The following is a 54426-nucleotide window of genomic DNA, read 5'->3' on the forward strand; positions in this document are numbered from 1 at the left end:
TAGCAGGCGAAGTAGTAGAAAAAGTAGCTTCTTATTTAGGATTAGCTGTAGCGAACCTTTCTAGTACGTTGAACCCAGAGAAAATTGTTATTGGTGGAGGCGTGTCTAAAGCTGGAGATGCGCTATTAGAACCAATTCAACGCTATTTCGAGCAATACGCTTTCTCACGTGCTGTAAAGAGCACGAAGTTAGCTATTGCAACACTTGGTAATGATGCAGGTGTTATCGGAGGAGCTTGGCTTGTAAAAAAGCACAAATACGAAGCGAAGATGATATAAGATGTGAAATATGAAAAGAGGAAGGGGGAACCCTTCCTCTTTTTGTGTGAAATCTCGATGAAGAATAAAGTGTAAACGAATTAAGCTGCTGGTGGATACCCGTTATATAGAACAGTCATGATCGTAAACCATCCGAAAACGAGTACAGTTGCAATTGCAAAGCCGCTCGCGAAAAAGTTTTTTTCACGAAGTGTTCTAAGCGTAGCAAATACAGCTAACAGAGTGACAAGTGTAAAAATAATAACAAGGCCCATACAATATCCTCCTCTGTCTACCCATTTCTTATTATGAGTTTTTGGAATATTTACTCTTTTATATTGTACATGTTTTAAAAATGATTGTCGAGATAGCATCCTTTCTTTTCCTCAGAGAAAGAAATGTTGTATCATTAAAAGTAAGTTTAATAATTGGAGGAGATTTCATATGAAATGGATACAAATGCCGTTAGGCCCATTGCAAACCAATGCTTATATTTTAATGAACGATCAAAAAGAGTGCATTATCTTTGACCCTGGTCATGAAGGTGAAAAGCTCGTTACATATTTACAAGAAGAACAATTAAAACCATTGGCGGTTTTATTAACACATGCTCACTTTGATCATATCGGTGCTGTTGATGCGGTAAGAGACGCTTTTTATATTCCTGTATACGTACATAAAGAAGAAGCAGATTGGTTAGGAGATGCAACTGTAAACGGCTCTCAAATTTTTATGATCAACCGCAGTATTACAGCAAAACCAGCGGATCATATTATTGATGCAGAAGGTACATTAACAATTGGATCATTTAATTTTGAAATTTTTGAGACGCCGGGACATTCTCCAGGAAGTATTTCTTATTATAGTAAAGAGGCGAATGCTGTATTCTCAGGAGATGTATTGTTCCAAATGAGCATTGGAAGAACAGATTTGCCTGGTGGAAGTTTTGCTGAATTAATTGGAAGTATTGAAGAGAAATTATTTGTATTACCAGATGAAACAGCGGTGTTATGTGGACATGGTCCAGAAACAAGCATTGGCTTTGAAAAAGAAAATAATCCGTTTTTACAATAAGGAGTCATTATGGGAATGGAGCTCATTTTAAGAGAATGGATGGGGAAAGAAAAGGATTATTCAATTTCATATAGTACGTATATGAACCTTGTATTGTATACAGAAGGTCATGGATATTATATGAAAGAACGTGAAAAGATTGGAAGAAAAGGGGATTTTTTTACAAGTAGCAATGTATCCTCTGTTTTTGCAAAAACTTTTGCTAAACTTTTTATTCGTCTTGTTGAAAATGGTGAAGTTGCTTCGAATATTTGTGAGGTTGGTGGGGGAACTGGAAAGTTTGCCTATGATGTTTTACAAGAATGGAAGCAATTATCTCCAAAAACCTTTATTGATTTAAACTATTCAATGATTGAAGTGAGCCCTTTTCATAGGAAATTACAGCAGGAGCAACTTGGCTCATTTTCTAATGTATCGTACTATACCTCCTATAGTGAAATGGGAGATTCTTTCGAGGGAATTCTTTTTTCGAATGAGTTGTTTGATGCATTTCCTGTTGAAATAATTGAGAAAAGAAATGGTATGTTGTATGAAGTACGTATTACATATACAGAGGAAGGAAACCTTTCAGAAGTATGTAGGCCGTTAGATAAAAGAATTGGTCGATATTTATTGAAATATAATATTCATATTGCTGAAGGGCAACGTTTTGAAGTACCAATTGTGATGGAGGAGTATATAAAAGAAATTGCGAAATGGTTTCAAAAAGGTATATGTATTACAGTTGATTACGGATACACAAAAGAAGAATGGATGCATCCAGCACACCGTGAAGGAAGTTTGCGAGGGTATTATCAGCATAAGCTAATACGAAACCCACTAGCGTATCCAGGTGAAATGGATCTTACTACTCATATTCATTGGGACGAGCTAACTGAGATGTTTAGTCTGCAGGGAATGAGTGCAGTATGGCATAAGAAACAATCTGAGTTCTTGTTAGCTGCAGGAATATTAGAACAGCTTACGAGCCATCAAGATACGAATCCTTTTTCTGAAACGCAAAAAAAAAATCGAGCAGTTCGTTCTATGATTTTGAATGGAGGAGTAGGGAGTGCGTTTGATGTTGTTATACATACAAAAGATATGCAACATTTGCATTTGGAGCAGTATGTAACAATATAAAAAAACAAGACACAGTATATACTGTGTCTTGTTTTTTAATACGACTTATGTAGTATTATATATTTCCTCTCATGATATATATTTATATTAAAGATATGAGATGAAAAATATAGAATACGTTCTTTTTCTTCGATTATTAGTCCCTAACCTAATAATACGCGAACGAGTTGAATTATTGTTTCGTTCTCTACTTTGTAATAAATTTCTAATCCTTTTCTTTCACTAGAAACGATTTTAGCGCTTTTTAATTTTGCTAAATGCTGTGAAATTGTAGATTGTGGCATGTTTAAGCCAGTATACATTGTAGAAACGTTGCTTGGACCGCGCTCAATTAATCCTTTTACGATACATAAACGAACAGGATGAGCTAGTACTTTTAATAATTCTGCATTACTTTCATATAGTTCTAATTCTTTTTGAAAGGTTTCTAACATGTTCTTTTCCACCTCCGTGTGAGCTATTATACCATACTATACATACCAAAAATTTAAAGAAAAGAAAATAGTTGTTGCAGAAAAAAAGTCCTAAAGTAAAGAAATTGTAAGAAAAGAGACCCTGATGTAAATAAAATAGGTAAATTAGCACGTTTTTGTAAAATAAAATTTTTGGGTGAAAATTTCGATGCGTTTTAAAAATTGAAAGATATAGATATATTTGTAACACAATTTTATCATGATTTTCTTATTCTTTCAAATGAATATACAAAATTTTTAAAATAATATGACAAAGGAATTGTAATGATATATATAGAATATAAAACAGTTTAAAAGAAAAGAAGCTGAATGTAATTCGCTTCTTTATGATGATAACGAAATATTTGATTACAGCTGATAAATCTTAGGATAATCAAGTCATTAGTCATTTATTCTAAAATTCATCTTTTAGCAACGTTAAAAACCTGTGATTCCATATGTTCTCGTAAAAATCAATCGTCTCTTTTGCGGACATAAAAGGATTCTTCAACGTAGAGGTTGTTTTCTGTGCCATAAAGTTTTCGTATCCCAGTCCGTGGGCAAACTTAATCGTAGCATCCATACAGTACTCTGTTTGGGCACCACAAAATTCAATGCGCTTTACAGATAATTGATCTAAAATTTCTTTTAAGTTTGTTTTATAAAATGAATTTGCATGTGTTTTTCTTACAAAAAAATCTTGTTCTTGAACATCTAGATCGGTATGAATAGCCCAATTTTCTTTCTCGGGTACTAAATCATCATCACAATGTTGAACAAAAAGGATTGGTTTATTTAATTTTCTGTATGAAGAAATTCTTTGATTTACTTTTGTTAGTAAGTTCTGTAAATCAAATAAATGCTCTCCGCTATAACATACTCCATTTTGTAAATCGATAACGATTAAAATATCTGTACAAGTATCCATTATTTTTGCTCCTTTTTATTTCTTAATATATCAATTAATCCATTACTTGGAAATAGATAAAAATTTTATTTTTTAATGAACTATATAGACAGAAAAGCACTAAAACGAGTATGGTAGACAGCATAAAAAAAGATATGAAAACTTAATTTCATATCTTCTATTCATTCTATACATTTACAGGTTCTTCTACATAAGAAAGGGCATTTTCAAAATCGGATATTAAATCGTCAACATTTTCAAGGCCAACTGATAACCGAAGTAATGAATTAGAGATCCCTCTTTCATCACGAGCTTCTTGCGACAGTGCTGCATGTGACATTTTTGCTGGGTAAGAAAGAATTGACTCTACCGCTCCTAAACTAACTGCAAAAACGGGTAATTTTACTTTTGACAAAAATTGGCGGAGTGCATCTTCTGACTGCAAAGTAAACGATAAGACCGCTCCAGCTGATGTTGCTTGAGATTGTTGAATATCAAATCCGAGATGCGTTTGTAATCCAGGATAATAGACATTTTGTACTTTAGTGTGCTCTTGTAAATAATGTGCAATTTTATTGGCATTTTTAGCTGAATGCTCGAGGCGTACATGCAATGTTTTTAGGCCACGAAGTACGAGAGAACAATCTTGAGGCCCTAAAATAGCACCGAATGCATTTTGTAAAAATCCAAGCTTTTGAGCGAGTTCTGCATCTTTTACTACTGCTAATCCGGCAGTAACATCACTATGACCAGCAATAAATTTTGTAGCACTATGAAGAACGACATCAGCTCCAAGTTCAAGTGGTTTCTGGAATAGTGGTGTCAAAAAAGTATTATCAACAAAAGTAAGAGCGCCAATAGATTTTGCAAGTTTAGAAACTTCGCGGATATCTGTCACTTTTAAAAGTGGGTTAGAAGGTGTTTCTACATAAAAGAGCTTTGTATTTGGTTTAATGTTTTGTTTTATTTCTTCTAAATTGGTCATATCAACAAATGTATGTGAAACACCGTAACGGGAGAGTACCTCAGTTATCACTCTGTAAGTGCCTCCGTATACATCTTCTGAAATGAGTACGTGATCACCTTGTGAAAGAAGGAGGAATGCAGTGGAAATCGCTGCAATGCCTGATGCAAAGGCGAACCCCTTTGTTCCACCTTCTAATAAAGCAATGATATCTTCAAGAGCTTCACGAGTTGGATTTCCTGACCTGCTATAGTCATATTTTCCGAACGTATCTACATCAAACTGGTGAAAAGTTGATGTGTTATAAATGGGAACGTTCACAGCGCCCGTTTGTGAGTCATGTTTATATTGGTTGTGTAGTAAGAGTGTATCTATAGAATAGCTCATATTTTTACACCTTCTTTTACGAGTTTAATGGCTTGCTTTAAGTCTTGAATTAAATCGTTACTATTTTCAATGCCAACGGAGAATCGAAGAAGACGATTGCATACACCGTTTGCTGTTCTAATATCTTCAGGAATATCAGCATGTGTTTGCGTTGCTGGATAAGTCATTAAACTTTCTACACCACCAAGACTTTCTGCAAATGTAATTAAGGATAAAGATTGTAAGAATGGATTAATCCAAGCTTCATCTTTAAGGCGGAATGAAATCATGCCGCCTCTTCCTGGATAAAATACATCTGTCACCCCGTTTTCATCATTTAAATATGCAACAACTGCTTTCGCATTTTCTTCATGTTGTCTCATGCGAAGCGCTAACGTTTTCATACCGCGAATTAATAACCATGAGTCAAATGGGCTTAAAACCGCGCCTGATGCATTATGATAATGAGCGATTTCCTCGCAAAGTTCCATTCCTTTTGCAACGACAAGTCCGCTTAGTACATCGTTATGTCCCCCTAAATATTTCGTTGCGCTATGGAGTACAATGTCAGCACCTTCTGTTAATGGTTGCTGTATATAAGGTGTGTAGAATGTGTTGTCTACAATAAGAAGTAGTCCGTGCCTTTTCGCTACAGTTGCGACAGCAGCAATATCAGTAACTTGCATTAATGGATTAGTTGGAGTTTCTATGAAAATAGCCTTCGTTTCAGTTGTGATAGCTTGCTCAATTTGTTTAATAGATTGTGTATTTACGTATCTACATCGAACATTCCACTTTTTTTCGTGCTCAGAAAATAATCGATACGTTCCTCCGTATAAATCTTCAGATACAATAAGTTCGTCTCCAGAGTGGAATAGAGAAAGGACGAGGAGAACAGCCGCCATCCCTGAACTACAGGCATAACCTTGTTCGCCATATTCTAAGTCTGCGATCGCCTGTTCTAAAAGACCGCGAGTTGGATTGCCAGTTCGTGAATAGTCAAAGCCAGTAGATTTACCAATTCCTTCGTGACGATAAGCGGTTGAGAAATAAACCGGTGGATTAACCGTTCCTGTTGTAGTTTCACTGCGATTTCCGATTTGTGCTAGTTTCGTTTCGATTGTTGACATGTGAAAATTCCTCCTTTTTAAATTGAAACATTAAGTGAATATAAAATAAAAAAAGCCTTCTAAGAAGAAGGCTTTCGGTTTGAATAGAGTCTTCTTCTCATCTGTCAAATCTTTCACAATTTGCTGGAATTAGCACCTTATTAACAAACTGTTAATGGTTGCTGAGGCGTCATAGGGCCAGTCCCTCTACCTCTCTAGATAAGAATGTTCGTATGAAATTTTTATTATGTTTTTAACTTTACAACAAAAGATAATTGAATTGCAAGTTTATTTTAAATAATTTTTATTTTTACGCAAGTATCATTGACTTTTACTTTTGTGCATGCTAAATTTATTAAAAAATTAACAAACATTGTTAAAAGGGGAACGCATTTCCTTTTAGCTACATAAATAAAATAATAAAGACAACTCTTATTGAGAGCGGTGGAGGGAAAGGCCCTGTGAAACCCGGCAACCTTCAAACGAAATGTTTGAAACGGTGCTAATACCTGCAAAACGAATGTTTTGCATAATAAGAGGAGGAACGATTATGTTCCCCTCTTCAAAGTGAAGAGGGGGTTTTTATATTGATAGAAATGAGGGAGATTCGTGAAATTACTAGATTTATTATCAAAAGGAATTGTAATAGGTGATGGTGCGGTTGGGACGTTATTGCATTCACATGGTTTGCAAAGTAGCTTTGAAGAATTGAATGTATCTGATCCAGACTTAATTATATCGATTCATAAACAATATGTAGCTGCTGGAGCAGATGTAATTCAAACGAATACGTATGGGGCAAATGAGACGAAATTACGTATGTATGGTTTAGAAAATCAAGTTACAGAAATTAATAGAGCGGCAGTAAAACTGGCGAAAGCATCTGTTACAGACAGAAATGCAATTTTAGGAACAATTGGTGGTATGAAACACATCGGAGCCGTTACAACGACTGATATGGAAAGGGAGTTTATGCTACTTGAACAGGCAGGGGCTTTACTAGAAGAACAGGTTGATGGATTACTATTAGAAACTTTTTACGATGAATTTGAATTACTTCATGCCGTTAAAGTATTGCGTAAGCAAACGAATATTCCAATTGTTGCTCAATTAGCGTTACATGAAGCAGGTACGACTCAAAATGGAAATGATGTCAATGAAATATTAAAGCAACTTATAGATTGCGGTGCAAATGTTGTTGGATTGAATTGTCAACTAGGGCCGCTTCATATGACGGAAGCTTTCAAAATGATATCGATTCCGCAAAATGGCTATTTATCAGCATACCCAAATGCAGGTCTCCCGAATTATGTGGAGGGACGTTATGTATATGAGGGAAGCCCAGCTTATTTTGAAGCGATGACACCGAGATTTATTGAGCAAGGTATTCGAGTATTGGGTGGTTGTTGTGGTACGACTCCAGAACATATTCAAAGTATGAAGCGCGCTGTTGCGAATATTACCCCTGTAATAGAAAAAGACACGATTCAAAGGCCGAAAGTCGTTCATACGCATGAGAAACGTTCGAAGGCTCACGTCACTCTAGCAGAGAAAGCGAAAAAACAAACGACAGTTGTAGTGGAATTAGATCCACCGAAAACGTTAGATACACAGCGTTTTTTTGAAGGAGCAAGAGCGTTAAAAAGAGCGGGAGCAGATGCTATTACTCTAGCAGATAATTCATTAGCATCGCCTCGCATCTCGAATATGGCAATGGGTGCGTTATTAACCAAGCATGATATCCCAGTATTGACACATTTAACGTGTAGAGATCATAACGTCATTGGACTACAATCTCATTTGTTAGGTTTATCGGCGTTAGGGATGGAAGAAGTGCTAGCTTTAACTGGTGATCCAGCGCGCGTTGGTGATTTTCCCGGTGCAACTTCTGTATATGATTTATCCTCTATTGAGCTCATTAAAATGATTAAAGAAATGAACGATGGACGTTCAATTTTAGGGAAATCAATTGGACCGGCGACAAGGTTTTCTGTAGGCGGCGCATTTAATCCTCACGTGAGGCACTTAAAAGCAGCGGTTAAGCGAATGGAACGAAAAATAGATGCTGGAGCGGAGTATTTTTTAACTCAGCCAATTTACGATATCGCGCTAATTGAAGAAGTGTATGAAGCGACAAAGCATTTGGAACAACCTATTTTTATTGGAATTATGCCGTTAGTAAGTAAGCGGAATGCAGATTTTCTTCATTTTGAGGTGCCGGGTATTACTCTTCCTGAAGAAATAAGAGAGAGAATGGATGGACACGAAACGAAAGAGGCAGCAATTGAGGAAGGGATTCGCATTTCGCAAGAATTAATCGACATAGCGATGAAATATTTTAATGGTATTTATCTTATTACACCATTTTTAAAGTATGAAATTACAGAACATCTTGTTAAATATGTAAGAGAAAAGCAAGAAGTGAAAGAAGGTATTAATTGATGAAGTGTATAGAAGAAAAATTACAGAATAGCATTTTAATATTAGATGGGGCAATGGGGACAATGATTCAGCAAGAGGATTTAACTGCTGAAGATTTCGGAGGAGAAGAGTACGAGGGCTGTAATGAATATTTAGTAGAAACAAGACCAGACGTTATTTTAAAAATTCATAAAGCTTATATTGAAGCTGGAGCGGATATTATTGAAACAAATACATTTGGGGCAACGAATATTGTACTAAGTGATTATGAGCTGTCTCATTTAGATGAAGAACTAAATGAAAAGGCAGCACTTTTGGCGAAGCAAGCTGTTAAAGAAAGCGGGAAGGAAGTATATGTTGCGGGAGCAATGGGACCAACAACGAAAGCAATTAGTGTTACAGGTGGTGTGACTTTTGAAGAATTGATTGAGGCTTATACAAGGCAGGCACGAGGATTGTTAAAAGGAGAAGTTGATGTATTACTCGTTGAGACGAGTCAAGATATGCGTAACGTGAAAGCAGCTTATATTGGAATTCAAGCTGCTTTTGAAGAAATGAAAAAAACGGTTCCTATTATGATTTCAGGAACGATTGAGCCAATGGGAACGACTCTGGCTGGGCAAACAATTGAAGCTTTTTATTTATCAGTAGAACATATGAAACCATTATCTGTTGGATTAAACTGTGCGACTGGTCCGGAGTTTATGAGGGACCATATTCGTTCACTATCTGATTTATCGGAGTGTTACATTTCTTGTTATCCAAATGCAGGTCTTCCTGATGAAGATGGACATTACCATGAATCTCCATCTTCTCTTGCTGAAAAGGTGAAGCGATTTGCTGAAGAAGGATGGGTTAATATTATCGGTGGTTGTTGTGGCACGACACCAGAACATATAAAAGCAATGAAATCCGCGCTAGCATCTCTTAAGCCTCGTGACCATCATGAGAGAGAAGGACATGGAATTAGTGGATTGGAGGCACTGCAATACGATGAGTCTATGAGACCGTTATTTGTAGGTGAAAGAACGAATGTTATTGGATCACGTAAATTTAAACGATTAGTAGCAGAAGGGAAATTTGAAGAGGCTGCTGAAGTGGCAAGGGCGCAAGTGAAGAAAAATGCTCATATTATTGATATTTGTATGGCAGATCCTGATCGTGATGAAATAGAAGATATGGAGAAATTTTTGACAGAAGTTACGAAAGTGTTAAAAGTACCGATTATGATTGATTCAACGGATGAAAATGTTATGGCAAGAGCACTTACTTATATTCAAGGAAAAGCTGTTATCAACTCTATTAATTTAGAAGATGGAGAAGAGCGTTTTGAAAAGGTAACACCGCTTCTTCGTAAGTATGGTGCTGCAATTGTAGTTGGTACAATCGATGAAGATGGTATGGCAGTAAGTGCTGAAAGAAAATTAGAAATTGCAAAAAGAAGTTACGAATTATTAACGACGAAATATGGAATACGTCCGTCAGATATTATTTTTGATGCACTTGTGTTTCCAGTAGGGACAGGTGATGAAGAATATATTGGTTCAGCGGCAGCGACTATAGAAGGAATTCGTCTTATTAAAGAAGCGTTACCAGAGTGTTTAACGATTTTAGGTGTAAGTAACATATCATTTGGTTTACCACCAGCTGGACGTGAAGTATTGAATTCCGTCTTTTTATATCATGCTACGAAGGCTGGATTAGATTACGCGATTGTTAATACGGAAAAATTAGAACGCTATGCGTCGATTCCAGAGGAAGAAAAACACCTTGCAGATGCATTACTGTTTGAAACGACTAAAGAGACGTTAGAAGAATTTACAAACTTTTACCGAGTCGCTAAAAAGAAAGATGTCGTTGTGCAAGAAACGTTAACGCTTGATGAAAGACTAGCAAATTATATTGTAGAAGGTACGAAACAAGGATTACACGAGGATTTAAGTCTTGCACTTGAAGAAGGAAGAAAACCTCTTGATATTATTAACGGTCCGCTTATGACAGGGATGGACGAGGTAGGACGACTATTTAATAATAATGAACTTATTGTTGCTGAAGTATTGCAAAGTGCCGAAAGTATGAAAGCTGCTGTAAGTTATTTAGAGCCATATATGGAATCTAGTGATAGTGCGAAAAAAGGGAAAGTATTATTAGCAACTGTAAAAGGTGACGTGCATGATATTGGGAAAAATCTCGTTGAAATTATTTTAGCGAATAACGGATATGAGATTATTAATTTAGGAATTAATGTACGTTCAGATCGAATTGTTCAAGAAGTACAAGAAAAGAATCCGGACATTATAGGACTTTCAGGTTTATTAGTAAAATCAGCGCAACAAATGGTAACGACTGCTGAAGATTTAAAAGCTGCAAATATTGATGTTCCCATTGTTGTAGGTGGTGCAGCATTAACGAGAAAGTTTACAGATAATCGGATTTCACCATCATATAAAGGGCTCGTTTGTTATGCGAGTGATGCGATGACGGGGCTCGATATTATTAATAAGCTTCAAAAAGAAGAAGAGCGTGAGAAGATGAAACAGGATAAGAAAGAACGGCATCTTCATATCGTAAAAAAAGAGGAGAAGAAAGTAGAAATTCCAGCAGTAATTGAGCCATTACCAAAGGCTGAGGTTATCGTGCCTGATTCAACAAAACGAATTGTATTACGCGATATTCCCGCCCTTCATCTCGCTCCATTTTTAAATAGACAAATGCTACTTGGGCATCACCTTGGATTAAAAGGAAATGTGAAGAAGCTTTTGAAAGAGGGAGATAAGAGAGCGCATGAATTAAATGATTTAATAGATGAATTATTGCAAGAAGGACAATCTTGGTTAAAGCCAAAAGCAGTGTATCAATTTTTCCCAGCGCAAAGCGATGGACAAAACATTGTAATATATGATCCAGAAGATCATACGCGTGTTATAGAGCGTTTCACGTTCCCTAGACAAGGAAAGGCCCCCTATCGTACTTTAGGCGATTATTTGCGCCCAATTGGAGATGAGATGGACTATGTTGCTTTCTTATCTGTTACGGTTGGGGAAGGAGTTCGGGACATTGCTGAAGAGTGGAAGGCGAAAGGTGATTACTTACGTAGTCATGCCATTCAATCGTTAGCGCTTGAATTAGCAGAAGGACTTGCTGAAAAAACACATATGCTCATTCGTGACCGCTGGGGCATTTCAGACTCACCTGAACTGACGATGGAAGAACGTTTCCGTACGAAATATAGAGGAATACGCGTGTCATTTGGTTATCCGGCGTGTCCAGAACTTGCAGATCAAGAAAAGCTATTTCGCTTAATTCATCCAGAGGAAATAGGTATTTCATTAACAGAAGGATTCATGATGGAGCCAGAAGCTTCCGTAACGGCTATGGTATTTTCTCACCCTGAGGCAAGATATTTTAGTGTATTATAGTCTAGAAGGGGGAGACGTATGAAGAAAATAGTCTTTACAGGTGGCGGTTCGGCAGGACATGTAACACCTAATTTAGCCATTATCCCACATTTACAGGAAGACAACTGGGATATCTCTTATATTGGTTCTCATCAAGGTATTGAGAAAACGATTATAGAAAAGGAAGGCATTCCCTACTATAGTATTTCGAGTGGAAAGCTACGTCGTTATTTTGATTTGAAAAATATAAAAGATCCTTTTCTTGTAATGAAGGGTGTTATGGATGCGTATGTAAGGATTCGAAAACTAAAACCAGATGTGATTTTTTCAAAAGGCGGTTTCGTATCTGTACCAGTCGTAATTGGAGGATGGCTAAATAGAGTACCAGTTTTATTACATGAATCTGATATGACGCCAGGACTAGCAAATAAAATTGCGCTTCGTTTTGCTTCGAAAATATTTGTTACATTTGAAGAAGCAGCGAAGCATTTACCGAAAGGAAAAGTAATATATACGGGATCTCCTGTACGTGAAGAAGTGCTGAAGGGAAATCCTGAAACAGGTTTAGCATTTTTAGGTTTTTCACGTAAAAAGCCAGTTATTACGATTATGGGAGGCAGCTTGGGCGCGAAGAAAATTAATGATACGGCTCGAGAAGCATTACCAGAACTTCTTAAAAAGTATCAAATTGTTCACCTTTGCGGAAAAGGTAACCTTGATGAAAGTTTACAAAATAAAGAAGGATATAGACAATTTGAATATGTACATGGAGAACTGCCGGATATATTAGCGGTAACAGATTTTGTTATTTCACGCGCGGGCTCCAACGCAATTTTTGAATTTTTAACATTACAAAAGCCGATGGTTTTAATTCCATTATCGAAATTTGCAAGCCGTGGAGATCAAATATTAAATGCAGAGTCCTTTGAAAGGCAAGGGTATGCCTCCGTATTATATGAAGAAGATGTAACTGTAAAATCTCTGATAAAGTATGTCGAAGAATTGAATCAAAATAATGAGAAGTATAAAACAGCACTAAAAAAATATAATGGAAAAGAAGCAATTCAAACAATCATTCAAAATATTTCAGAGGCATGATGAAACAATCATGCCTCTTTTAGTAGGGTGAAAGATTCCAAGAATTGATATGTTTATGTTACAATAAAGTGAAACTTTAATCAGTTGGGTGCATCCCACATCTAACTTCTTTACTTTTACTGAAATTTGAGGAGGGAGTCTTACTGCCCTCAAATAGCGGGATAATAACTGGGTTAATAGAGAAATTCCAATTAATGAGGCGTGAAAATACGAATGGATTAGGAGTGACTGTGTTGGAGCTAAGTCTCTATGAAAATACTGCACTTATTATATGCTTTGTGTTGTACGTTGGTAGTGTTATTGTTTATATTTCAAGGAAATTTTCGCAAGAAAGAGAGCTTGAAAAGTCAGAGATAACAGCTGAACTAGAAATGTTAGCTGATGAAAGTTATAAAAAACAAAAAATAAAAGAAGACCATGAAGCATCCCATCATTTAAACGCAAATAAGTTTTAAAGATGGGGATTTTTTTTGAAGTTGTTCTTTATTATAGCTATAACAAATAACGCTAAAAAGGAGTTTCCCCATACATAATGAAGGAGTGTATATAAATGAATTTTTATATCGCCTCAGGTTTCCAAAATAAACATCTTGTACGTTCCGTAGCAAATGAACTGAAACATGCAGGATGGCACCATACATATGATTGGGCCAAAAACGAAAGAGTAGCGAATCAAGAACAATTAAGAGAAATTGGTCAGGCAGAACAAAATGCTGTAAAAGAAGCGGATGTGTTTTTACTTATATTAGATGGCGGAAACGGGAGCCATACAGAGTTTGGAATGGCGATTGCGCTAGAGAAAACGATATATGTATATCATGCAGGAAATCCGCTCCAAACAACGTTCTATCACTTGCCAGAAATAAATATTTTTGAAGGAGATGTAGCTGAGTTTGCATCTTATGTTATGAATCATGTGAAATAATGTAACTACCTAAAAGGTTATAAAAGTGATCTTTTGGGTACAGTGATGATAAGAAACGTATATAAAGGAGTACATAATATGAAATTAGAAAATGGATGGGAAACGAGCTTTTTAGAAGTCGTACAAAATAGTGAATTTAAGAAAGAGGCACTTCTTAGTCAATTGCTTTGTCAGGATAGTGAAGAAGTAGAAGAGCTTGTGGATGATTACGGCTACGAAGAACTTGTTGAACGTGAACATGATGATGAGTTAGCTGAAATCTTAGGAGAAGAACTTTTTAGTGAGATGGAACGCCAAGTATTCTTATCTTCAAACCCAGAAGAAAAACTTATTGCATTCGTCAATGGATTAGGTTTTCATGTGTTAGATTGGATCGTTCTTCTTGAAACAGAATTTGGAATTGATAGTGCAAACTTTACATCAGATGCTGTAAAGGTGTTAGAAAAGCGTTTCAGACAGTTTCCGTACATAGAGGACAATACAATTTTTGATATGACATTTGGAGAATCGATGGATGTATTAGAATCTGTTACAGGATTACAACTAAAGGAAAAGATGAACATATAATGAAAAAAGAACGTGATTGGATCACGTTCTTTTTTTACATAATAATAATTTTATCATCTAGTTTTGTCTGCCCGGTAAGAAGTGCGTTTAAATATTCCACTTTTCTTATACAAGCTTGTATATGTCTTTCAACCTCTTGTAACTCTGCTTGGTGATGTGTTTCAATTGGATGAATTTGTACGTTGAATTTTTCAAATTGACTACTATATGTTATTTCTGCATAGCCGCTCATAATATCGGTTTCGTTATGAAATAAAAATTGCCTCGTTTTGTCACAGAATGATACATCCTGAAAGCCATATACTTTTAATGCTTCAATTACTTTTTTTATCATTTTTGTATTCATTTTTTTAACCCTCTTTACGAAGTTCTACTTTTATATTATAACACAAAAAATTACATAGAAAGCGCTTCCAAGTGTATTTTATTATAAACTTTACGTTTCAATCACAAAAATGAAACAAAGAAAAAATAATTGTAAAGAAGGAAGGACTCTTTTATTGTTTCGTCATATATATAGAGAAATAGTGCAATGAAAGGAAATTTTCCGAGGTGGAGATCGTATTTCCAATTTGAGCGCAGTAAAAGAGGTGAAAATCTTGAACTTTGATATTGTAGGACAAAAAGCATATATAAAAGATGGACCGCATCGGAACCGAATTGGAATTGTAAAGAAAAACGAGACAAAATTAGCATCGCAGTTTGCTATTGTAATTGGAGAACAAATCATTGATGTAGAGCTAAAGGATATCGTGTTAGTTGGGGTGGACGTAGGACAATTTCATAAATGGTGCGAACAAAATGGTTATTTGTGAAAAGGACGGGCTGTGAGATAATGAAATATATTTGAGAGAAGAGAATATGTTATTATATTCTCTTTTTCTATGTGTAAGGAGGCGGAGATGAAGTATACAGAACGAGATTTTACACTGGAATTGAAAGAGAAAATTCAATGCATGGAGAAGGAAATAGAACGGATATCACTTAAACTTTATAAAGAGTATTCGCATTTATACATAGAAAAAAACATGGAATTAGATATGGGACTTGTTAAAGATAAAGAGCATCCTTTTGAGGTGGGATATGGTTCATCAGTTGCTATAGCTATATTAGATGAAGAAAAAGAGATGATTGGATTTTACAATATACCAATTTGGAAATGCGAAAGAATCTTTTTAGGAATGCCAATTCAATTAAACATTTTGGGTAGTAAGAAAGTAGGGGAACTCGCTGATGAATCTTGTTATGAGATTGAGGAAGAGTTAAAAGAGCAATTAAAAGAATACTTGGAGTGATAATTCTCAAGATAAGATCTATAAAGAGGGAACGGAATAAAAAAGACGCTAACAATTGTATGTTAGCGTCTTTCTTTCATTATGAAGCAATTTCACCAGTTTTTGTATCGTCTTGATTGTACGTATCTTGATCTAATTCACCAAGCCATTTACTTGAAATAAGACCTGCTGTCATAGAACCACTTACGTTAAGAGCTGTACGACCCATATCGATTAATGGCTCAACTGAGATAACTAGAGCAACAATACCGATTGGTAAGTTCATTGTAGATAGTACGATTAAAGCTGCGAATGTTGCACCGCCACCAACTCCGGCAACACCGAATGAGCTAATAGCAACAACAGCGATTAAAGTTAAAATAAATTGTGGTTGTAATGGATCAATTCCTACAGTTGGAGCGACCATCATTGCAAGCATTGCTGGATAAATACCTGCGCAACCGTTTTGTCCGATAGATACCCCAAATGAAGCTGCGAAGTTTGCAATTCCTTCGGAGATACCAAGCTTTTCTTTTTGAGCTTCAATATTTAATGGCATCGCACCAGCACTAGAGCGAGATGTGAATGCAAAAGTTAGTACAGGGAACACTTTTTTCAAATATTGAATTGGATTTAAACCAGACAATGCAATTAATAATAAGTGAATGATAAACATTACGATAAGTGCTACATAAGAGGCTAACACGAAGTTACCAAGCTTTAAAATAGCATTTATATCGCTACCAGCAACTGTTTTTGCCATAAGAGCTAATACGCCGTATGGAGTAAGGCGTAAAATTAATGTTACCATACGCATTACGATTGCATATACAGCATCAAGCATTTTCTTAAATAGCTCTGCTTGTTCTGGATATTTTCGTTTTACACCTATAAAGGCAATGCCGATAAAGGCTGCAAATATTACGACAGAAATTGTTGATGTTGGACGAGCGCCTGTTAAATCAAGAAACGGATTTGTAGGCAATAGCTCTAATAATTTATCTGGAATTGTTGTCTTTTCAATAGAAGTAAATCTTTCTTCAACTAGTTTCAGACGAGCAGATTCTGCATCACCTTGTTGCAAGCCTGTTGCAGATACATCAAATCCTGCACTTGCAGCGATTCCTGTAGTAAGAATTAAAATTCCGATAATAAGACCACTAATTTTACCAAGGTTTTTCGTTAACTGTAATTTTGTAAATGCTGAAATAATAGATACTAAAATAAGTGGCATAACGATCATTTGAAGTAATTTCACATAACCGTTACCAATTAAGCCAAACCAAGTATTTGATTCAATAATTACTTTAGAAGTTGGCTCATAAATGAATTGTAATATAAGACCGAATAAAATTCCGACTCCTAAAGCGGTAAATACACGTTTATTAAAAGATACATGCTTACGTTGCATATAATATAATACGCCAACTAAGATGAGCATGACTGCAACGTTAATTCCGACAAGCAGTGTATTCATGTTGATTCCCCCTAATTCCAATCTGTTATATAGAATATAAGGTAATAAAACCTATAAGTCAACTAGGAAATTCCGGGATTAAAAAAAAGATGGCAAAATGCCATCTTTTAATGTCCAGCCCCAGGGACAAGTAAAAATGTCGTGTAGTATGTAAATCCTATGAAGAAAACAGTTAAATATGCCCCGAATACGTATATATACATACGCTCTGTTAATTTTAAATAGCTTAAAAGTACGAAGAAACCTGTTTGTCCTAAAAATAGTAGTGCAGCCTGTTGCATATCTCCTACGTAAAACATAACCGAGAAAATTCCAGTCCAAAAGCCGAGAACGCGAAACATGCGATCCATGCTATTTCCCTCCTTTTCTAGAAAAAGTAAAACCTCTTTTCATTATAGTTTATTTTTCTTACTATTGTAAATATTCATTCATATAAAAAGAAGCCAATTATTATTGGCTTCTTTTTATATGAGAAATTAAATTGTTAGTTTATAATTACAAGATTTACATCCATCTAATAGACTATCATTTCGAGTTAATTCCATGTTAGGGAATAGGATTTCAAAAATTCCTTTCATCATATCTCCGTGCATGTTACAAATTTCAGTTGGATGATGAACAGCCACTTCTTTAAATGGACAATTGTGTACATCATAGAAAATTTTTGTTCCATCTGCACTTAATTCAAATGCAGGTGATAAGCCGGCTGTTGAGAAAGCTTCTTTTGCAATTTGAACTTTTTGTTCTACTGTTAAAGCACCTTCACTCACATTTAAACGTTGCATATGTTGTTGCATTAATTCGGCCCCGAATTGTTTTCCTGTTTCGTATAGCGCTTTCTCACCAGCAGCGCCAAGGCTAAGTAAAGAATTAAATGCTATTCTTGCTAACAATTGATAATCACGGAATGGAAATTGCAATTGAATAACATCTTCAGATAAGACATATAATCTGCTTGGTCTTCCGCCTTTTCCAGTTTTCTTTGTTTCCGATTTAAGCATATGAACATCTTCTAATTTAGATAAATGTAAACGTGCTACGTTTGGATGAATATCGAATTCATCTGCAATTTCTTGTACAGTTACGTAACTATGTTTTTGCGAAATATATTTATAAATGTAATAACGAGTTGGGTCAGCTAAAACACCTGTAATTTTTAAAGCTTGTTCCATGAGGATCTCCACCTTTATCACTTTATCCAAGATAATAACATTATAATACAGATAAACATGAGTATAGGTAATTTCAGACAATAATTCGGAAATTGTTCATAATTTCACAAACATATTTTTCCTTTTTCCTCTATTGAAAATACAAAAATCCAAATTTCTATTGTGCATGTTTTCATGCTATATACATAGTGAGGAGGGAAAAGTGATGAATGGGATTGAAATTTTTGCGAATACAATTTTAAAAGAAGCGTGTAGGGTACAAGCGTCAGATTTACATATTGTGCCCCGGCAGAAGGATGTAGCGGTGCAACTACGTATAGGAAAAGATTTAATGACGAGACAATGTATTGAAAAGGAGTTTGGAGAAAAACTTGTCTCACATTTTAAATTTTTAGCATCTATGGATATAGGAGAGAAACGGAAGCCACAGAATGGTTCGTTGTATTTGCAAATTGATGGACAAGAAGTATATTTACGCCTTTCAACACTTCCAACAGTATATCAAGAAAGTCTCGTTATTCGCCTTCATTTACAAGCATCTGTTCAGCCCTTATCACATCTTTCGTTATTTCCAAGTACGGCAGCAAAACTACTCTCGTTTTTACGCTATTCACAGGGGCTACTCGTGTTTACTGGACCGACTGGTTCTGGGAAGACAACGACAATGTATGCATTATTAGAGGTAATTAGAAAAAAGAAAACACGTCGTATCATTACACTTGAAGATCCGGTTGAAAAAAGAAGTGACGATGTATTACAAATTCAAATAAATGAAAAAGCGGGTCTTACATATGAAACAGGATTAAAGGCTATTTTACGTCATGATCCAGATATTATTTTAGTCGGTGAAATCCGTGATGAAGAAACAGCAAAAATAGCTATAAGAGCAAGTTTGACAGGACATTTAGTAATGACAACGCTGCATACGAATGATGCGAAAGGAGCAATCATTCGTTTCATGGATTATGGTATAACGAGGCAAGAGATTGAACAGTCTTTATTGGCTGTAGCTGCACAGCGACTTGTCGAATTGAAATGTCCGTTTTGCAGAGGGAAGTGCTCAACTTTATGTAAATCAATGAGGCAAGTAAGGCAAGCAAGCATTTATGAGCTGCTATATGGGTATGAGTTAAAACAAGCGCTTAAAGAAGCGAATGGAGAATGTGTTACTTACAAACATGAGACTTTAGAATCGTCAATACGAAAAGGATATGCTTTAGGGTTTTTAGAAGATGATGTTTATGTTTAAGAAAACTTGGAGTTTAAGTAATCAAGTAGTATTGTTGAAACGTTTAGGAGAATTATTAGAAAAAGGCTACTCTCTTTTACAAGCATTAGAATTTTTACAGTTTCAATTACCTGTAGAAAAGAAAGTACAATTGCAACGCATGGTTGAGGGATTAAAAGATGGGAAAAGTCTACACGATTCTTTTCATCAGTTAAGGTTTCATCAGGACATGTTAAGTTATTTATTTTATGCCGAGCAACATGGTGATATTTCTTTCGCTTTGCAACAAGGAAGTGCACTTCTTTATAAGAAAGATAAGTATAGGAGAGACATGATGAAAATAATGCAGTATCCTATGTTTTTGGTGTTTTTTCTACTAATCATGCTTTTTATTTTCAACCTCATCTTATTACCTCAGGTTGAAATGGTTTATAGTTCGTTCGGTTCTAATACACCACTACTTACAGAACAAATTTTAAGTGCAATAAAAATGCTACCTTACATTATTTTAACCGCTATTGTAACTGTTATTATTGGATGTAGTTTATATATGTTGTATTTTAGGAAACTTCCACATATTAGACAGGTAAAAATCATGCATCGTATTCCCTTCATCAAAACATTTCTTATTTTAAAGCATTCACATTATTTTGCTACTCAGTTGAGTGGTTTATTAAATGGTGGACTATCAGTATGCGAAGCTTTAACAATAATGATGGAGCAAAGATATCATCCGTTCTTTCAATATGAAGCGAGCCGAATTGAAAGACAATTAATTGGAGGAGAACAGTTACAATCTATCATTGCTAAAAGTGGGTATTACGAGAAAGAACTTTCTTATGTTATTACGCATGGACAAGCAAACGGTAATTTAGCGATTGAATTAGGTGACTATAGCGATCTTATTATGGAAAAGATGGAACGGAAAATTAAACATATGGTAGTTATCATTCAGCCTATTTTATTTACATGTATTGGAGGAATCGTTGTCCTTATGTATTTAGCGATGATTATGCCGATGTTTCAAATGATGAATTCTATTTAGGAGGCATTTGTATGCAGAATGAGGAAGGATTTACTCTGTTAGAGATGCTATTAGTAATGGTTGTCATAACTATATTATTACTATTAATTATTCCGAATGTAGTTACACAGCGCTCATCGATCCAAGGAAAAGGGTGTGCAGCTTACGTGAAATCTATAGAAGCGCAAATACAAGTATATCAATTACAACATAATAAAATTCCATCGTTAAAAGAACTGATAGATGAAAAGTATATTACAATTGATAAGTGTCCGAATGGCGAATCTATTCATATTTCAGATGATGGCACAGTATCAATTAGGACATTGTGAAACAACAGGGGTTTACTTTTTTAGAGATGTTACTCGTTTTATTTGCTATTTCTGTATTGAGTATAGTTACGTATTTTAGTGTTCATTCCTTATACGAGCGACAAAAAGTTGAACAATTTTTGAGACAGTTTTCAAATGATGTTTTGTATATGCAGCAATTAGCGATAAACCGTCAAAAGCACTATACATTACGTTGGTATAAAGATAGAAATTTGTATGCTATAAAAGAGTTAGGTACAAAGTATTATATCGTCAAGCGGGAGTATGAAGAAGATATACAAATTGATTTGCATACGTTTCCAAACCCGATGACATATAATCCAAGTGGAAATATTAATAGAGGTGGTACGATTATAATTTCGTATCGAAATTATAAATATGAAATTGTATTTCAGCTTGGAAGAGGGAGATTTACGTATCGTGAAATGTCAAAAAGGGTCCATAATGGCTGAAATGATTGTGTCGTTAAGTGTTTTAATGATGGCTGTATCGTTACTACTACCGCAAACAGTATTAGTTATGCAAGAAAGAAAAAATATACAAATTCGTTATAAGGCATCTGGGTTATTAAAAAAAGAAGCAGCTATATATATGTATGGAAATGAAGAAAAGCGAATAATAGAAAAGAATATGAATGGAATTGTGTATTACACATATTGGGGAGGCAATGAAGTTTGTACCATGTGGAGAGATGTGAAAGAAAGAATGGTGGAACAATGCTTTTATGTAGGAGAAAAAGTAAATTAGAATTTGGTTTTTCATTAATAGAAATGATTGTATGTCTGTTTCTATTATCAATATTTTTTTTGCTCTTTCCCCGCCTACATTTCATTGAAATGGAAAATAAACAGTCAAAAGGATTAAATGATTGGGAGTGGGATGTGTTTTTAGGTCAAACGCAATTGGAGTTTCGTGAAGTATCATCTGGAGAACAGCTAGCATTTGAAAATGGAGAAAGTATTTTAAGATTCCGATCGCGTAATGGGAGTGAAGTATCATATGAAAAAGAGAATAGTCGTCTTATAAGAAAGGTAAATAGGCGTGGGAGAGAAGTTGTTTTACAAAATATTGGAACGGTTTCTTACAAACTAACACCTCATGTACTCATTATAAATGTGAAAGATACTAGTGGGAAAATATATGAAGGGGTAGTTATGCGATATAGTGAAATGGAAATGAATGTATGAGAGGGCAAAATGGGTTTACAATGCCTGGAACGATCATCTTTCTTATTTTATTAACTTCTTTTTTTATATACGAAACCAATATGCTGCTTACAGATAAAAATTTTTATATGGAAATAGAACAAAAGTTTTTACTGGATGAACTACTTAACCGATCTATTACAGATATAAAAAAAGACTTACAGCAAAAAGAAAAAGAAGGTGCATTTTTCTTTCAGTATGAAAAGGGAGAAGCGAGTGGGAATTATGTTTTTGAAAATGATTCAATTTTCGTTGCGTTGCAGTGCAAACTCAAACAGGAAGCTTTCTATACGGTGAGCTTTCGGTATAGAAAAAAGGATGGAAAAATAGTCGATTGGATAGAAGGATAATATGTAAAAAATACGAAGAAAAACCAGGGATTTCTATTGTGAATTGAATTGATTTTTTAGAAGAAATGGATAAATATAATGATTAAAAGTTTAAATTTTCTCAAAAAAGAGAAAGGTAGAAAGAATGTGATATATTCATGCTATCCAATCATTATTTTTAGGGAGAATAGGGAAAAGACAAACAACAATCAAATAGGTGAAAATAAGGAACAAACTATTTTTGATCATAAAGGAAATACGATTATGACAGAAGATAGAGAAATACACATTATTTCAAAATTCGAAGAACCTCTTATTGTCGTATTAGCAAATGTACTAAGTGATGAAGAGTGTGATAAATTGATTGAAATGTCTAAAAATAAAATGAAGCGTTCTAAAGTTGGTTCATCACGTGATGTAAATGATATTCGAACAAGTAGCGGTGCATTTTTGGAAGACAATGAACTTACTTCAAAGATTGAAAAACGAATTTCATCTATCATGAATGTTCCTGCGTCGCATGGTGAAGGATTGCACATTTTAAATTATGAAGTGGATCAACAATATAAAGCACACTATGATTATTTTGCGGAACATAGTAGATCAGCTGCTAACAATCGTATTAGTACGCTTGTAATGTACTTAAATGATGTAGAAGAAGGCGGGGAAACGTACTTCCCGAAATTAAATCTTTCTGTACATCCTAGAAAGGGAATGGCAGTATACTTTGAGTATTTTTATCAAGATCAATCACTAAATGAGCTTACGTTACATGGAGGGGCACCTGTAACGAAAGGCGAGAAATGGATTGCAACGCAGTGGGTGAGAAGAGGTACTTATAAGTAAAAGCGAGTGTTACGTTTTGTTCTTCATAGTATAAGAACAAAACGTTTTTTTATTAAACAAAGTAGCATCTTTCGTTATAATAACAATTAATAAATGACGATTGAGAGGACAGAAAATGAAATCTATATACATAACCGGCTACATGGGAGCAGGGAAAACAACAATTGGAAAAGCGTTAAGTAAAGAACTTCATATGGATGTTGTAGATACTGATCAAAAAATCGAAGAGAAGCAAGAGAAGGCAATTCGAAATATTTTTGCCGAAGAAGGCGAAATGGCTTTTCGGGAATATGAAAGCGAAATGTTGCGTTCGCTACCAGTCCATAATGTCATTATTACAACTGGTGGGGGAATTATTGAACGAGCGGAAAATCGCAAGTGGATGAAAGAGAACGGAACTGTCGTGTATTTATATTGTGATCCGCATGTAATTGCAGAAAGGCTTCGTGAAGATACGACACGTCCACTATTTCAAAAGAAAGATATAGATGCATTCGTAACGAAATTTGAATCACGCCGAGCTTATTATGAAGAGGCTCACATTCATATCGATACGACAAATAAGTCTGTAAAGCAAATTATGAATGAATTAAAGGAAAAGATTAATGTATAAAAAAGTGGACATACTAATCAAGTAGAGGTGATGATAATATGTCTACTAATGATTATGTTCGCTTTGTGACGCAGCAGTTTGTGTCGTATATGGATGCTCCAAAAGAAGATCGAAAACAAAAGAAAGAACAACGCCGTGCTGAAAAAGAGCCATTTATGAATAAGTGGTTTGGTGTTATGCCGCTGAGTGCTGCTTTGTTTTACCGAAATGTAAAAAGTAAAAGAAAAAAATCAAGTTGAATTTTAGTCATATGTTTAGCAAACCAAAAATCCCCTAGTGTCGTATTACACTAGGGGATTTTTATTTACTGCACGGATTCTTGTTCTTCCGTAACGGCATGTATTTTATTGTTCACCCATACAAATCCTATTCCGATACAAATAGAAATGCCCCAGCCTACAGCGGTCATAATCGCTCTCATTTCACCATAGCCATCTACACCAAAAACAGAGATGAAATAAATTTTTAAAAAGCTTTTTAATATAAATTGTAGCCCGAAAAATAACGTTAAATATTGCAGTGCTGGATATATACGACTATCACGATAAAGCTCACGACTTTTATCGCGATCATGGCCTTGCAGCGCTGCAATATCCGCAGCGAAATATAACATGAGTGGTTTTTTTATGAAAATTGTACATATGACGATAATACCGAGTACGATGTGATAATACGCATCGTTCCATAACATTCGTTCAGCTGACCCAGATAATAGATCTACCGTTGTATTAGAAATGAGTGTAATTAAAATAAAGAATCCTGTCACGTTAAACTGTTTTTCTTTTTTAAAGGTATACAGTGTATAAATAATCCCCGGAACAGAGGAAAGTAACATCGCGTAATAAGGATCGATATAAGGTTTTGCAAATTTCCAAATGAGGAATGGGATTACGAGATAAAAGACAAGATCTAATATAGCTTTTTTATTTTGATTCATACAAAGCCTCCTTAAGTCATACATATATTTTATAATATAATTTCTGAAAATTGTATAAGGTTTAATGGGAAAAGAAAAAATATATCAATTTTTGAGGGATTAGTAGATTGAAAAAAATTGCCCCTAGCGTAGTAAGTTTTTTTAGTATATAATAAAGGAAACGCTTTCATTTTTAGTTTGTTCACAAAATGGACGGAAAATCACATATTTACTATCGATATGTTGCTTTATAATGAAACTAATTAAATATACATGCATACAATATTGTGAAATAAATAACATAAATAATCTATATAAATGTAAACGTTATCAAAAGAGAGAGGTGGAGACAATGAGTAAATTTTTCTTCAATCATAATCCAGCAACAGTAGAGGATGGAAGGCTTGTTAAATATGCTGAAATTATTTATGGAGAAGGTGGCCGTTCTGTATTAGAAAATTTAATGGTGAAGGCATCTATCAGATTGCGTGATCGTTATCCGAATAAATCTGACGAGCAGATCTCGAACCTAGTAAATAAAGGCATCCATGATATGTTTCAAAAATATGTGAGCGAGTAAGAGTAGCCAATGGCTGCTCTTATTTTTTTGTATAAGGATTGAAACTCTAGCTGAAAATAAACATGTATTTTGAAAAACGCAAAAAGGAGTGGGAAAGATGAGCAATGGAATTGGACGTTCGAAAGAAAATCTTCCAACTGATGCAAATCATGTGAGCGCAAAGGATCGTGCACAGCAGAAACGTATGGCACAGAAAAAACAGCAAGAGCGTAGTGGCGATAGCGAGTAGGGTAGAAAATAGCTCAAAAGAGGCTCCTTCTAAAGCAGAAGGAGCTTCTTCAAGATAGAAAATGATTCGCGGTAACATAAAAAAGGCCACCGTTAATAATTTGCACTGTAATACGTGGTTCATACTGTTCTTGCAGAGCTTGTTTTTCAATTTCATAGCTCTCAGGAAGTTCGTCACTTTCTTCATAAAAACGGTTTAAAAGGTCTAGATCATGATTCCAACGCACTCTTGCTTCTTTTGCCCACGTATGGTCATCTTCTGCAATTATATTTTTTAAAGCGTCTTCTATGCGTTGTAAACCACTTTGAGGTTTAATGATGGGCGAGAGCGTAAAACAAAAATCAGGTATTTTTGGTGTAAGTTTAATGTTTGTTAATGTTTCATGAAAGTTTGCCATCATTGTCCCAGAAATGAGATGAATGCCAATCGAGTGAAGGATGTCTTTTTTTCGATCACATTGATAGGAAACTTTTATATTAATACCGAGCCAAGGGTGGAGCGGTGTATGTGTTGCCCCATTATGTCTTACATCCTCATATAAACGTATGTAAGAGCCTAATTCTTTTGTCGTTTGGAAAATTTGATGTAGACGTGGTGAACCGTAGTGAATAAGCTCACCATCATTTTCTTCATTTTCTGGATTTGTAATAAGAGTAAGGCGCATCGGATTCGGTACGCCTCCTGTTTTCTCAAGATAGTGCCAATAAAAAGGGCGATTCATTAATAATTTATCCATCTCAATTGTTAACTGTACATCTAATAAATGAGGAGAACGTTCTAAAATTTCACAGTTATTCGCCTCAAAGAAATTGTATAAGTAATTATGAATTTCATGTTGCTGCATAGCCTTGCACCTCAGCTTCATTTCGTTTCGCAAAGTCGATAATAGATGTTAAGTTTTCCATCTTAATTCTAATTTCACCTTCGCTTTTTGATTGCGCGAAAATTTCTTGAATGTGCGCGTCGATGTTTTTCATATTAATTCTCGTTAAAATTTCATCGAGTTCACCGATAACACGCTCGAATAAGTTGATTTTTTCATATAACAGTTTCAAAATATGTTCTTCAACAGTATGCTTTGTAGCTAAGTTATAAATATGAACATCATTCTTTTGACCGAGACGGTGAATACGTCCGATTCTTTGCTCAAGACGCATTGGATTCCATGGCAAATCATAATTGATCATATGGCTACAAAACTGTAAGTTAATGCCTTCTCCGCCAGCTTCCGTTGCAATTAACACTTGGGCACGATTTTGGAAAAGTTCTTTCATCCAATCTTTCTTCCCGCGTTTAAATCCGCCGCGGAATGGGACAGAAGAAATACCGTGTTGTTGTAAAAACCATTGTAAGTACATCTGTGATGCTCGGTATTCCGTGAAAATGACGACTTTATCGTCAATTTCTTTTATAAGCTCTAGAGCTTTAGTTGCTTTCGAGTTGAAAGGAATATGATTAATTTTGTCCATTAGCACATCGATATGTGGATCTTTTATATAATGTTCATTTTCTTTCTGTCTTTTTTCTACATGCTTTTTCAATGAATAGTAAACAGCCTCACGACTACTACACGCTTCCCGTTTTAAAGTTAACGATGAGAAAGCAGATGTGAAGGCGTCTTGTCCTCGCCAATTTTCGATATCATTATATAGAGCTTGTTCTTGTTCATTAAACTCAACAAAAATTGTACGTACATGTCTCTTCGGCCAATCGATACCGGTATTATGTCGTCTATTTCGCACCATTACTTTGTTAATGAGAGCTTTTAAGTCTTCATCTGATTCGGCTGAGCGATTTTTGGAAGCGTAATATTCTTCAAAGTTGGATTGATTGCCTAAATGTCCTGGCTTTAATAAAGAAACAAGGTTAAAAATTTCATCAATCTTATTTTGAACAGGAGTAGCGGTTAGTAATAAACAAAACTTCTTTTTTAATCGTTGTGCAAATTCATAGTTTTTTGTTTTATTATTTTTCAGTTTATGTGCTTCATCGATAATAATAAGGTCATATTCTAAGTTCAACACGATATCGCGATGTGGTGAACGTTTCGCAGTATCAATTGATGATACGATTACGTCAGCTTGTTCCCACGAGTAGCTTTTCTTTTGTGCTACAGCGGGAATGAAAAACTTTGTATTCAGCTCGTATGCCCATTGTGATACGAGAGAGGCTGGGACAAGTATAAGTACCTTTTTCACAAGCCCGCGGACCATGTATTCTTTCAAAATAAGTCCAGCTTCGATTGTTTTTCCAAGACCTACTTCATCTGCTAGAATCGCTTTACCATTCATTTGTTCAATCACATTTTGAGCGACTTCTAATTGATGCGGAAGCGGCGTGAAATGGGATAAATGTTTCGGTGCTTGTAGTCCATCAAAAGTAGGAACAAGTAACGATTTTTCTGTTTCATAAGCTAAGTGATATAAATCCCAGTTTGTCCAAGGACCATCTTCATCAATTCTATTTAAAAAATTGTTTTGCCACGTCCGATCTACGGAAATATCGACATTCATTACGACTCTCCCACCTTTTATAAACTAAAGTAATTATTTTTTAATGTATGATGATTTGCCTCAAAAGAAGGCATAATTATCGTTATTAAAGGCTATATGATAGACAATAATAAAGTATTAAATCTCAAAAGCTGTATTTATTGTGTTTTAACATAAAAAATTCTAAATTATTTTTTATGCTAGAATATTGATGAAATATAGCGAATGATGTTAGGATAATGGTGTGAAATGTGTGGAATCTTTCGTATTTTATCCAAGAAAGTGATTTTTTATTTACGCTTTCATAAAAAAATATAATGAGATTCCGTATATCCTATCTTTTCAGAATGAAAATGTTTAGAAAAAGGAAGCAACTTTTATTGATTTGTCAAAGCATAAGGGGGAGAGAGCATGATTACATTACAACGTACACCGTTATTTGATGTATACGCGAAGTATGGTGGGAAAACAATCGACTTCGGTGGTTGGGAATTACCAGTTCAATTTTCAAGCATTAAAGAAGAACACGAAGCTGTACGTACAGCTGCAGGTTTGTTCGACGTGTCTCATATGGGAGAAGTTGAAGTAAAAGGTGTAGATAGTTTAGCATTTTTACAACGTGTTGTTACAAATGACGTATCTACCTTAAAGGTAGGGGGCGCACAATATACAGCTATGTGCTACGAAAATGGTGGTACAGTAGATGATTTATTAATCTACAAACGTGGTGAAGAAGACTATTTATTAGTAATCAATGCATCAAATATCGAGAAAGATTACGAATGGTTAGCAAGTCATGTAATTGGCGATGCGACAGTAGTCAATGTTTCTAGTGAAGTTGCACAGCTTGCAATTCAAGGACCAAAAGCAGAAGGCATTTTACAAAAAGTTGTGTCAGAAGATTTGAAAGAAATTAAGTTCTTTAAATTTAAAAACAATATTCTTGTAGATGGAATTCCAGCACTTGTATCTCGTACAGGTTACACAGGTGAAGATGGATTCGAAATTTACTGTAAGAGTGAAGATGCTGCAAAACTTTGGGAGAAACTTCTTGAAGTTGGAGCAGAAGAGGGCTTAAAAGCATGTGGTTTAGGTGCTCGTGATACACTTCGATTCGAAGCAACATTACCACTTTATGGACAAGAATTATCAAAAGATATTACACCGATTGAGGCTGGAATTGGCTTTGCGGTAAAAACAAATAAAGAAGCAGACTTCTTTGGAAAAGCAACGTTAAAAGAGCAAAAAGAAAACGGTGCGCCTCGTAAATTAGTCGGCATCGAAGTAATCGAACGTGGAATTCCTCGTACGCATTACCCTGTATTTATTGGTGAAGAAAAAATTGGGGAAGTAACGAGTGGTACACAATCTCCAACGTTAAAGAAAAGCATTGGTTTAGCACTAATTGATGTAAAATACGCAGCAGTTGATACAGAAGTAGAAATTGAAATTCGTAATAAACGCGTCAAAGCAGTAGTTGTTCCAACACCATTTTACAAACGTTCAAAGTAACGGGGAGAGGGGTAGATTTCATGTTGCATCGTTATCTTCCAATGACAGAAGAAGACAAAAAAGAAATGTTACAAACGATCGGCGTTCAAACGATCGATGAATTATTCTCTGATATTCCAGAGAGTGTTCGTTTTAAAGGGGATTTAAAAATTAAAGAAGCAAAATCAGAGCCAGAGCTTTTAAAAGAGCTATCTCAAATGGCTAGTAAAAATGCTAACTTAAAAGAATACGCTTCTTTCTTAGGAGCAGGCGTATACGATCATTATGCTCCAGTAATTGTAGATCATGTTATTTCTCGCTCAGAATTTTATACAGCTTACACACCATACCAACCGGAAATTTCACAAGGGGAATTACAAGCAATCTTTGAATTCCAAACAATGATTTGTGAATTAACAGGAATGGATGTAGCAAACTCTTCTATGTATGACGGAGGTACAGCTTTAGCTGAAGCGGCAATGTTAGCAGCTGGCCATACTCGCAAAAAGAAAATTCTTGTATCTAGCGCGGTTCATCCAGAATCAAGAGCAGTACTTGAAACGTATGCAAAAGGTCAAAATCTTGAAGTTGTTGAAATTAATCATAAAGATGGTGTAACAGATTTAGACGTATTACAAAGTGAAGTAGATGATACAGTTGCTTGTGTAATCGTTCAATATCCAAACTTCTTTGGACAAGTTGAAAAATTAGCTGATATTGAAAAAATCGTTCATCAACAAAAATCATTATTTATCGTTTCTTCAAATCCATTATCATTAGGCGCATTAACACCACCAGGGAAATTTGGTGCTGATATTGTAATCGGTGATGCACAACCATTTGGTATCCCAACGCAGTTTGGTGGACCGCATTGTGGTTACTTTGCAACAACGAAAGCATTTATGCGTAAAATTCCAGGACGTCTTGTTGGACAAACTGTAGATTCAGATGGTAAACGTGGATTTGTATTAACGTTACAAGCACGTGAACAGCATATTCGCCGTGATAAAGCGACATCTAACATTTGTTCAAACCAAGCGTTAAATGCATTAGCAGCTTCTGTTGCAATGACGGCACTTGGCAAACAAGGTGTGAAAGAAATGGCACGTCAAAACATTTCTAAAGCACAATATGCAAAACGTCAATTTGAAGCGAAAGGCTTTACTGTAACATTTGCTGGACCATTCTTCAATGAGTTTGTTGTAGATTGCAAACGTCCAGTGAAAGAAGTAAACGATGCATTATTACAAAAGAATATTATCGGCGGTTACGATCTAGGCCGTGATTATAAAGAGCATGAAAACCATATGCTTGTAGCGGTAACTGAGCTTCGTACGAAAGAGGAAATTGACACACTTGTAAACGAAATGGGGGCTATCCAATGAAGAACCAAGACCAAGCACTTATCTTTGAAGTGACTAAAGAAGGACGCGTAGGATATAGCTTACCCAAATTAGATGTAGAAGAAGTGAAACTAGAAGATGTGTTTGAGAGCGATTATATTCGAGTAGAAGATGCAGAGCTACCAGAAGTATCTGAACTTGATATTATGCGCCACTATACAGCACTTTCAAACCGTAACCACGGTGTTGATTCTGGATTCTATCCACTTGGATCTTGTACGATGAAATATAATCCGAAAATTAATGAGAGTGTAGCTCGTTTCGCAGGATTTGCAAATATTCATCCACTGCAAGATGAAAAGACAGTACAAGGTGCAATGGAATTAATGTACGACTTACAAGAGCATTTAATCGAAATTACAGGTATGGATACTGTTACTTTACAACCAGCAGCTGGTGCACACGGAGAATGGACAGGTTTAATGTTAATTCGTGCATACCATGAAGCAAATGGTGACTTTAACCGTACGAAAGTAATTGTGCCTGACTCTGCTCACGGAACGAATCCAGCATCTGCAACTGTAGCTGGTTTTGAAACAATTACAGTAAAATCAAATGAAAATGGCCTTGTTGATTTAGAAGACTTAAAACGTGTTGTCAATGAAGAAACAGCAGCACTTATGTTAACAAATCCTAATACATTAGGTCTATTCGAAGAAAATATTTTAGAAATGGCAGAAATCGTCCATAATGCAGGCGGTAAGTTATACTATGATGGTGCAAACTTAAATGCGGTATTAAGCCAAGCACGCCCAGGAGATATGGGGTTTGACGTTGTGCATTTAAACCTTCATAAAACATTTACAGGTCCTCACGGCGGTGGTGGCCCAGGTTCTGGTCCAGTAGGTGTGAAAGCTGATTTAATTCCGTACTTACCAAAACCGATTTTAGAAAAAACGGAAAATGGTTATCACTTCAACTACGACCGTCCAGAAGCAATTGGTCGTGTGAAACCATTCTATGGTAACTTCGGAATTAACGTTCGTGCATACACGTATATTCGCTCTATGGGTCCAGATGGCTTGCGTGCAGTAACTGAGTATGCTGTATTAAATGCGAACTATATGATGAGAAGATTAGCGCCATTCTACGATCTTCCATTCGATAGACATTGTAAGCATGAATTTGTATTATCAGGTCGTCGTCAAAAGAAACTTGGCGTACGTACATTAGATATTGCAAAACGTCTGCTTGATTTCGGTTACCATCCACCAACAATTTACTTCCCATTAAATGTGGAAGAATGTATTATGATTGAGCCGACAGAAACAGAATCAAAAGAAACATTAGATGGTTTCATTGATAAGATGATTCAAATCGCTAAAGAAGTAGAAGAAAATCCAGAAGTTGTACAAGAAGCACCGCATACGACAGTCATTAAACGTTTAGACGAAACGATGGCTGCACGTAAACCAGTTTTACGTTATGCAAAGCCAGCTCCTGTACAAGTTTGATTAGAATAACAAAAAAAGAACTCGCTGCGGCGGGTTCTTTTTTTGTATGGAGAATTTGTGCAGAAATAGTGAAGAAAATGTTAAAAAATTATATTTTTTGTTTCCTAATGGTGTAAAGGTGTAGTTTTATAGGTAGTTTTGTTGAAAAAGTCGGTTTGATAAAAGTATTTATTTTTGTTAGAATTTTATTGAAATTAAGAAGATGTGATGAGGCAAAAATTACTCATTTTTATGTATATGTGAAAAAACGAGCAAGACGGGGGTGAAAGTGTGGGATATCGATGTTATAGAATGGTATACCATTTAGAAAATGGAGAAACAATTAAAGATGTAAAAGAATTTTGCTATCGAGACCAAGGGAAAGTGTTAGAAAGAGTAGCAAATCGTGTAATGGATAATAGAGAAGTGACGGCAATTGATAAACAAGGAACAATCATTTCAATAGCATGTGAGGACATTGTAAAGGTGGAACTTGATTACATAACAGAAAGTTAACCTTGAGTCATATCGAATTATTCGATAAAATAAACTGTTGAATGGTGAAGTGAGAAGAGAGGAGTTTATCATGGGTAGTACAAGACACTTTTATATGTTTATCTTAGCGTTTGTTCTTGTTGTGGCATTAACGATTTACTTAATCGTTGACAGCAGCTGGTACAACACAGTTCATCCGGCATTCCTTCTGTTTATGTATATAGGAATTGCAGTAGTAAGTTTCGGAATGAGAGACGAGATGTTAGATCGCTTTGAAAAGTGATACATATACGAAAGACCAACAGGAAAATGTTGGTCTTTTTTTCTTGGGGAAATTTCAAAAGGCACGTTCTTCAATAACGACAATACGAGAGCAGTAGTTTATAAAAAGAAACGCTATTTGGCACATCTTTTGGAGTATGTAATATAAAGCTGAAAATGATAACGAGAATGAGAAAGAAGAAAAATAAAAATAGGATCTGCTTATGTATAGAATTTTGCATATTATTCACTCCTTTTTTAGGTAGTATGTCCAAAAGAAAGGAGTGTATGAAGAATTTTAGGAGGGGAGAATGATGAACAAAAGAAAATGGTTATATAGAATAGGGGTACTTTTCGTTTCAATTGGTCTCATATTAGGGAATGTTTATTCCGATATACCATCACCATTTCCTAATTTGCATAAAGGGATTGGTATAAGTATTGTCATCGTTGGTCTTCTTTGTCTTATCATATCAAACTTCTACAGAAAGTCTGAATGAATATAAAAAAGGACAGTTACTCTTTTTCAGAAGTACTGTCCTTTTTAAATAATGTATTCCACAGTTTGGCGATACCCCATATAATGACGATTGCAATGGAGGCGATAATGGACCAAACAATCGATATAATTTCAAGTGTCATGTTAGGAAAGAATGTGAGAATGGATAATACTTTATGAAACAATGATTCTATTATATGAAAACTTATTTGTAATAGAATGACAATCCCGAGTGTAATCCATGCTAACAGTTGATTCCCTTTTTCTTTCCACATGACATTCACCTCACGTTAGCTTAATAGTTTTAAGCCAACAGCGCCGCATAAAATGCAGCTTAAGAAAGCAAGACGACGCCAATCCGCTGATTCTCGGAAAATGAGAATGCCTAGAAGTGCACTTCCAGCAGTTCCGATTCCAGTCCAAATCGCGTAAGCAGTTCCCATCGGTAACGTGTTCATCGCAAGAGATAAGAAGAAGAAGCTTACGCCGAAGTTAGCGATTAAAATAACTTTTGGTGCCCAGCCTTTCTTTTCAGTGGCTACTTTCATAAAGAGTACACCAATAATTTCACAAATACCAGCTAGAATTAAAAATACCCAAGCCATTTTATGCAGCCTCCTTCGTTTCTTTTTCTTCTGTTACTCGTTTTAGACCAATTACTCCGAAGAAGATTAAACCGATTAATAAAACTTTTACAATAGAGAAAGGTTCTCCGAAGATGAAAATCTCTGTAAGAACGATTCCGCCAGCTCCGATTCCTGTGAAGACTGCATATACAGTGCCGACAGGTAAATCTTTATAAGCTCTAAATAATAAGACGAAACTAATTGTAATTAATAGAGCAACACCAGCCCACTCAAGTGGTGCCTCCGCTTTTTTTAGTCCAATCACCCAAAAGATTTCAATAATACCAGCGATGATTACATAAATCCATGCCATATGTCATTTCTCCTTCCTACCAGTCGTTAGGTAAAGTGCTTAAAAACGACGCATTGCAAAGGAGCAATCCGTCAGTTTGAAAGTCCGCGCCAAAATACTTTCCAAGAAGCGTCTAAACGTGTCTCAAAACGATTTAAACCTGCGTATAATAGTTCAACCATAAGACCATCGAGTAAGCATAGAAAAGCCTCTAAGGCGTCTTTTACTTCAATGTTATGCAGCTCATCTTGTTCGCTTGCTCTTTTAAATACAGGGAATAAAAGTTTTCCGACGTTTTCAATGTGTACATTTGCTTTATCAATAATTTGTTCGCGAAATGCATCAGGCGGAAAATAAGAAGTTCGTAACCAAAACATTGATTCTTCACTTTCACCAAATCGTTTTGCATAGCCTTTTAATAATTTTAAAAGCAATTCTTCAGTGGACGAATTGGAAAAGCTTTCGATATCGCCTGTGAAGCTCTGCAAATCTTTTTGAAGAGCAGATTCTAAGCATATGAAATATAGCTCTTCTTTTCCTTTAAAGTGTGCGTAAATCGATGGTTTTTTAATCCCAACTTCTTGAGCAATATTTGCCAATGAAGTTCCTTCATAGCCGTAGCGTGCGAAATGAGAAAGTGCTACAGCTTTAATGCGGTTTGCTGTCATTTTCATCCCCTACCTACCGTTCGTTAGGTTAATTATATGAGATGAAAAATATAATGTCAATAGGTGAAGAGCTGAAAAAGAGCGTTATAGGTAACGCTCTTTTTAGACAGTCTCTCGCTTAATTAAATGGAATGAAAGCTCTTTTGGACTGCCGACAATTTGCTCGCTTTGAATCTGCTTATGGAATAAAGAAAAAGCATGTGAGCCCATTGCGAGACCGGGATGTTCAATTGTGGAAATTTCTAATGCCTTTGAAATTTCATGATTATCAAATCCAAGGATAGCAAGGTCTTCAGGTACTCGGATGCCATGTTTTCGAGCCTCTGTTAATAAACCAGCTGCAACTTGATCGTTCGCTGTGAAAATAGCAGTTGGACGATTTTTCATATTTAAAATACGATGGAGTATTTGTGCTCCGTCCTGCATTGTATAGCATTGGTGGAAAATCCATTCAGGATGCAACGTCTTCCCTTCATTACAAAGTGTATCGGCGAACGCCTTTTCACGCTCCATGGAATTTACACTTGTTTTTCTCGCTAAACAAATTCCGATCTTTTCATGGCCTTTACTTAGTAAATAGGTAGTACCGAGACGAAAGCCTTCATAATGATCTACGTAGATGGATGAAATGAGGGGATGGTTCATTTTTTCACATGAAATAATAGGGGCAAATTTTGCGAAAGGTTCGATTTGTTCCCAAGAGCTCGTCCGGGAGCAAATAATCATCCCATCAAATTGTTTCATTTTCATCATTTCAAGAACACGAATTTCTTCAAGGCTATCGTAATTTGTTTGGCATAAATTAATGTGATACCCAGCTAATAATGCTTCGTTACCAATTCCTTCAATAATGGTACTGAAGTAGGGGAGGTTAATGAAAGGGAGCATAACGCCAATTGTATATGTTTTCCCTCTTATTAAATGGACAGCATTTATATTTTTTGCGTAGTTTAATTCTTCAACAGCATCTAGAACACGCTTACGCTTTTCTTCTTTTACGTAAGGGTGATTATTCAGGACACGAGAAACAGTTGATATCGATACACCAGCAGTTTTAGCAATTTGTTTTATATTGGCCATATGTATCACCTCTTTCTCTTATTATAAAGGGAAAATAATAAGAAAGAAAAAATCTTGACCTGAAAAGCTTTTCACAAACTATGGTATTAATAAGACTTCTTTTTATTCGCGTAACCTTTTCACTTGGGCGTAAGAATGATAGGGGTCTTTTTTGTTTGCAAAAAGTGTTGTCAAAATGTGTGAGAATAACGTGGAAAGTTTTCAAAGGTGTAGTTTGGTGACAAAGCGAATATGAAGAGCATATAAAGTGAAACTTTAATCAGTGGGCGCCATCCCCCACTGATTATTAGCCGGCACTAATCGGGCCGTTAGTGCGGGATCAACGCTTCGTTCGTTAAGAGAGCGGTATGAAAGGGCGGAAACAAATTGAAAAAAAGAATCATTTGTTTCGTGTTTTCTAGTTTTGTACTTAGTTCGTGTTCGTTTCAGCAAACGATGCAAGAAGAAAAACACTTTGTGGGAACAACAGGAGGAGCTATGGATCGTGTTACGGATCCTATTCCGCTAAAGGAAATTCCAAAATATTTTCCGGTGAAGTTTAAAGTTCCAACGTTTTTACCGTACGACATTATAAGTGATGTAAAGGGTGAAGTAAGAACGCTTGGGAAAAAGAAGGCTGTCTTAACGATTAAATATAAACAGCAGGAGCAAGGTAGAAATGAGTATATTGAGTTAAATGTCGCGAACTTTCCTTATAGTTTTCCGGATTTCGTGGCAGAGAAGCGATTTCAAGAACAAATGAAACTAAATAATGGAACGTCTGCTTATTTTAAAAATAAAGATGATTATGAACGTGGTGACGAATTTGCTACGCTTCTATGGAAAGAGAAAGGAATTGAATATCAGCTATTGTATCGGAATGTAGAAGAGAGCGATAAAGACACGATTAAGCAAAATTTATTATACATTGCGAATAAGATGAAATGAAAAAACTAGCTGATTTATTCAGCTAGTTTTTTGTATGTTATTATTTCTTTTTAATTTTGCCTGTCCAAGATTTAAATCCACCTTGTAATTGGTAGAAATCTTTGTAGCCTTGTTTTTTTAAGTATTGCGCTGCACGACCTGTACGGAATCCGCTTTGGCAATATAAGTAAACAGGTTGATCTTGACGAAGTTCTTTATGGCGAAGGCGAATTTGTGATAACGGAATGTTACGTGCACCTAAAATGTGCCCTGCGTTATATTCATCTGTTTCACGAATATCGATAAGCTGTGCTTTACGGTAGCCAGCGCGAAATTCTTCTTCTGTAAGAGTTTTAATTAATTTTTTCTGATAGAAGTACATCCATACAGTGTAGCCGATGAATGCTACGATTACGGCTAATAAAATAATCCAAGTTGTTGACACGATTCTATCGCTCCCTTTTTTCTTATCCTACTTTCAATATTATAATGCCCATATGTATTTATGCAACAGATTCATTTGCATATAAGAAGAAATTTCGTATTCTTTCACAAATTTTGTCGAATTTGGTAGACTAGAGAATGTGAAAAATACTTGGTTATATGAGGTGCAGGATGGGAAAAGAAAAATGGTGTTATATTAACTCTGGTCAATGTTCACCGGCATTTAATATGGCGTTAGATGAATGTTTATTAAATTGGCAAAGTGAAAAGAAAATGCCACCAACAATTCGTTTTTATGAATGGGAAGTACCAACATTAACAGTTGGATATTTTCAACGTGTTGAAAAAGATATTAATATGGATGTAGTTAACGAAAAGAAATATGGATTCGTTCGTCGTCAAACAGGCGGCAGGGGTGTACTACATGACAAAGAGTTAACGTATAGTGTTATTGTGTCTGAAGATCATCCGAATATGCCGAAAACAGTTACAGAAGCGTATCGTGTTATTTCGCAAGGCTTATTAGATGGTTTTAAGGCATTAGGGCTAGAAGCATATTATGCAGTTCCAAAAACAGAAGCAGATCGTGAAAATTTAAAAAATCCACGTTCAGGCGTATGTTTTGATGCACCATCTTGGTATGAAATTGTAGTGGAAGGAAGAAAAATTGCTGGTAGTGCTCAAACACGTCAAAAAGGTGTTATTTTACAGCATGGATCGATTCCATTAGAAATTGATTTAGATGAACTATATGATCTATTTTTATTCCCAAATGAACGTGTGAAGGAACGTATGAAAAGTATGTTTTCTTCTAAAGCGGTAGCAATTAATGAATTAACAGACCGTACATTTACGATAGAACAGTTAATTAAAGCGTTTGAAATTGGGTTTGAAAAAGGATTGGATGCAGAACTTGTTCCATATGAATTAACAGAAGAACAGTTACATGAAGTTCAAACGTTAGCGAAAGAGAAGTATGAAAGTAATGAGTGGAATTATAAAAAATAAGAGATGGCAATTGCCACCTCTTATTTTTTTATAGTAAATTAAGTACTTTTTCTACTTTGATTCCTTTATCTTGTAAAGAACGAAGGCGACTTACAACGTCCATAATTTCTTTGTCAAATGTAACGCTAATACCTTGGCTTTGTAGTTCTTCTTTTAAGCTTTCAATAGAATCATCTATGTCGATGCCAAGCTCGTAATCTTGACAAACTTCAATTGTCTTTTTCACGAGTTTAACATAATTTTCTTGTAGTTTTGAATTTGTTTCAGTCAAAGCAGGCTGCTTCGGTTTTGCAGGAGCAACCGGTGCTGTTTCTTGCTTTGTAACTGGAGTAGGGACTACTTTTTTCACAGGTGCTGGAGTAGTTAGTTCTACAGCCGCTTCTACACTTACTGGCTTCGGTGTCGGTACCGGAGTAGGCTTAGGTGCCATAGCAGGTGTTTCCACACGCGTAACAGGCTTAGGAGCGGGTGGAATTGCTTTTGGAGCTTCTACAACTACTTCTTTTTTCGGCGCTGCTTCTACCTGTGTTTCTTCTTGCTCGGCAGCGTCTTTATTTTCTTTACTCCACATAACGCGTTCAATTTCTAGAGAAACATTGTTTTTGTTCATCGCTGTTAATGTAACTTTACCAACTTCAGCGTTTCCAGTGAAATCAACAATTTTATAAATAACACTCTTGTTCCAATCCACGTTTCCGCTCAAAAATAATTCTTCGTTACATTTCGGCGTTAAGCCCTCGATTTTAATTTCTGCGTTTACACCGTTTTCACTATATACCATAATTAGCGAAGCATTTACATCTTCGTCTGCTAACATTAGTTCACGTACCATTTTGCCGGTGCGTACTTGCGTTTTCTTCTTAACTGACATCTAATTTCTCCTCTCAAAAATTCAGTAATAATAAAAAAATCGTATAACGAAAAATAATTGCTCACGAAGATTTATGATACCGATAATAAAAGCATCACGTCAACAATTAACTTTAATTATTTTGCATTTTTCTTATTTTCTTTATGAAATTTTTCAATTTGTAAAATTAGACAGAAGAAAAACAGCCTTTTGAAGGGCTGTTAAAAATTTGATTTTTTGTATAGTAATTTATATAAAATAAAAAATAAGATAGCAATTAAGGCACTTTGCCAAAAGTTTAGATGGTAAATGAGATAAGGTTGCTTTTGGAAATAAATATTTAAGAATACAGCGGAACAAAATGGAGTAGCAAATGCGAATCCAAATAGAATTCTTCTTTTCCAATTCATTTTCTGATCAAAGGAGTAACGCTTTAATAAATATAAAATAAATAGTATACCTAGTATAATTATTGAAACAGACAAAGTAGTTCCAAGGATGCTAAAAGGCGGACTTGATAATGTATTGTTTTTTTCAAAGAGAAACATAAAAAATGAAATAATTGCATTTATGCCAAACTGTATAGCAAGAAGTAAGCTAATAGAAAATCCAATTAAAGAAGTTTTTTCTAACTTTGTTTGAGTTGGTAAAGCTGATATAAGTTCATCGCAATAAGATTGTAAATTATCTCCAAAGATGTCATAAGCGTTTTTATTTTCTGCTTGTGCTTCGATGAGGTGATCTAATATTTCTAGTAACAGTTCCTCCATTTGTTGCTCGGGTACGTTTGATATTCGAAGATATACTAACATATCACCATAAGCAGCCTCGTTTTCGGAAGTTAGAAGCTCACGTTTTTTATTATTCAATTCAATCATGTCTTGTGCATTCATCCCTATCACTCCCCCTGTAATAAGTTATTTACCGTAGTAGAAACCATTCCCCAGCTTTGTTTAAATTCTTCAAGTTGTTCTAACCCTTTATCGGTTACGTGATAATATTTTCGCTTTGGACCGAGTGAGGAAGCTTTTAATGTTCCTTCAATCAATTTTTCTTTTTGCATACGTAACAATAACGGATATATGCTTCCTTCGCTTACGAATGTAAAGCCGTGCTTATTTAATTTTGTACTCAGTTCATATCCGTACACTTCTTCTTGTGAAATAATGTATAGGATGCAACCTTCGAGCACACCTTTTAACATTTGGCTGTGCATGATTTCACCACCTTTTATTTAGGTAACTTGCTGTGCAAGGTAGCTGTTATCCAAATTATAACATTCAGTAACTTGCAAAGCAAGTTACTGAAGTGGAAAACTTTAATGAGTGTTAATTTTTCAATGCTTCCCATACTAACGAGAGGAGGGAAGCATATGAAACCATTTATGCCAAAACTCGTTTACTTTGAACCAAAGGCACTTGAATATCCACTTGGAAAAGAGCTTTATGAGAAGTTTACGAAGATGGGATTAGAAATTCGTGAAACGACATCACATAATCAAATTAGAAATTTGCCAGGAGAAAATGATTTGCAAAAGTATCGTAATGCAAAGGCTACACTTGTCGTTGGAGTGAGGAAGACGCTAAAGTTTGATACGTCAAAACCGTCAGCTGAATATGCAATTCCGCTCGCAACAGGGTGTATGGGACATTGTCATTATTGCTATTTGCAAACGACACTTGGGAGTAAGCCTTACGTTCGTGTGTATGTCAATCTTGATGAAATATTTGAGAAGGCAAAGCAATATATGGATGAAAGGGCACCTGAAATAACAAGATTTGAAGCAGCGTGTACATCAGACATTGTTGGAATTGATCATTTAACACATGCATTAAAGCGGGCGATTGAATTCATTGGAGAAAGTGAATATGGGCGCTTACGTTTCGTCACGAAATATTCGCACGTTGATCATTTATTAGATGCAAAGCATAATGGGAAAACTCGTTTTCGATTTAGTATAAATTCACGATATGTAATTAAAAATTTTGAACCAGGGACATCGCCGTTTGAGGAGCGAATAGAGGCTGCACGTAAAGTAGCAGGTGCGGGTTATCCACTTGGATTTATAGTTGCGCCGCTTTATATGCATGAAGGGTGGGAAGAAGGATACCGTGAACTATTTGAGCGACTGTACAATGCACTAAAAGATTTGTCGATACCAAATTTAACATTTGAATTAATTCAACATCGCTTTACAAAACCGGCAAAAAAGGTCATTCAAGAGCGTTATCCGAAGACGAAACTTGAAATGGATGAAGAGAAGCGTAAATATAAATGGGGACGATACGGCATCGGAAAATACGTATATAAAAAAGATGAAGCAGCAGTATTGGAAGAAACGATAAGAGGTTATATAAATGAGTTTTTTCCTAATGCAGAAATACAATACTTTACTTAAGGGGAGTCTGTATGCAAATACAGATTCTTTTTTGTTTTATATATTTAGGCTCGTTTCCACCTTGTCACGTTATTCTTTCTGGTGTATCATTTTATTGATTGCTTCGTACGGAATAAGCAAAATGAACTTGGATGGAGGAAACCGATGCCTACCCCTAGTATGGAAGATTATATTGAACAAATTTATTTGTTGATTGATGAAAAGGGTTATGCCCGCGTATCTGATATTGCTGAAGCGCTTAGTGTACATCCATCCTCTGTAACAAAAATGGTGCAAAAATTAGACAAAGATGAATATCTAATTTATGAAAAATATAGAGGGCTTGTATTAACAACAAAAGGTAAAAAAATCGGAGAACGTCTCGTATATCGTCATGACTTGCTAGAGCAATTTATGCGTATTATCGGTGTGGATGAAGGTAAAATTTACAATGATGTAGAAGGAATTGAGCATCATTTAAGTTGGGAAGCGATTGATCGCATTGGTGATTTAGTGGAATACTTTGAACAAGATGCAGTCCGAGTGGAAACACTTCGCGGTGTTCAAAGAGCAAATGAAGAGAAAAGTAATTAAGGGGAACGTATGGCGTTTCCTTTTTTATTTCAATTCGAAAAGGATGGGAGAATTATGAAAGCAATTATTTTTGATTTTGATGGATTAATTGTGGACACAGAAACGATATGGTTTCACTCTTTCAGAGATGCTGTTCGTGAATACGGCGAAGAACTACCTTTAGAGGAATTTGCGAAATGCATTGGAACAACAGATGAGGTACTTTATGCATATTTAAATGATCAATTAAAAGAGAAGTTTAACAAAAGTGCATTAAAAGAAAAAGTGGCAACTTTACATAAAGAGAAAATGAAAATACCAAAAGCTCGTGACGGGGTAAAAGAATATTTAGAAGAAGCGAAAGAAATGGGATTAAAAATCGCACTAGCTTCTAGTTCGTCTAGAGAATGGGTTATTCATTTTTTAGAAGAGCTACAGATTCGAGATTATTTTGAAGTTATTAAAACGAGAGAAGATGTTGAGAAGGTAAAACCAGATCCAGCTCTTTATCGAATTGCAATAGAAGAATTAGGAATTAAGCCGTCTGAAGCTGTTGTGTTTGAAGATTCATTAAATGGATTGAGAGCAGCAATTGCAGCGGGATTAACGTGCGTTGTGGTACCTAATGATGTGACACGGAATTTACCATTTGAAAATCATCATCTTCGAATTGAAAGTATGAGAGAGAAAAGTTTAAAAGAAGTGCTTCAAAGTATAAAAAAAGACCGTATTTCCTAAAAGGAAGCACGGTCTTTCTTTTTGCTTTTTTTGCCTTCAATGACAGTTAAATGAGACTGTTTTCTTTTTCGTTTCAAAGTGGAAGAATTCCCTTTTTTACTTTTGTCATTAGAAGTATTTGACTTAAAGAAAGAATTGCCTAGGGGTGCTACATTTTGTTTCCCATGTTTGCGGTTCGATTGTTTTGCCGCACGCTTATATGAGCTTTGCGAATTTGCAGAACCACTGGAATTTGTAAACATCTTGTATAGCAAGTAAAAGATACCGACAACAAGTAACATGTACCCGATATTTCTTAATACACCCATGGGATTTGTAATAACAGATGAAACAAGGCCGAATATTGCCAATCCGATAATAAGCACAAATATAGCGAAAGTAAACGAACGACCGTTCATAAGGGACACCTCCTAAAAACGTATATTAAAATTAGTATATTAACGATGAGGAAAGGAGTTGAACACCATTTTTAAATAATTATTGTTTGTTCTCTAAACGTAATAATTCTTCAAACGATGCAATTGCTACTTCCACTTGATCATCTGTTGGTTCTTTCGTTGTTAATAGTTGTAGCCATAATCCAGGATATCCAAGTACGCGTAATACGGGAATATCTCGTAATCGATTTGTAAATTGCAATACTTCAAAAGAAATACCAAGTACAACTGGAATTAATAAAATTCTGTTTATAACTCGTGCCCAAAGAGGATCTGTAGGGACTAGGAAATAAACGAACATTCCAATAATGACTGTAAATATAATAAAGCTACTGCCGCATCTATAATGGAGACGAGTTTGCTTTTGAACGTTTTCTACAGTCAGAGGAAGGTTATTCTCATAAGCATTGATTACCTTATGCTCTGCACCGTGATACTGAAATACCCGCTTAATAAGTGGGGTTAAAGAAATAAAGTATATATAGCTCAATAATAGCATGAGCTTAATGACACTTTCGACAATGATTTGCCCAGTATGAGATGGGAAAATCGGTCTTGTTAATTCAGCTAATAGTGCAGGAACTGCTGTGAAAATGACTTTACCGAATATGAAGGATAAAACGCCAACAGCTGCAACTCCTAATACCATCGTTAATTTTGATTGTTCTTCTTTTTTATTAGCAATTTGTTCATCATCTTCTGGGTGGACGTCAAATCGTTCAGAAGCGAAGTTTAAATGCTTTGCTCCATTCGCACTTGCATCCACAATAGCGGCAATCCCTCGTAAAAATGGAATTTTTTTTAGGATAGATAATACTTTATTACGAACGCGTGGTAATCGATAAAATTCGATCGATTTATCTTTACGACGAACCGCTGTAACAGTATATTCTCTACCGCCAAACATAACTCCTTCTATGACCGCTTGCCCGCCATATATTTGTTTTGACTCTTCTGCCATGTTAACACCAACCTGTATTTGTTTCTCTCTTATGTAGAAAAAGAGGCAATTGTCATACTGGGTTCTGTCGTTTTGAAATAAGACAATCACCGAGTTTCCTTTATTTTATCGGCAAATACAAGTAGATGACAAGGGAAAATATTATGAGAGTCGGACATTTCTTATTCTTTTTATAGACAAATTTCGCAGGATTTAAACATGCTTCAAAATAGTTTCGGGCATACTATTGAGCGGAGGTGTCGATGTGAGTCAAGAACAATTAGGAACAAGGAATTTTGTGCAGATCGGTTTGTTTGGTGGAATCTTTTGGGGCGGGATATGGTATTTCCTTCATATATTTTCATTCACGGAGGCGGGACCGAATTATTTCCTTTTACCATTTGCGTTTGGAAGTTGGAAAGAGGGGGTATGGGGCAATGTGTCCGGAATAGTGTGTATGGGACTTCTTTCAATTTTGATTGCCTTTTTATATAAAGCATTTTTTGCAAAGTTTGAAGGGATTATTGCGGGAATTATTTATGGGCTATTTTGGTGGGCATTACTGTTTTTGGGGATGGGTTTAATGGCTCCTGTTATTAAAAGTGCGCTCCATTTGCCAAAAGAGACAATTGTAACGACAATATGTATTTTTATATTATATGGTGTGTTTATAGCATATTCTGTTTCTTATGCAGTAAATAGCAATAAAGTAGAACAAGAAGGGCAAGAGAAGACGAACTATTCAAATAAGTGACTCCTATGTTAAAATATTGTATAGATATTAATATTAAGGAGTTTTAAGAATATGAAAAAGTTACTCCTCGTAAACGGTCCTAACCTAAATCGCCTCGGTGTTCGTGAGGTAAATGTATATGGAAAGGGCACGCTAGCGACACTTGAAGCAGATATGAAGCAAGAAGCAGAAACAATGGGAGTGGAGTTAGAATGTTTCCAATCGAATCATGAAGGTGCCATTATCGACATTATTCATGAAGCGGAAGATATATATGAAGGGATCATTTTAAACCCGGGAGCATTTACGCATTATAGCTATGCGATTCGTGATGCCATTGCGAGCATTTCGATTCCTGTTATTGAAGTACATATTTCTAACATTCATCAGCGTGAATCGTTCCGTCATGAATCTGTGACGGCAGCTGTTTGTGCAGGTCAAATTGTAGGATTTGGTTTTTATGGCTATAAGTTAGCGTTATTTGCATTAATGGAGAAATTGAGGGAGGCATAGAGTAATGGAGAAAATTGAAAGATTACGAAGTGCATTTGATGAGGCTGGCATTGACGGTATTTTGTTAACAAATGAACATAGTCGTAGATATATGGCTAACTTCACAGGAACAGCAGGCGTTGTTCTTATTTCAAAAGATCGTGCTCAATTTATTACAGATTTCCGTTACGTCGAGCAGGCAAGTAAACAAGCGGTTGGATATGAGGTTGTACAGCACGCAGGATTGATCATTGATGAAGTGGCAAAGCAAGTGAAAGGGCTTGGAATTCAAAAACTTGGTTTTGAGCAAGATACTCTTACATATAGTTCTTATTCAGTGCATAAGGAAGCGATTGATGCTGAATTTATCCCGACTTCTGGACTTGTAGAAAAGTTACGCTTGATAAAGACTGATTCAGAGATTAAGATATTAAAGGAAGCTGCACAGATTGCAGATGCTGCCTTTGAGCATATTCTATCATTCATTCGCCCGGGAGTATCTGAAATTGAAGTGTCAAATGAACTTGAATTTTTCATGAGAAAACAAGGAGCAACATCTTCTTCGTTTGATATTATCGTTGCTTCAGGTCTTCGTTCGGCATTACCGCACGGCGTGGCATCTGAAAAAGTGATAGAAACAGGAGATTTCGTTACATTAGACTTCGGCGCTTATTACAAAGGATATTGCTCTGATATTACTCGTACGATTGCAGTCGGTGAACCATCTGATAAATTAAAAGAAATTTATAATATCGTTTTAGAAGCACAACTACGTGGTGTGAACGGTATTAAAGCTGGTTTAACAGGTCGCGAGGCTGATGCGCTAACGCGTGACTACATAACGGAAAAAGGATATGGTGAATACTTTGGACACACTACTGGTCATGGAATAGGTCTTGAACTCCATGAAGCACCAGGTTTAGCGTTCCGTTCTGATACAGTACTTGAACCAGGTATGGCTGTAACAGTAGAGCCAGGTATTTATATTCCAGGTATTGGCGGCGTACGTATTGAAGATGATATCATTGTGACAAGTGAAGGTAATGAAGTAATTACGAAATCACCAAAAGAACTTATTATTTTGTAATACACAGGAGGATTTTTTTACATGATTTCAGTAAACGATTTTCGTACAGGTTTAACAATTTCAGTGGACAATGCCCTTTGGCAAGTACTTGATTTCCAACACGTAAAGCCAGGTAAAGGTGCTGCATTCGTTCGTTCTAAACTACGTAACATTCGCACAGGTTCTGTTCAAGAGAAAACATTCCGTGCAGGTGAGAAAGTAGAAAAAGCACACATCGAAAACCGTCGTATGCAATACTTATACGCAAGCGGTGAGGCTCACGTATTTATGGATAACGGAACTTATGAGCAAATCGAACTTGGTGAAAAACAAATCGAGCGCGAGCTTAAATTCCTAAAAGAAAACATGGAAGTAGCAATTATGACTTACCAAGGCGAAGTACTTGGTGTTGAACTTCCAAACACAGTTGAATTACAAGTTACAGAAACAGAGCCTGGTATTAAAGGTGATACTGCTTCTAACGTAACAAAACCAGCTACATTAGAAACTGGTCTTGTTGTACAAGTACCAATCTTCATTAACGAAGGCGAAATGCTTATCATCAACACTGGTGAAGGTAAATACGTTTCTCGTGCATAGTAAAAAAGCACTCGTGATAATTCACGAGTGCTTTTTTTATAGGAAATAGGGTAGATAGTAAATAACTGTTATTATAAAACTGACTAAAACAAGTGAAAGAGTACCCATAATAGATGGAGTCAAAACAATTTGAAATGGCTTTATTTCGCCAGTCTCAACGCCAGTTAATGTTTTACTTATTGCGTGATCTGTAATGTTATTTCTATGGTTACTCATAATAATTAACCACATAATTGCAAATATTGCTAAACTACCAAGGAAAAAGGTCTCTATAAATGACCAACCGACCAATAATGAAAAAAGATAAATAAGAGCTAATTCTACTACAACGGTTAAACTAACTTTCAATACCTTCATATTTTGCCTCCTCATTCTGTAATTTCAACCAGTTTAAAAAATTTTCACGTGACACGACATGCAGAGAGCAAGGTGACTTTACTTCTTTCTCTAGTGCAGCGTGTTCGTCTGGAAACTTGTTTTCCACATGCAATGAAATATAAGGTAGTTTTTCTTGTGCTTTTAAAGAGCGGATATTATTCGTTTTAGCACCAGCAAATACGTAGGAAAGTTGTAAGTCTAAAAAGGCGATTTTAAAGATTTCTTTTTTAGCAGCCTCGTTATAGCCTTTTCCCCAGTACGGATAGCCGAGCCAACTACCAATGTGAGATTGCTTTTTCTCATTATTAATATGTTTAAGTGTGGTGAGGCCAATTATTTCATTTTCTTCATTCACAATCATTCTCGATAAGGATTTCTTTTGACGCTCTTCTTCTATTGCGAAAAGAAGAAATGTTTTCGTGTCTTCGATGTTTTCTACCGTTATCCCCAATGCATTTTTTATATGTGGATCACTTGATAGCTCGAAAATCACATTTGTATAGCATAAATCTAGTGGTAATAAAGTGACGTGCTGCATGGTTTAAACCCCTTTTAAACTAAATATACCATAATATACCATGAAATAATATGAATATTCAGATTGTAATTCAGACTTTAGAGAAAAATTATGTTTTTACTTCTGAAATAGACAACCTCTGCATATGGTTGTACAAATATATTCTTTTTTAGAATACGAAGTTAGTAACTGTTACGGGAGAAGGTGGAAGAATGAAACAGTGGCTAGCGGCAATGGAAACATCCGTGCTTGTTATGGGGGCACTTCGATTATTTTCAGGTAGTGCGGAGATATTTGCTGCTTTGCTTATGCTTTATGTGAATGATGCGAAGAAAGCGTTGTTTATAAATGGTATGTTGGCGTTTGTTGGACCTACCGTATTAATTTTAACAATGACAATTGGGATAGCGAGTGTAGCAAGTGAAATTTCTTTCTTGAAGCTCTTTTTTCTAGCGCTTGGAATTTGCTGTATTTTTATCGCATTACTGAAATAGTAAGTCGAGTATAGTGGGGAGAAGCCGATGAAAGAGGTATTAGAAGTTTTACCAAAAACGATGAAGTACTTAATTGAAGAATGTGAGCAATACGATGCTTTAGAGGAAATTCGTGTTCGAATTGGAAGACCGCTAGAGTGTATTGCACACGGAAAGGTGTTTTTTTATGACTATATCACTACTGCAGAGGATGCTATTTACTTATTGAATAAGTTAAGTCAATTCTCAATTTATACGATGGAAGAGGAATTAAAACGTGGGTATGTGACGCTTCGCGGGGGGCATAGAATCGGGTTAGCGGGAAAAGTCATTACAGAAAAAAGCGCAGTGAAAATGATTCGTGATGTCTCTTCCTTTAATATTCGTATTGCTCGTCAAAAAATAGGGATTGCTGAACCGCTTTTGCCATATTTGTATGAAAAAAGATGGTTAAACACGATGGTAATTGGCCCTCCGCAAACGGGAAAAACGACGCTTTTAAGAGATGTAGCACGTTGCATGAGTCAAGGGGTAAGTGCTTCGGAAATTCCTTCCTGTAAAGTGGGGATCGTTGATGAACGGTCAGAAATTGCCGGCTGTGTGAAAGGGATCCCGCAATATGATTTTGGTACCCGAGTCGATGTGTTAGACGCATGTCCAAAGGCAGAAGGAATGATGATGATGATTCGTTCTATGAGTCCTGATATTTTGATCGTAGATGAAATTGGTCGTAAAGAAGATAGTGAAGCAATTATGGAGGCAGTGCATGCAGGTGTTCAGCTTTTTATAAGCGCACACGGATTTTCCTATGAGGATGTTGTGAGACGTCCATCGCTCAAGGCAGTGCTAGAGCTTCGTATATTTGATAGGTTTGTGGAGTTGTCAAAAGCGAGGGGTCCAGGAACGGTTATGCAGGTGAAAGATAAATATGGAAAACCAGTGTTATCAAATAGAAAGGCTGAGGGCGTATGGTGAAAATATTTGGTGCAGTGTTAATCGTTGCGGTCAGCACCTTTTTCGGGTTTTCATACGCTAAAAGATACAGTGAAAGGCCGAGGCAACTTAGATTATTAAAATCAGCACTTCAATCATTAGAGGCAGAAATTATGTATGGACACACACCTTTATCAGAGGCTGCCGAGCGATTAGTTAAACAAATGCCGAAGCCATTAAATTGGATATTTCAAAGTTTCGCTAAAAAACTAGAAAGTGGAGAACAAACAGTAAGGGAAGCTTGGATAGATAGTTTGAAAGAGAATTGGAAGTTGACGGCGTTTCAACAAACCGAGTTTGAAATACTGCAGCAATTTGGTGAAACGCTCGGGCAACATGATCGTGAATCACAACAAAAACATATTCGCTTATGTATTACACATTTGGAGAGAGAAGAAGAGGAAGCAAAAGCTTTACAACTGCAATACGAGAAAATGATCAAGAGCTTAGGGGTACTAGCAGGGCTACTTATTGTAATTTTACTGCTATAGGGGGGAGAAAGGCGATGTCCATTGATGTTGGATTAATATTTCAAATCGCCGGAATCGGCATTGTTTTAGCTTTCATTCATACTGTACTAAAAGAATTGAAGCGTGAGGATATTGCAAATTGGGTTATCCTTGTCGGTTTTGTCGTCATTTTATTTCATGTCGCATTTTTAATTAATACGCTATTCGACAAGATTAAAAGTGTCTTTCTCTTCCAGTAAAGGAGGCGGTTCGAATCGAAATTATACAAATTGTCGGATTAGGCCTCGTTGCTACGTTTTTAGCTGCTGTTTTGAACCAGCATAAATCTAGCATTACATCTTTATTTATTGTGTTCGTAGGTAGCGTGATGTTTCTTATTTTAATTGATCAAATTCATGCTATTTTACAAATGATTGAGAGAGTAGCGAGTGAAGCGAAAGTTAGTAACGTCTATGTGGAAACGTTACTAAAGATTATTGGAATTGCTTATATTGCTGAGTTTGGAGCCCAAATTACAAAAGATGCTGGTCAAGGTGCCATCGCTTCGAAAATTGAACTTGCTGGGAAAATCCTCATTCTCGTTATGGCAATTCCTATTTTGACGGTTGTAATTGAAACTATTCTCGGATTTTTACCGACGGGATAAGGGGGAGTGAATGTTGAGGAGGTTTGGAGCTAAGCTGCTATTTGCTTGCTTCCTTTTCTTTTCTTTACCGGTTGTTGTACAAGCTTCTCCTGTAGAAACAAACGTCGTTGATCAACAATTGGATAAGCTCGGAATTGAAGATGTGAAGCAATTTTGGGACGGGCTTGTTACAAAATATGGAGGCTATTTGCCAGAGAGTCAAAAAGGGAGTTTTATGGAGTTTGTAAAGGGAGAAAAAGAATTCTCTCTAAAAGAGTGGATGATAGGGTTATTAAAATATTTATTTCATGAGCTTGCAGCTAATGGAAAACTGCTTGGCACACTTATTATGCTCACAATCTTTAGTGCATTGTTGCAATCACTGCAATCCGCTTTTTCAAAAAGTAGCGTAAGTAAAATTGCTGATGCTGTTGTATATATGGTACTTATTATTTTTGCTTTAAATAGTTTTTATGTCGTTATGACATATGCAAGAGAAACGATACAAACAATGGTAGATTTTATATTAGCATTATTGCCAATTTTGCTGGCGCTTATAGCAACTGGCGGGGGGGTTGTATCTGTATCGTTTTTTCATCCGGTTATCATTTTCTTAATGAATACGAGTGGGCTTCTTATGAATTATATCGTTCTACCACTTTTATTACTGGCAACGATATTAAGTATTGTAAGTACAATGAGTGATCAATATAAAGTGACGAAATTGTCCAAGCTTCTGCAAAATGTTAGCGTTGGGATTATCGGTATTTTTTTAACGATTTTTTTAGGAGTATTATCTGTACAAGGAACAGCAACAGCTGTTGCTGATGGAATAGCTGTGAAAACTGCTAAATTTGTAACAGGAAACTTCATTCCAGTAGTTGGAAGGATGTTTACAGAAGCGGCAGATACTGTTATTAGCGCATCAGGATTATTGAAAAACACAGTCGGAATTATTGGGCTCGTCATTTTATGCTTAATTGTTGCCTTTCCAGCGATTCAAATTTTCTGTATCGCATTTATTTATAAATTCGCAGCAGCAGTATTGCAACCGGTTGGCAGCGGAGCAATTATTCAATGCTTAGACATTATTGGACGAAGCATCATTTACGTATTTGCTTGCTTAGCTATCGTATCATTTATGTTCTTTTTAAGTATTACAATTATTATTGCTGCGGGGAATATTACACTTATGATGCGGTAGGAGGTGAAGAGTATGCAATTTGTTACAGAGTGGATTAGAAATATTATCGTTTTTTTGCTCTTAGCGACAATGCTTCATCTTATTCTTCCAAATTCGAATTTGCAAAAATACGTTAAATTTGTTGTAAGTCTTTTGTTAGTTGTATTAATTTTAACGCCTCTTTTTAAATTATTGCAGACAGATGTAAATGAAGTAATTGCAAATTTTAATGAAGAAAAGTACGTAGCAGAAGGATCTGTAAAAAATTCAATAGATTCGAAGAAAAAAGAAATACAAGCTCTAACACGTGCATATAGTTTAGAAGAGATGGCTACCAAAATGAAAAAAGAAGTAGGAAAAGAGTTTGAGAAAAAGTATGGTATGACTATCTCTGAAATACAAATAGTCGCAGCAGAAAATACAGAAGAAGTAAAGTCGGCGAAAGATATTCAATCTGTTGTTGTGACGTTGAAAGAAAAAGAACGCAGTAAAAATGATGCAATCGAAACAGTAAAGCCAATTGAAATTAATACGAAAGAGCCTCCAAAAAAAGTGGAAGAAACGAATGTGGAAATGAAAGATTTCTTTTCAAGCAGGTGGCAACTAGAGGGTAAACAAATCCAAGTTCAAATGGAAGGGAGGACAGGTAGAGTAAATGGACAATAAAGATAAAAATTCGAAGTTCTCATTTTTTCGAAACTTATTGAATGGGGATCAAAAAGAAAGCAACGAGAAGGGTAAAAAGGTAACACCTAAGTTTTTACTTGTCCTACTCATACTTGGAATTTTGCTTATGTTTTCTAGTAGTCTATTTTCAAGTAAAAAAGAAGAAGTACCTGTATTTAAAGAACAAAAAACTCAAAACCAAGAAAAAGACTTACCAACTTTCGGACAAAAAAATAATGATAGTATGTCAAATGTAGAAAAATATGAAAAAGCGTATGAACAAGAATTAAAAGCTGCTTTAGAAGAAATAGCAGGAGTAAAAGACGTAACGATTAAAGTGAATTTAGATTCATCTGAAGAAAAAATTTTAGAAAAAAATACAGTGAAACGCTCACAAACAACAGGTGAAACAGATAAAACAGGCGGTAAGAGAGAAGTAGAGGACGAGTCTCTTGATGAAAAGACTGTCATTATACGTGAAGGGGATAAAGAAACTCCTGTTGTTTTACGAACAGAGAAGCCGAAAGTACGTGGTGTTCTTGTCGTAGCAAAGGGAGTGGATAATATACAAGTTAAAGCAATGGTAAAAGAAGCTGTGATAAGGCTGCTAGATGTACCAGCCCATCGCGTTTCAGTTTCACCGAAAAATTGATAGGGAGGAAATAAAGTGTTAAAAAAACAAACAGTTTGGCTATTAACGATGTTAAGTTTAGTTGTTGTACTATCTGTGTATTACGTGACAACTCCTGACAAAATGAATACAGCATCGCCGGCAACAGGTGAAAAGATTGGACAAGAAAAACAAGGTACTGATAAAGCAGTAACAAACGAAGCACCTAAAGAAACCCCGAAAAAAGAAAATACAAGCAAGGAAACAACAAATAAAGAAACAGACAAAAAAGAAAATACTAAAAAAGAAACAAGTAAAAAAGAGGGTAATGTATCAGTTCAATCAAGTGATGAGAATTTCACAGCCTTACGTATGCAAATGGAAGATCAACGTAGTGAAGCGAAAGCAAAATTACAAGAAGTGATGAATTCTTCGAAATCTTCAGCAACAGAAAAGAGTAAAGCGAAAGATAACTTTGATGCAATCACTACAATGGAAACGAAGCAAGAATTACTTGAGACAGTAATTAAATCTCAAGGAGGATATCCAGATGCTCTTGTAAGAGCTGATGGTACAGATATTAGAGTAACGGTTAAAGCGGCAAAACATTCACAGAAAGAAGCAAATAAAATTATTCAACTTGTAAGAAGTGAAGGCGGATCAAAAGATGTAGGTGTGAAATTTGATCCACCAGCGAAATAAGTGAAACTTTAATCCGTAGG

The 54426-nt window shown here is 35.7% G+C and carries 73 protein-coding genes and 2 riboswitches (1 of these 75 only partly in view); of the genes, 47 read left to right on the forward strand and 26 right to left on the reverse strand.

Annotated features, from left to right (window positions below; translation table 11 throughout):
- Positions 1–278 carry the final stretch of a glucokinase gene (glcK, locus tag MHI28_RS25845; RefSeq protein ID WP_000391701.1) on the forward strand. 706 nt of this gene lie to the left of the window's left edge, so 278 of the gene's 984 nt are visible here — the last part of the coding sequence; its start codon lies beyond the left edge, outside the window; its stop codon occupies positions 276–278.
- Positions 279–358: 80 nt separating this feature from the next.
- On the opposite strand, the gene MHI28_RS25850 is transcribed toward glcK, so the two are convergent.
- Positions 359–532 carry a DUF2759 domain-containing protein gene (locus tag MHI28_RS25850; protein WP_000524852.1) on the reverse strand — a complete coding sequence of 58 codons (174 nt, stop codon included), beginning with the start codon at positions 530–532 and terminating at the stop codon, positions 359–361.
- Between the two features lie 169 nt (positions 533–701).
- Between MHI28_RS25850 and MHI28_RS25855 the strand changes: the two genes are divergently transcribed.
- Positions 702–1331, forward strand: a complete 630-nt coding sequence (locus MHI28_RS25855; protein WP_000871228.1) for an MBL fold metallo-hydrolase — start codon at positions 702–704, stop codon at positions 1329–1331.
- Between the two features lie 9 nt (positions 1332–1340).
- On the forward strand, positions 1341–2453 hold the full coding sequence (locus MHI28_RS25860; protein ID WP_000525134.1) for a class I SAM-dependent methyltransferase: 1113 nt from the start codon (positions 1341–1343) through the stop codon (positions 2451–2453).
- Between the two features lie 143 nt (positions 2454–2596).
- On the opposite strand, the gene MHI28_RS25865 is transcribed toward MHI28_RS25860, so the two are convergent.
- From MHI28_RS25865 to metI, 4 genes are all read right to left on the reverse strand, one after another.
- Positions 2597–2887: an ArsR/SmtB family transcription factor gene (locus MHI28_RS25865; protein WP_000894377.1), complete on the reverse strand. Its 291-nt coding sequence runs from the start codon at positions 2885–2887 to the stop codon at positions 2597–2599.
- A 433-nt stretch (positions 2888–3320) separates the two neighbouring features.
- A complete protein-coding gene (locus MHI28_RS25870; RefSeq protein ID WP_000379186.1) occupies positions 3321–3833 on the reverse strand; it encodes a cysteine hydrolase family protein in 513 nt (170 codons plus the stop codon).
- A gap of 166 nt (positions 3834–3999) precedes the next feature.
- Positions 4000–5163 (reverse strand): cystathionine beta-lyase, encoded by a 1164-nt coding sequence (metC, locus tag MHI28_RS25875; RefSeq protein WP_000122298.1) that lies wholly within the window; start codon positions 5161–5163, stop codon positions 4000–4002.
- Positions 5160–6272 carry a cystathionine gamma-synthase/O-acetylhomoserine thiolyase gene (gene metI / locus MHI28_RS25880; RefSeq protein WP_000103880.1) on the reverse strand — a complete coding sequence of 371 codons (1113 nt, stop codon included), beginning with the start codon at positions 6270–6272 and terminating at the stop codon, positions 5160–5162. Before metI ends, metC begins: the two co-directional genes overlap by 4 nt.
- Positions 6273–6366: 94 nt before the next feature.
- A riboswitch (SAM riboswitch) is annotated at positions 6367–6477 on the reverse strand.
- 203 nt (positions 6478–6680) lie between these two features.
- Positions 6681–6790: riboswitch (SAM riboswitch) on the forward strand.
- A gap of 70 nt (positions 6791–6860) precedes the next feature.
- On the opposite strand from metI, the gene MHI28_RS25885 reads away from it, so the two are divergent.
- The 6 genes from MHI28_RS25885 to MHI28_RS25910 all read left to right on the forward strand — a co-directional run bounded on the left by MHI28_RS25885 (position 6861) and on the right by MHI28_RS25910 (position 14660).
- Positions 6861–8693 carry a bifunctional homocysteine S-methyltransferase/methylenetetrahydrofolate reductase gene (locus MHI28_RS25885; protein WP_000770368.1) on the forward strand — a complete coding sequence of 611 codons (1833 nt, stop codon included), beginning with the start codon at positions 6861–6863 and terminating at the stop codon, positions 8691–8693.
- Positions 8693–12091: a methionine synthase gene (metH, locus tag MHI28_RS25890; protein WP_000649723.1), complete on the forward strand. Its 3399-nt coding sequence runs from the start codon at positions 8693–8695 to the stop codon at positions 12089–12091. Before MHI28_RS25885 ends, metH begins: the two co-directional genes overlap by 1 nt.
- Positions 12092–12109: 18 nt before the next feature.
- Positions 12110–13168 carry an undecaprenyldiphospho-muramoylpentapeptide beta-N-acetylglucosaminyltransferase gene (locus tag MHI28_RS25895; RefSeq protein WP_000724743.1) on the forward strand — a complete coding sequence of 353 codons (1059 nt, stop codon included), beginning with the start codon at positions 12110–12112 and terminating at the stop codon, positions 13166–13168.
- Positions 13169–13362: 194 nt separating this feature from the next.
- On the forward strand, positions 13363–13623 hold the full coding sequence (locus MHI28_RS25900; RefSeq protein ID WP_001250699.1) for a DUF3966 domain-containing protein: 261 nt from the start codon (positions 13363–13365) through the stop codon (positions 13621–13623).
- Between the two features lie 95 nt (positions 13624–13718).
- Positions 13719–14093 carry a nucleoside 2-deoxyribosyltransferase gene (locus MHI28_RS25905; RefSeq protein WP_001012340.1) on the forward strand — a complete coding sequence of 125 codons (375 nt, stop codon included), beginning with the start codon at positions 13719–13721 and terminating at the stop codon, positions 14091–14093.
- Between the two features lie 78 nt (positions 14094–14171).
- The gene (locus tag MHI28_RS25910; protein WP_000764263.1) at positions 14172–14660 is read left to right on the forward strand and encodes a hypothetical protein; all 489 of its coding nucleotides are present in this window, start codon (positions 14172–14174) and stop codon (positions 14658–14660) included.
- A 34-nt stretch (positions 14661–14694) separates the two neighbouring features.
- Here the strand turns inward: MHI28_RS25910 and MHI28_RS25915 are convergent, their stop codons facing one another.
- Entirely contained in the window at positions 14695–15006 is a 312-nt protein-coding gene (locus MHI28_RS25915; RefSeq protein WP_001093240.1) for a hypothetical protein, read from the reverse strand.
- Positions 15007–15259: 253 nt separating this feature from the next.
- Between MHI28_RS25915 and MHI28_RS25920 the strand changes: the two genes are divergently transcribed.
- Positions 15260–15475 carry a DUF3912 family protein gene (locus tag MHI28_RS25920; protein ID WP_001008326.1) on the forward strand — a complete coding sequence of 72 codons (216 nt, stop codon included), beginning with the start codon at positions 15260–15262 and terminating at the stop codon, positions 15473–15475.
- A gap of 87 nt (positions 15476–15562) precedes the next feature.
- Positions 15563–15955, forward strand: a complete 393-nt coding sequence (locus MHI28_RS25925; protein WP_000877907.1) for a hypothetical protein — start codon at positions 15563–15565, stop codon at positions 15953–15955.
- Between the two features lie 79 nt (positions 15956–16034).
- On the opposite strand, the gene MHI28_RS25930 is transcribed toward MHI28_RS25925, so the two are convergent.
- The 3 genes from MHI28_RS25930 to MHI28_RS25940 all read right to left on the reverse strand — a co-directional run bounded on the left by MHI28_RS25930 (position 16035) and on the right by MHI28_RS25940 (position 18583).
- The gene (locus MHI28_RS25930) at positions 16035–17411 is read right to left on the reverse strand and encodes an L-cystine transporter (protein ID WP_197265999.1); all 1377 of its coding nucleotides are present in this window, start codon (positions 17409–17411) and stop codon (positions 16035–16037) included.
- A gap of 107 nt (positions 17412–17518) precedes the next feature.
- Positions 17519–17761 carry a DUF2626 domain-containing protein gene (locus tag MHI28_RS25935; protein ID WP_000375619.1) on the reverse strand — a complete coding sequence of 81 codons (243 nt, stop codon included), beginning with the start codon at positions 17759–17761 and terminating at the stop codon, positions 17519–17521.
- A 126-nt stretch (positions 17762–17887) separates the two neighbouring features.
- Positions 17888–18583, reverse strand: a complete 696-nt coding sequence (locus MHI28_RS25940; RefSeq protein ID WP_000434110.1) for a helix-turn-helix transcriptional regulator — start codon at positions 18581–18583, stop codon at positions 17888–17890.
- 205 nt (positions 18584–18788) lie between these two features.
- On the opposite strand from MHI28_RS25940, the gene comGA reads away from it, so the two are divergent.
- The 10 genes from comGA (at position 18789) to MHI28_RS25990 (ending at position 24399) form a co-directional block, all read left to right on the forward strand.
- Positions 18789–19832 carry a competence type IV pilus ATPase ComGA gene (gene comGA, locus MHI28_RS25945; RefSeq protein ID WP_001013181.1) on the forward strand — a complete coding sequence of 348 codons (1044 nt, stop codon included), beginning with the start codon at positions 18789–18791 and terminating at the stop codon, positions 19830–19832.
- Entirely contained in the window at positions 19819–20856 is a 1038-nt protein-coding gene (comGB, locus tag MHI28_RS25950) for a competence type IV pilus assembly protein ComGB (protein ID WP_003257965.1), read from the forward strand. Before comGA ends, comGB begins: the two co-directional genes overlap by 14 nt.
- Positions 20857–20867: 11 nt before the next feature.
- A complete protein-coding gene (comGC, locus tag MHI28_RS25955; RefSeq protein WP_001178680.1) occupies positions 20868–21167 on the forward strand; it encodes a competence type IV pilus major pilin ComGC in 300 nt (99 codons plus the stop codon).
- A complete protein-coding gene (gene comGD, locus MHI28_RS25960; RefSeq protein ID WP_002082168.1) occupies positions 21164–21619 on the forward strand; it encodes a competence type IV pilus minor pilin ComGD in 456 nt (151 codons plus the stop codon). Before comGC ends, comGD begins: the two co-directional genes overlap by 4 nt.
- Entirely contained in the window at positions 21612–21914 is a 303-nt protein-coding gene (locus MHI28_RS25965; RefSeq protein WP_000829465.1) for a hypothetical protein, read from the forward strand. Before comGD ends, MHI28_RS25965 begins: the two co-directional genes overlap by 8 nt.
- Positions 21884–22354 (forward strand): competence type IV pilus minor pilin ComGF, encoded by a 471-nt coding sequence (gene comGF / locus MHI28_RS25970; protein WP_000923110.1) that lies wholly within the window; start codon positions 21884–21886, stop codon positions 22352–22354. The genes MHI28_RS25965 and comGF overlap by 31 nt, the downstream gene beginning before the upstream one ends.
- Entirely contained in the window at positions 22351–22722 is a 372-nt protein-coding gene (gene comGG, locus MHI28_RS25975) for a competence type IV pilus minor pilin ComGG (protein ID WP_001214886.1), read from the forward strand. The genes comGF and comGG overlap by 4 nt, the downstream gene beginning before the upstream one ends.
- 78 nt (positions 22723–22800) lie before the next feature.
- A complete protein-coding gene (locus tag MHI28_RS25980) occupies positions 22801–23547 on the forward strand; it encodes a 2OG-Fe(II) oxygenase (protein WP_340828332.1) in 747 nt (248 codons plus the stop codon).
- 115 nt (positions 23548–23662) lie between these two features.
- Positions 23663–24160, forward strand: coding sequence for a shikimate kinase AroK (gene aroK, locus MHI28_RS25985; RefSeq protein ID WP_000836635.1), 498 nt, complete (start codon positions 23663–23665; stop codon positions 24158–24160).
- Positions 24161–24198: 38 nt separating this feature from the next.
- Positions 24199–24399, forward strand: a complete 201-nt coding sequence (locus MHI28_RS25990) for a YqzE family protein (RefSeq protein ID WP_000106083.1) — start codon at positions 24199–24201, stop codon at positions 24397–24399.
- A gap of 65 nt (positions 24400–24464) precedes the next feature.
- Here the strand turns inward: MHI28_RS25990 and MHI28_RS25995 are convergent, their stop codons facing one another.
- Entirely contained in the window at positions 24465–25097 is a 633-nt protein-coding gene (locus MHI28_RS25995; RefSeq protein ID WP_001073111.1) for a VC0807 family protein, read from the reverse strand.
- A 141-nt stretch (positions 25098–25238) separates the two neighbouring features.
- Positions 25239–25355: a hypothetical protein gene (locus MHI28_RS26000; protein WP_003279814.1), complete on the reverse strand. Its 117-nt coding sequence runs from the start codon at positions 25353–25355 to the stop codon at positions 25239–25241.
- Positions 25356–25428: 73 nt separating this feature from the next.
- On the opposite strand from MHI28_RS26000, the gene MHI28_RS26005 reads away from it, so the two are divergent.
- Both MHI28_RS26005 and MHI28_RS26010 read left to right on the forward strand, forming a co-directional pair.
- On the forward strand, positions 25429–25656 hold the full coding sequence (locus MHI28_RS26005) for a hypothetical protein (protein ID WP_000032702.1): 228 nt from the start codon (positions 25429–25431) through the stop codon (positions 25654–25656).
- Between the two features lie 97 nt (positions 25657–25753).
- The gene (locus tag MHI28_RS26010; protein WP_000064665.1) at positions 25754–25885 is read left to right on the forward strand and encodes a hypothetical protein; all 132 of its coding nucleotides are present in this window, start codon (positions 25754–25756) and stop codon (positions 25883–25885) included.
- 49 nt (positions 25886–25934) lie between these two features.
- Here the strand turns inward: MHI28_RS26010 and MHI28_RS26015 are convergent, their stop codons facing one another.
- Together MHI28_RS26015 and MHI28_RS26020 are read right to left on the reverse strand one after the other, a co-directional pair.
- On the reverse strand, positions 25935–26729 hold the full coding sequence (locus tag MHI28_RS26015; protein WP_001183963.1) for a YqhG family protein: 795 nt from the start codon (positions 26727–26729) through the stop codon (positions 25935–25937).
- A complete protein-coding gene (locus MHI28_RS26020) occupies positions 26716–28398 on the reverse strand; it encodes a DEAD/DEAH box helicase (protein ID WP_001100040.1) in 1683 nt (560 codons plus the stop codon). The genes MHI28_RS26015 and MHI28_RS26020 overlap by 14 nt, the downstream gene beginning before the upstream one ends.
- Positions 28399–28788: 390 nt before the next feature.
- Between MHI28_RS26020 and gcvT the strand changes: the two genes are divergently transcribed.
- The 6 genes from gcvT to MHI28_RS26050 all read left to right on the forward strand — a co-directional run bounded on the left by gcvT (position 28789) and on the right by MHI28_RS26050 (position 33960).
- On the forward strand, positions 28789–29889 hold the full coding sequence (gene gcvT, locus MHI28_RS26025; RefSeq protein WP_000631776.1) for a glycine cleavage system aminomethyltransferase GcvT: 1101 nt from the start codon (positions 28789–28791) through the stop codon (positions 29887–29889).
- Between the two features lie 20 nt (positions 29890–29909).
- Entirely contained in the window at positions 29910–31253 is a 1344-nt protein-coding gene (gcvPA, locus tag MHI28_RS26030; RefSeq protein ID WP_000903240.1) for an aminomethyl-transferring glycine dehydrogenase subunit 1, read from the forward strand.
- Entirely contained in the window at positions 31250–32725 is a 1476-nt protein-coding gene (gene gcvPB / locus MHI28_RS26035) for an aminomethyl-transferring glycine dehydrogenase subunit 2 (protein WP_000795712.1), read from the forward strand. Before gcvPA ends, gcvPB begins: the two co-directional genes overlap by 4 nt.
- A gap of 291 nt (positions 32726–33016) precedes the next feature.
- Complete coding sequence (locus MHI28_RS26040) at positions 33017–33220, forward strand: DUF3929 family protein (protein ID WP_000262496.1); 204 nt, start codon at positions 33017–33019, stop codon at positions 33218–33220.
- Positions 33221–33290: 70 nt separating this feature from the next.
- On the forward strand, positions 33291–33482 hold the full coding sequence (locus MHI28_RS26045) for a hypothetical protein (protein ID WP_000535933.1): 192 nt from the start codon (positions 33291–33293) through the stop codon (positions 33480–33482).
- 289 nt (positions 33483–33771) lie between these two features.
- Positions 33772–33960 (forward strand): hypothetical protein, encoded by a 189-nt coding sequence (locus MHI28_RS26050; protein WP_002162502.1) that lies wholly within the window; start codon positions 33772–33774, stop codon positions 33958–33960.
- Between the two features lie 16 nt (positions 33961–33976).
- Here MHI28_RS26050 and MHI28_RS26055 read toward each other — a convergent pair whose 3' ends face one another.
- From MHI28_RS26055 to MHI28_RS26075, 5 genes are all read right to left on the reverse strand, one after another.
- Positions 33977–34234 carry a DUF3975 family protein gene (locus MHI28_RS26055; RefSeq protein ID WP_000265401.1) on the reverse strand — a complete coding sequence of 86 codons (258 nt, stop codon included), beginning with the start codon at positions 34232–34234 and terminating at the stop codon, positions 33977–33979.
- 15 nt (positions 34235–34249) lie between these two features.
- Positions 34250–34564 (reverse strand): DMT family transporter, encoded by a 315-nt coding sequence (locus tag MHI28_RS26060; protein WP_000312623.1) that lies wholly within the window; start codon positions 34562–34564, stop codon positions 34250–34252.
- 1 nt (position 34565) lies between these two features.
- Positions 34566–34898: a DMT family transporter gene (locus tag MHI28_RS26065; RefSeq protein WP_000312340.1), complete on the reverse strand. Its 333-nt coding sequence runs from the start codon at positions 34896–34898 to the stop codon at positions 34566–34568.
- A 71-nt stretch (positions 34899–34969) separates the two neighbouring features.
- Entirely contained in the window at positions 34970–35551 is a 582-nt protein-coding gene (locus tag MHI28_RS26070; protein ID WP_002082177.1) for a TetR/AcrR family transcriptional regulator, read from the reverse strand.
- Between the two features lie 96 nt (positions 35552–35647).
- Entirely contained in the window at positions 35648–36625 is a 978-nt protein-coding gene (locus MHI28_RS26075; RefSeq protein WP_001273991.1) for a LacI family DNA-binding transcriptional regulator, read from the reverse strand.
- 390 nt (positions 36626–37015) lie between these two features.
- On the opposite strand from MHI28_RS26075, the gene MHI28_RS26080 reads away from it, so the two are divergent.
- Positions 37016–37552 (forward strand): hypothetical protein, encoded by a 537-nt coding sequence (locus tag MHI28_RS26080; protein ID WP_043311738.1) that lies wholly within the window; start codon positions 37016–37018, stop codon positions 37550–37552.
- Positions 37553–37592: 40 nt separating this feature from the next.
- Here the strand turns inward: MHI28_RS26080 and MHI28_RS26085 are convergent, their stop codons facing one another.
- The gene (locus MHI28_RS26085; RefSeq protein ID WP_000108654.1) at positions 37593–37976 is read right to left on the reverse strand and encodes a rhodanese-like domain-containing protein; all 384 of its coding nucleotides are present in this window, start codon (positions 37974–37976) and stop codon (positions 37593–37595) included.
- A gap of 170 nt (positions 37977–38146) precedes the next feature.
- Here MHI28_RS26085 and MHI28_RS26090 point away from each other — a divergent pair, with 170 nt between their 5' ends.
- Positions 38147–38983 carry a lipoate--protein ligase family protein gene (locus tag MHI28_RS26090; RefSeq protein WP_000514075.1) on the forward strand — a complete coding sequence of 279 codons (837 nt, stop codon included), beginning with the start codon at positions 38147–38149 and terminating at the stop codon, positions 38981–38983.
- 28 nt (positions 38984–39011) lie between these two features.
- On the opposite strand, the gene MHI28_RS26095 is transcribed toward MHI28_RS26090, so the two are convergent.
- From MHI28_RS26095 to MHI28_RS26105, 3 genes are all read right to left on the reverse strand, one after another.
- Positions 39012–39854 (reverse strand): hypothetical protein, encoded by an 843-nt coding sequence (locus MHI28_RS26095; protein ID WP_000111891.1) that lies wholly within the window; start codon positions 39852–39854, stop codon positions 39012–39014.
- A gap of 200 nt (positions 39855–40054) precedes the next feature.
- Entirely contained in the window at positions 40055–40726 is a 672-nt protein-coding gene (locus MHI28_RS26100; RefSeq protein ID WP_000993585.1) for a DUF1129 family protein, read from the reverse strand.
- A 5-nt stretch (positions 40727–40731) separates the two neighbouring features.
- Entirely contained in the window at positions 40732–41049 is a 318-nt protein-coding gene (locus tag MHI28_RS26105; protein ID WP_000556083.1) for a PadR family transcriptional regulator, read from the reverse strand.
- A 156-nt stretch (positions 41050–41205) separates the two neighbouring features.
- Between MHI28_RS26105 and splB the strand changes: the two genes are divergently transcribed.
- The 3 genes from splB (at position 41206) to MHI28_RS26120 (ending at position 43521) form a co-directional block, all read left to right on the forward strand.
- Positions 41206–42231 (forward strand): spore photoproduct lyase, encoded by a 1026-nt coding sequence (splB, locus tag MHI28_RS26110; protein ID WP_000802106.1) that lies wholly within the window; start codon positions 41206–41208, stop codon positions 42229–42231.
- A gap of 144 nt (positions 42232–42375) precedes the next feature.
- On the forward strand, positions 42376–42804 hold the full coding sequence (mntR, locus tag MHI28_RS26115) for a transcriptional regulator MntR (RefSeq protein WP_001143081.1): 429 nt from the start codon (positions 42376–42378) through the stop codon (positions 42802–42804).
- A gap of 54 nt (positions 42805–42858) precedes the next feature.
- A complete protein-coding gene (locus MHI28_RS26120; protein ID WP_014894887.1) occupies positions 42859–43521 on the forward strand; it encodes an HAD family hydrolase in 663 nt (220 codons plus the stop codon).
- Here MHI28_RS26120 and MHI28_RS26125 read toward each other — a convergent pair.
- Positions 43518–43919: an SA1362 family protein gene (locus MHI28_RS26125; protein ID WP_001014463.1), complete on the reverse strand. Its 402-nt coding sequence runs from the start codon at positions 43917–43919 to the stop codon at positions 43518–43520. The genes MHI28_RS26120 and MHI28_RS26125 overlap by 4 nt on opposite strands.
- A 79-nt stretch (positions 43920–43998) precedes the next feature.
- Positions 43999–44919 (reverse strand): DUF1385 domain-containing protein, encoded by a 921-nt coding sequence (locus MHI28_RS26130; protein ID WP_000807120.1) that lies wholly within the window; start codon positions 44917–44919, stop codon positions 43999–44001.
- Between the two features lie 244 nt (positions 44920–45163).
- Here MHI28_RS26130 and MHI28_RS26135 point away from each other — a divergent pair, with 244 nt between their 5' ends.
- From MHI28_RS26135 to efp, 4 genes are read left to right on the forward strand one after another with little or no spacing between them, the layout of a single operon-like run.
- The gene (locus MHI28_RS26135; protein WP_000076885.1) at positions 45164–45652 is read left to right on the forward strand and encodes a YqhR family membrane protein; all 489 of its coding nucleotides are present in this window, start codon (positions 45164–45166) and stop codon (positions 45650–45652) included.
- A gap of 51 nt (positions 45653–45703) precedes the next feature.
- Entirely contained in the window at positions 45704–46144 is a 441-nt protein-coding gene (aroQ, locus tag MHI28_RS26140; protein ID WP_000735140.1) for a type II 3-dehydroquinate dehydratase, read from the forward strand.
- Positions 46145–46148: 4 nt separating this feature from the next.
- Positions 46149–47210, forward strand: coding sequence for a Xaa-Pro dipeptidase (pepQ, locus tag MHI28_RS26145; protein WP_000411042.1), 1062 nt, complete (start codon positions 46149–46151; stop codon positions 47208–47210).
- Positions 47211–47231: 21 nt separating this feature from the next.
- The gene (efp, locus tag MHI28_RS26150) at positions 47232–47789 is read left to right on the forward strand and encodes an elongation factor P (RefSeq protein ID WP_000626513.1); all 558 of its coding nucleotides are present in this window, start codon (positions 47232–47234) and stop codon (positions 47787–47789) included.
- A 36-nt stretch (positions 47790–47825) separates the two neighbouring features.
- Here the strand turns inward: efp and MHI28_RS26155 are convergent, their stop codons facing one another.
- Together MHI28_RS26155 and MHI28_RS26160 are read right to left on the reverse strand one after the other, a co-directional pair.
- Positions 47826–48146 (reverse strand): hypothetical protein, encoded by a 321-nt coding sequence (locus MHI28_RS26155; protein ID WP_000866225.1) that lies wholly within the window; start codon positions 48144–48146, stop codon positions 47826–47828.
- Positions 48127–48705, reverse strand: coding sequence for a GNAT family N-acetyltransferase (locus tag MHI28_RS26160; RefSeq protein WP_001164990.1), 579 nt, complete (start codon positions 48703–48705; stop codon positions 48127–48129). The genes MHI28_RS26155 and MHI28_RS26160 overlap by 20 nt, the downstream gene beginning before the upstream one ends.
- A 191-nt stretch (positions 48706–48896) precedes the next feature.
- Here MHI28_RS26160 and MHI28_RS26165 point away from each other — a divergent pair, with 191 nt between their 5' ends.
- The 9 genes from MHI28_RS26165 to MHI28_RS26205 are packed head-to-tail and all read left to right on the forward strand — an operon-like array spanning position 48897 to position 54406.
- Positions 48897–49178, forward strand: coding sequence for a YqhV family protein (locus MHI28_RS26165; protein ID WP_000816050.1), 282 nt, complete (start codon positions 48897–48899; stop codon positions 49176–49178).
- A gap of 27 nt (positions 49179–49205) precedes the next feature.
- Positions 49206–50132 carry a stage III sporulation protein AA gene (spoIIIAA, locus tag MHI28_RS26170; protein WP_000665903.1) on the forward strand — a complete coding sequence of 309 codons (927 nt, stop codon included), beginning with the start codon at positions 49206–49208 and terminating at the stop codon, positions 50130–50132.
- A complete protein-coding gene (gene spoIIIAB / locus MHI28_RS26175; RefSeq protein WP_000238701.1) occupies positions 50126–50641 on the forward strand; it encodes a stage III sporulation protein SpoIIIAB in 516 nt (171 codons plus the stop codon). Before spoIIIAA ends, spoIIIAB begins: the two co-directional genes overlap by 7 nt.
- Positions 50642–50655: 14 nt before the next feature.
- The gene (gene spoIIIAC / locus MHI28_RS26180; RefSeq protein ID WP_000020914.1) at positions 50656–50859 is read left to right on the forward strand and encodes a stage III sporulation protein AC; all 204 of its coding nucleotides are present in this window, start codon (positions 50656–50658) and stop codon (positions 50857–50859) included.
- 23 nt (positions 50860–50882) lie between these two features.
- The gene (gene spoIIIAD / locus MHI28_RS26185; protein ID WP_079245909.1) at positions 50883–51266 is read left to right on the forward strand and encodes a stage III sporulation protein AD; all 384 of its coding nucleotides are present in this window, start codon (positions 50883–50885) and stop codon (positions 51264–51266) included.
- 10 nt (positions 51267–51276) lie between these two features.
- Complete coding sequence (gene spoIIIAE / locus MHI28_RS26190) at positions 51277–52449, forward strand: stage III sporulation protein AE (RefSeq protein ID WP_000946111.1); 1173 nt, start codon at positions 51277–51279, stop codon at positions 52447–52449.
- A 12-nt stretch (positions 52450–52461) separates the two neighbouring features.
- On the forward strand, positions 52462–53094 hold the full coding sequence (gene spoIIIAF / locus MHI28_RS26195) for a stage III sporulation protein AF (protein WP_001161034.1): 633 nt from the start codon (positions 52462–52464) through the stop codon (positions 53092–53094).
- Positions 53084–53746 (forward strand): stage III sporulation protein AG, encoded by a 663-nt coding sequence (spoIIIAG, locus tag MHI28_RS26200; RefSeq protein ID WP_000368886.1) that lies wholly within the window; start codon positions 53084–53086, stop codon positions 53744–53746. The genes spoIIIAF and spoIIIAG overlap by 11 nt, the downstream gene beginning before the upstream one ends.
- A gap of 15 nt (positions 53747–53761) precedes the next feature.
- Positions 53762–54406, forward strand: a complete 645-nt coding sequence (locus tag MHI28_RS26205) for a SpoIIIAH-like family protein (protein ID WP_000914711.1) — start codon at positions 53762–53764, stop codon at positions 54404–54406.
- Positions 54407–54426 lie beyond the last annotated feature (20 nt).

Origin of the sequence: Bacillus sp. FSL K6-0268 (assembly GCF_038005425.1) — a bacterium.
Classification (GTDB): Bacteria; Bacillota; Bacilli; order Bacillales; family Bacillaceae_G; genus Bacillus_A; species Bacillus_A thuringiensis_S.

Coding starts and splice junctions, on each gene's coding strand:
- spoIIIAC (WP_000020914.1), top strand. CDS start 50,656: ATGTCCATTGATGTTGGATTAATATTTCAAATCGCCGGAATCGGCATT.
- MHI28_RS26060 (WP_000312623.1), bottom strand. CDS start 34,564: ATGGCTTGGGTATTTTTAATTCTAGCTGGTATTTGTGAAATTATTGGT.
- MHI28_RS25995 (WP_001073111.1), bottom strand. CDS start 25,097: ATGAATCAAAATAAAAAAGCTATATTAGATCTTGTCTTTTATCTCGTA.
- MHI28_RS25910 (WP_000764263.1), top strand. CDS start 14,172: ATGAAATTAGAAAATGGATGGGAAACGAGCTTTTTAGAAGTCGTACAA.
- MHI28_RS25940 (WP_000434110.1), bottom strand. CDS start 18,583: ATGGAACAAGCTTTAAAAATTACAGGTGTTTTAGCTGACCCAACTCGT.
- spoIIIAF (WP_001161034.1), top strand. CDS start 52,462: ATGCAATTTGTTACAGAGTGGATTAGAAATATTATCGTTTTTTTGCTC.
- MHI28_RS25855 (WP_000871228.1), top strand. CDS start 702: ATGAAATGGATACAAATGCCGTTAGGCCCATTGCAAACCAATGCTTAT.
- MHI28_RS26010 (WP_000064665.1), top strand. CDS start 25,754: ATGAGCAATGGAATTGGACGTTCGAAAGAAAATCTTCCAACTGATGCA.
- spoIIIAE (WP_000946111.1), top strand. CDS start 51,277: ATGTTGAGGAGGTTTGGAGCTAAGCTGCTATTTGCTTGCTTCCTTTTC.
- MHI28_RS26050 (WP_002162502.1), top strand. CDS start 33,772: ATGATGAACAAAAGAAAATGGTTATATAGAATAGGGGTACTTTTCGTT.
- MHI28_RS26065 (WP_000312340.1), bottom strand. CDS start 34,898: ATGGCATGGATTTATGTAATCATCGCTGGTATTATTGAAATCTTTTGG.
- MHI28_RS26000 (WP_003279814.1), bottom strand. CDS start 25,355: ATGCATGTATATTTAATTAGTTTCATTATAAAGCAACATATCGATAGT.
- spoIIIAG (WP_000368886.1), top strand. CDS start 53,084: ATGGACAATAAAGATAAAAATTCGAAGTTCTCATTTTTTCGAAACTTA.
- comGC (WP_001178680.1), top strand. CDS start 20,868: ATGCAGAATGAGGAAGGATTTACTCTGTTAGAGATGCTATTAGTAATG.
- MHI28_RS26040 (WP_000262496.1), top strand. CDS start 33,017: ATGGTATACCATTTAGAAAATGGAGAAACAATTAAAGATGTAAAAGAA.
- MHI28_RS26020 (WP_001100040.1), bottom strand. CDS start 28,398: ATGAATGTCGATATTTCCGTAGATCGGACGTGGCAAAACAATTTTTTA.
- MHI28_RS25895 (WP_000724743.1), top strand. CDS start 12,110: ATGAAGAAAATAGTCTTTACAGGTGGCGGTTCGGCAGGACATGTAACA.
- spoIIIAB (WP_000238701.1), top strand. CDS start 50,126: ATGGTGAAAATATTTGGTGCAGTGTTAATCGTTGCGGTCAGCACCTTT.
- MHI28_RS25900 (WP_001250699.1), top strand. CDS start 13,363: ATGAGGCGTGAAAATACGAATGGATTAGGAGTGACTGTGTTGGAGCTA.
- MHI28_RS26100 (WP_000993585.1), bottom strand. CDS start 40,726: ATGAATGCACAAGACATGATTGAATTGAATAATAAAAAACGTGAGCTT.
- gcvT (WP_000631776.1), top strand. CDS start 28,789: ATGATTACATTACAACGTACACCGTTATTTGATGTATACGCGAAGTAT.
- mntR (WP_001143081.1), top strand. CDS start 42,376: ATGCCTACCCCTAGTATGGAAGATTATATTGAACAAATTTATTTGTTG.
- MHI28_RS26095 (WP_000111891.1), bottom strand. CDS start 39,854: ATGTCAGTTAAGAAGAAAACGCAAGTACGCACCGGCAAAATGGTACGT.
- comGF (WP_000923110.1), top strand. CDS start 21,884: ATGCTTTTATGTAGGAGAAAAAGTAAATTAGAATTTGGTTTTTCATTA.
- MHI28_RS26125 (WP_001014463.1), bottom strand. CDS start 43,919: ATGAACGGTCGTTCGTTTACTTTCGCTATATTTGTGCTTATTATCGGA.
- MHI28_RS25905 (WP_001012340.1), top strand. CDS start 13,719: ATGAATTTTTATATCGCCTCAGGTTTCCAAAATAAACATCTTGTACGT.
- MHI28_RS26160 (WP_001164990.1), bottom strand. CDS start 48,705: ATGCAGCACGTCACTTTATTACCACTAGATTTATGCTATACAAATGTG.
- MHI28_RS26130 (WP_000807120.1), bottom strand. CDS start 44,919: ATGGCAGAAGAGTCAAAACAAATATATGGCGGGCAAGCGGTCATAGAA.
- MHI28_RS25980 (WP_340828332.1), top strand. CDS start 22,801: ATGATTAAAAGTTTAAATTTTCTCAAAAAAGAGAAAGGTAGAAAGAAT.
- metI (WP_000103880.1), bottom strand. CDS start 6,272: ATGTCAACAATCGAAACGAAACTAGCACAAATCGGAAATCGCAGTGAA.
- MHI28_RS26075 (WP_001273991.1), bottom strand. CDS start 36,625: ATGGCCAATATAAAACAAATTGCTAAAACTGCTGGTGTATCGATATCA.
- aroK (WP_000836635.1), top strand. CDS start 23,663: ATGAAATCTATATACATAACCGGCTACATGGGAGCAGGGAAAACAACA.
- gcvPB (WP_000795712.1), top strand. CDS start 31,250: ATGAAGAACCAAGACCAAGCACTTATCTTTGAAGTGACTAAAGAAGGA.
- MHI28_RS26055 (WP_000265401.1), bottom strand. CDS start 34,234: ATGTGGAAAGAAAAAGGGAATCAACTGTTAGCATGGATTACACTCGGG.
- MHI28_RS25915 (WP_001093240.1), bottom strand. CDS start 15,006: ATGAATACAAAAATGATAAAAAAAGTAATTGAAGCATTAAAAGTATAT.
- MHI28_RS25850 (WP_000524852.1), bottom strand. CDS start 532: ATGGGCCTTGTTATTATTTTTACACTTGTCACTCTGTTAGCTGTATTT.
- MHI28_RS25965 (WP_000829465.1), top strand. CDS start 21,612: ATGGCTGAAATGATTGTGTCGTTAAGTGTTTTAATGATGGCTGTATCG.
- MHI28_RS26070 (WP_002082177.1), bottom strand. CDS start 35,551: ATGAAAATGACAGCAAACCGCATTAAAGCTGTAGCACTTTCTCATTTC.
- MHI28_RS26045 (WP_000535933.1), top strand. CDS start 33,291: ATGGGTAGTACAAGACACTTTTATATGTTTATCTTAGCGTTTGTTCTT.
- comGA (WP_001013181.1), top strand. CDS start 18,789: ATGAATGGGATTGAAATTTTTGCGAATACAATTTTAAAAGAAGCGTGT.
- MHI28_RS25930 (WP_197265999.1), bottom strand. CDS start 17,411: ATGAATACACTGCTTGTCGGAATTAACGTTGCAGTCATGCTCATCTTA.
- MHI28_RS25865 (WP_000894377.1), bottom strand. CDS start 2,887: ATGTTAGAAACCTTTCAAAAAGAATTAGAACTATATGAAAGTAATGCA.
- gcvPA (WP_000903240.1), top strand. CDS start 29,910: ATGTTGCATCGTTATCTTCCAATGACAGAAGAAGACAAAAAAGAAATG.
- comGG (WP_001214886.1), top strand. CDS start 22,351: ATGAGAGGGCAAAATGGGTTTACAATGCCTGGAACGATCATCTTTCTT.
- metH (WP_000649723.1), top strand. CDS start 8,693: ATGAAGTGTATAGAAGAAAAATTACAGAATAGCATTTTAATATTAGAT.
- spoIIIAA (WP_000665903.1), top strand. CDS start 49,206: ATGAAAGAGGTATTAGAAGTTTTACCAAAAACGATGAAGTACTTAATT.
- MHI28_RS25870 (WP_000379186.1), bottom strand. CDS start 3,833: ATGGATACTTGTACAGATATTTTAATCGTTATCGATTTACAAAATGGA.
- MHI28_RS25935 (WP_000375619.1), bottom strand. CDS start 17,761: ATGGATCGCATGTTTCGCGTTCTCGGCTTTTGGACTGGAATTTTCTCG.
- MHI28_RS25990 (WP_000106083.1), top strand. CDS start 24,199: ATGTCTACTAATGATTATGTTCGCTTTGTGACGCAGCAGTTTGTGTCG.
- MHI28_RS26005 (WP_000032702.1), top strand. CDS start 25,429: ATGAGTAAATTTTTCTTCAATCATAATCCAGCAACAGTAGAGGATGGA.
- MHI28_RS26015 (WP_001183963.1), bottom strand. CDS start 26,729: ATGCAGCAACATGAAATTCATAATTACTTATACAATTTCTTTGAGGCG.
- splB (WP_000802106.1), top strand. CDS start 41,206: ATGAAACCATTTATGCCAAAACTCGTTTACTTTGAACCAAAGGCACTT.
- MHI28_RS25925 (WP_000877907.1), top strand. CDS start 15,563: ATGAAGTATACAGAACGAGATTTTACACTGGAATTGAAAGAGAAAATT.
- MHI28_RS26105 (WP_000556083.1), bottom strand. CDS start 41,049: ATGCACAGCCAAATGTTAAAAGGTGTGCTCGAAGGTTGCATCCTATAC.
- comGB (WP_003257965.1), top strand. CDS start 19,819: ATGTTTATGTTTAAGAAAACTTGGAGTTTAAGTAATCAAGTAGTATTG.
- MHI28_RS26090 (WP_000514075.1), top strand. CDS start 38,147: ATGGGAAAAGAAAAATGGTGTTATATTAACTCTGGTCAATGTTCACCG.
- MHI28_RS26155 (WP_000866225.1), bottom strand. CDS start 48,146: ATGAAGGTATTGAAAGTTAGTTTAACCGTTGTAGTAGAATTAGCTCTT.
- MHI28_RS26120 (WP_014894887.1), top strand. CDS start 42,859: ATGAAAGCAATTATTTTTGATTTTGATGGATTAATTGTGGACACAGAA.
- aroQ (WP_000735140.1), top strand. CDS start 45,704: ATGAAAAAGTTACTCCTCGTAAACGGTCCTAACCTAAATCGCCTCGGT.
- metC (WP_000122298.1), bottom strand. CDS start 5,163: ATGAGCTATTCTATAGATACACTCTTACTACACAACCAATATAAACAT.
- MHI28_RS26165 (WP_000816050.1), top strand. CDS start 48,897: ATGAAACAGTGGCTAGCGGCAATGGAAACATCCGTGCTTGTTATGGGG.
- MHI28_RS25860 (WP_000525134.1), top strand. CDS start 1,341: ATGGGAATGGAGCTCATTTTAAGAGAATGGATGGGGAAAGAAAAGGAT.
- efp (WP_000626513.1), top strand. CDS start 47,232: ATGATTTCAGTAAACGATTTTCGTACAGGTTTAACAATTTCAGTGGAC.
- pepQ (WP_000411042.1), top strand. CDS start 46,149: ATGGAGAAAATTGAAAGATTACGAAGTGCATTTGATGAGGCTGGCATT.